Raw genomic sequence first — 56211 nt, forward strand, 5'->3', positions numbered from 1 at the left:
CCTGACTTACTTTAGTGTGAGACTCTTGATACTTTCGCTATCTGATCCGAGGATCAGCTCGCTTTCATCAAGCGCCCACACTTATCGGCTGTTAATTTTTAAAGAGCATTCTGCGAGGAACTTCGTGCTTCCCAGCAGCGCTGCGTTTTCAGCAGCAGAGAAGCGAGATTATGAACCGTGTTTCGCAGTTCGTCAACAACTTTTTACACTACATCGTTGCGACTGCGGGGTTCAACTTCCAGGCCAGCTGCGCGCTCCAGACTTCAGCACACCGCCCACCTTGCTTCCCTTCTCCCGCGCTGCGTTTCCGTTAGCGCGAAAGAGGCGTGATTGTAGGTAGCTCGCGACATTCGCGCAAGGGGTTTGAAGCAACTTTTTTACAAAAGCTGCAATTCGGCCAGCCGGCCATGTGTCGGCACGAGACCGCTTATGGTGCAAAGAACGGACTAGAATGTGAGGCTCTTCGCCTCTTTCTATATACGTCTTTAATATGCGCCAGCGAATCGCCAAACGCCTCCCCCCCGATGCCGACAAACTGGTCGGCCTGTCGCTTGCGCTCTTCGCCTCGGGCAGCCGCATCGAGGACCGCTTCTGGGAAGCGAAGCTCGATGCGCTGCTCTCCAAGATTGTCCGCAACGGCAACCAGACCACGCTCGACGCAGCGCTCGACCATCTGCAGCAGAATCATCCCGACGCCTATGGCGCGCTCGCCGACATGGCCGAGACGCACAGCGAGTCGATGGTGATCGAGCACGACGGCCAACCGTTCGATGCGCTGCTGGTCGCCGTCCCGGTTCTCGCATGGACGCGCTACATGATTCCGTCGGGCCCGCTCAAGGGCGACGTTGCCGACGCACTTCGAACGCACCTGCAGGCGCACGTCCTTGCGAACGGTACCCTCGTCGGGCTTGCCCCGTTCCTCTACAGCATCGACCAGTTGCCGCGACACCACGTCGAGACCTACCGGCTCGCCCAGCAGCTCGCGCATGGGGCGATCAGCCAGCACACGCCCAAGCTCAGCTTCGGCGACCTGCCCGAAACCTCGCCGATCCTCGCCGACCCGCGCTTCCTGCTCGCCGTCGTTGCGGCCCCCGCCGGCGCACCGCTGTTCCGCTGGCAGGAAGAAGAAAACGGCAGCCGGATCGAACGCGGCCAGTGCCTCGAGCAATGGACGGCCCAAGGTGGCCCGAACCTGTCGATCGCGCTGCCCGGCTGCGAATTCGAATGCCTGCTTCCGGACGCGTACTACTCGGCCTGCCGGGATGCGGACGAACGGATACGTCCACATACGGTCCGAACGGCCATTCGTTATCTATTCGACACACTTGGTGCAGCGCCGCAAGAGCTCCGCGCGGTGGTCGCCGGCTTCGGCGAACGCCGTATCGACGAGTACCGTGTCGGCTTCACGCGGCGTGCCAGCAACGACGTAATCTACGGCGTCGTATGGCCGCTTTACGGCCGTGAAAACGGCGACATGTCGATCGACAGTGCGACGCTCGAAGGCGAAGCGCCGATCGAAGGCCCGGTCGAGGAAATCGTGAGTCTGCTGAAGGAATGCGGCGTAACCGACGTCCGGCGGCACGCGGGCCGCTTCGAACCTGAATATTGCGATGACTGCGGCGTGCCGCTCTACGCAGATCCGCTCGGCGAAATCGTCCACGCTGAAATGCCGGAAGACGCGTCACCCGCCCAGCCGCACTTCCACTAATCCGCAGCACAGCAGGCCCGACGGCCTGCCCACCTGAAGCCGCTCACGGTTCCCGCCGGAGCGGCTTTTTACTTGTCTGTCCTCCCGTCGCCCGAAATTTCATACTTTTCCTAAGCCTTTCAGCCAAGCAGACATCGTGTAAGGTCTTTGTCATTATCAGACCCAAGGCATGCCAGACGGCAGATCAATGGCTCACATTACGGAGGTTGAATATGCGGTTCCTGATGCTCAATTCAGACGCCGAGCGGCGTGACGGACTGAAGGCCCTGTTGCGACAGATCGACCGTCACGCCGGCATCAACGATGTGCCCGACAGTTTTCAGGCGCGCAGGCTGCTGCGCAACCAGCGTTTCGACCTGGTCGCGATCGACTGGCTCGACGTCGGCCGGCTCAGCGAGCTTCAGGCGCTCTGCAGCGCGTGCTCGCCGACACCCGTCGCCGTCCTGGTCGACGAAACTTCGCCCGAAGCAATCCAGCGCTTCTTCAACTACGGTGTCGCCGGCGTGATCCCGCATTCCACGCGGCCACACCTGATCGTGCGTGCGCTCGAGATCGTGCTGCTGGGCGGACACTACATTCCGCCGATCGCGCTGCGCCTGCTGCCTTCCGCTGCTGCGGCGCGCTACGATGCCCATTTCCAGACGCTCGCCGGGTCGCTTCCCCGGCGGCCGCCGAGCGGCCTCCTGTCGCCGCGGCAAGCGCAGATCATGCGCTTCGTCCACATGGGCAGCACCAACAAGATGATCGCTCGCACACTCGGCATCAGCGAAGGCACTGTCAAGATCCACCTCGCCAGCATCTTCCAGCAGCTCGGTGCCGCCAACCGGGCCGCCGCGGTCGCAATCTACAACGGCTGGCTGTCGCCCCATCTCGAGGTGCTGTTGGCGAACCGCAGTCGTGCGCGCAAGCCGCCCATCGGCGAACAGGGCCCGGTTCCGCTGCGTACGCAACGGAGTAACCGCCCGTACCCGTTGCCGGCCTCGATCGATAGCGCGCAGGACCTGCCGATCGCCGCCGAGCCGCCAGCGCGGTTCCGGCGCGAACGCTAGTTAAACAGTCTCGATATTGCGACGGTCGGTGTGTGCGGATTCCCACCTTTGATGCTCAACGAGTAATATGGACGCATGGGTTTTCTTTTCACACCGCTTCCGCTCTGGGTTGGCATCGGTGGCTGGATCGCCGCCGTGGCCCTGCTCGCGCTCGCGATCTGGAATCGTCCCTTCGTGCGCCTGCAGGACGCCACGCTCCAGCACGTGTGGCTCGCGCTCGTCACCGCCATTGCGGTCCTCTGGGCCTCGAATGCGTGGCTCGACGATGGCATCGTCATGCATCTGCTTGGCGCGACGCTGCTCGTCACGCTGTTCGACTGGACACTCGCACTGATCGCGATGGGCGCCGTCACGGCGGTCGCCGCGATCATCTTCGATGCGCCCTGGCAGGGCATTGGCCTGACCTATCTGATCTACGGCGCGCTGCCGGTCGCCGTGTCGGCATTGCTGCAGCGCGCCGCACTCGCATGGTTGCCGCACAATCTCGCGTCGTTCATTACCGGCCAGGGATTCCTGTCGCCCGCCATCGCGATCATCGCGGTTGCCGCTGCCGCTGCCGGGGTCCAGCTCGCGCTCGCGGATGGCGTTCCCGTCGTGATTCCGGCCGGCTATCTGCTGAACACCGCGCTGCTCGCACTCGGCGAAGCGTGGTTCACCGGCATGGCGACCGCACTCATCGCTGTCTATCGTCCCGCGTGGGTCACGACCTTCGACGTCCGGCGCTATCGTCTCGGCGGCCCGCGCGCCTGAATTGCCCTCCGGCGGCGGCGCCGTCATCACGCGCCGGCCTCCCCTCCCTCAGTACGGCAGAATGCGACATCTACTGCCGCACAACTTTTTTACGCTAAGATTGAACTCCGGTTCTTCATCGGGCATCTATACGTGCCCGATGTCTCATTCGCTCCTCACCAATAACCAGATGGACAGCTCTCCTGCGTCGCTCCGGATTTTCCGGGCGCTCGGCAAGCTGGCAGCCTGTATTGCGGGCCTGTCGCTTGCGCTTCCGACACCGGCATTCGCCGATCTGCTCGACCAGCGCTCCGAACTGATCAACAAATTCGTCAACGAAATGCATGCCGATCCGCTCGCCGCCGATTGTGCAGCGCACGGCAGCTTCATCGCCAGCACGTCGTCGGCTTTCGACCGCGTCGACTTCGCGCCGAACGCATTCGACAGCGGCAACGCGACGATCACGCCATGGAACGACTCGTTCGACCAGGGCAAGCAGCGCGTGAAGGTCGACAATATCGTCACGGTCGACGGCCTCGGCATCCACAGCGACGGCAGCGACGCGACGCCGCTGAAATTCCGATGCGGCTATGTCGGTCAGCAGATGCTCGCGTTCAGCTGGAACGACCCGGTTCCGCCGCTTAAGCCGCGCGTCGAGCGCTCCTCGTCCTCGACGAAGAAATTCAAAGGCAAGTCGCACCGAGGCAAGGGCAAGGCAAAGGCATCGGGCCGTACCGGCAGCAAGAAGGCCGTCGCAACGAAAAAGTCGAGCGGCCAGAAGAAGGTCGTGAAGAAGACCGCGAAGAAGTCCTGATCCGCCGAAGCGGCATCCACAGAAGTAAAAAAGCCGGGGCATCCTGAGATGCCCCGGCTTTTTCATACGGCGACGCTACGCTTACGCGAACGTGTCGACGTGCACCAGGATCGCCGCCAGCATCGCTGCGCCGAGCGCCGCGCTTCGCTCGCCGTTCCAGCCGACGCGTTCGTCGGGCAGGTTCGCGTTGTCCTTAAACGGCATCTCGAGCGTCAGCGACAGACAGCCGAACTGATGGCCGATGTACTTCGACGCGAGCTTGAGCGCGTCCTCCTTGTACTTGCTCGCGGCATAGCCGTGCTCAGTCTGGAAGTCCGGGCTCGCGACCTTGAACGCTTCGATGAACGCGGTCTGCTCCTTGCCCTGCTGCTCGGTGAAGCTCGGCAGCATCTCGGACCCGGCAACGAACACATACGGCAGATCCTCGTCGCCGTGGATGTCGAAAAACATGTCGCAGCCGATCGCATGGATTGCATCGCGCACGGCCAGCACCTCGGGACTGCGCTTGGCATCGGGCGCCATCCACTCGCGGTTCAGGTTCGCGCCTGCGGCATTGGTGCGCAGGTTGCCATGCACGCTCCCGTCCGGGTTCATGTTCGGGACGATATAGAACGTCGCACGATCGTACAGCTTGCGCGCGACCGGATCGCCGGCCCAGTCGCCCCATCCGGCCAGCCGCTTGACGAGACCTTCGACGAACCATTCGGCCATCGACTCGCCGGGATGCTGGCGCGCGATGATCCACACCTTCTTCTTCGGCACGCCATCCGTTTCCGGCGTACCGAGCGTCAGCAGCGACATCGGGCGACCTTCAACCGTGCGGCCGAGTTCGACGACGCTCGCCTGCGGCAACTGCTGAACCGCGCCGAGAAACGCCGCGTGACGCTCTTCCGAGTACGGCTCGAAATACGCGTAGTAGATGCTGTCGAATTCCGGCGTATGGTCGATGGTCATCGTCTTGCCGTCGAACGTCGTCGGCACGCGGAACCAGTCGACCCGGTCATAGCTCGCCACCGCGCTGTAATTGCGCCAGCCCGACGGATACGCGCATTCGGCAGCATTCTCGAACGTCATCACGCAGCGCTCGCCGCGCACGCCTGTCAAGCGGTAGTAAAACCATTGCGCGAATTCCGAGTGGGTGTCGCCGCGCACGCGCAGCCGAATCGCATCGGGACTGTCGCACGACACGACGTCGATTGCGCCTGCGTCGAAATTGCTGGTGATCGAAAGGGCCATCTGTCTCTCCTGGGGCGACCGGAACAGGCGGTGTAGCGCTTGCCCGGCCTCATGCATGCGCCGGCCGTCTCGTGAACGGCCGGCAGGGTCACTCGCCGACTCGCCGGCGATATACGTAAGTCGAATCGTTCGACGCCGCCGCATCGAACGCATAGCCTTCCGTCGCGAAATCCTTCAGCGCCTTCGGGTCGGCAATACGGTTCTCGACGATAAAGCGCGCCATCAGACCGCGCGCACGCTTCGCATGGAAGCTGATGATCTTGTAGCGGCCGCCCTTCCAGTCCTCGAACACCGGTGTGATGACCGGTGCGGCCAGCAGTTTCGGCTTGACCGACTTGAAGTATTCGGTCGACGCGCAGTTGACCAGCACGCGCGCCGCACCGCTGCGCGTTTCGAGCTGTTCGTTCAGCGCCCGCGTGATGCGGTCGCCCCAGAACGCGTAAAGATCCTTGCCGCGCGCGTTCGCGAAGCGCGTACCCATCTCGAGCCGGTACGGCTGCAGCAGGTCGAGCGGACGCAGCAGTCCGTACAGGCCCGACAGCACGCGCACATGCTGCTGCGCATAGTCGAGATCGGCGGACGACAGCGATTTCGCGTCGAAACCTTCATAGACGTCGCCGTTGAACGCGAGCACGGCCTGCTTCGCATTGGCGGGCGTAAAGGTCGACGACCAGTCGGCGTAGCGCTGGAAATTCAGGCGCGCGAGTGGATCGGAGATATCCATCAGCGTTGCGATGTCCTGCGGCGACAGCTTGCGCAGGCCGTCGATCAGCTCGGACGCGTCGTCGACGAATGCAGGCTTCGTGTAAGACTGGACGTGCGCGGGCGTATCGTAGTCGAGGGATTTGGCTGGAGAGAGAACGATTATCATAGAGGCTCGCTGGCACGCCGTGCCTTGCGGTCAGACGAAAACCACCGATTGTAACGAATGACCCGCTCTCTCGCCCCGCACGCCGCGCACCGCGTCGTGCTCGACTCGAACGTCTGGATCGACATCCTCGTATTCGACGACCCCGCTACGCGCCCGATCCGGGCTGCGCTGGAAAGCGGCGCGCTTGCCGCCGTGATCGACGGCCGCTGCCTGACCGAGCTCGAATACGTGCTCGACTATCCGCAGTTCCAGTCGCGCGCCATCGACAAGGCGGCCGCACTCGCGACCGTCGCCCGGCTGGCGAGCCTCGTCGAGCCGCCGCCCGTCGACGCCGGCGCGCCGCCGCTGCCGAAGTGCAAGGACCGCGACGACCAGAAGTTTCTCGAACTCGCCCGCGCCGCGCAGGCCGAGTGGCTCGTGTCGAAAGACCGCGCGCTGCTGAAGCTCGCGAAGCGCACCGCACGCGACTTCGGCTTCCGGATCGCGCAGCCCGCGCCATTTACCGAGGCCTGCTCGCTCGACGCCACGCCGGACACGACGACCACGCCGGCCTGACCTACGCCGCACCACCCGATTTCGACCGTATCGATGAACGCTCCTTCAGACATGCCAACGACTCCCGTTTTCCCCTCGCGCCTGCCGAACGTCGGCACGACGATCTTCACGGTCATGAGCGCGCTTGCCGCAGAAAAAGGCGCGGTGAACCTCGGCCAGGGCTTTCCGGATTTCGACTGCGATCCGCGCATCGTCGATGCGGTTGCCGCCGCGATGCGCAACGGGCACAACCAGTATCCGCCGATGGCCGGTGTCGCGCCGCTGCGCGACGCGATCGCGGACAAGATCGCGCAGGTCTATGGCCGGCGTTACGATCCGGCGACCGAAATCACCGTCACGGCCGGCGCGACGCAGGCGTTGCTGACCGCGATCATGTGCACGGTGCACCCGGGTGATGAAGTGATCGTCGTCGAACCGACCTACGACAGCTACCTGCCGTCGATCGAACTCGCGGGCGGCAAGCCCGTGTTCGTCACGCTGGAAGCGCCCGACTACGCGATCCCGTTCGACCGCCTGGCGGCCGCGATCACGCCGAAAACGCGCATGATCCTGATCAACACGCCGCACAACCCAACGGGTACCGTGTGGCGCGAGTCGGACATGCGCAAGCTCGAGGAGATCGTGCGCGGCACCAACGTGCTGATCCTGTCCGACGAGGTCTACGAGCACATGGTCTATGACGGCGCGCGCCACGAGAGCGTCGCGCGCTATCCGGAACTCGCCGCGCGCAGCTTCATCGTGTCGAGCTTCGGCAAGACCTATCACGTGACGGGCTGGAAGGTCGGCTATGTCGCAGCGCCTGCCGCGCTGACCGCGGAATTCCGCAAGGTCCACCAGTTCAATGTGTTCACGGTGAACACGCCGATGCAGATCGGGCTCGCCGACTACCTGCGCGACCCGGCGCCGTACCTGACGCTTGCCGACTTCTACCAGAAGAAGCGCGACTTCTTCCGGGCCGGACTCGAGCGCACGCGCTTCAAGCTGCTGCCCTGCACGGGCACGTACTTCCAGTGCGTCGATTATTCGGCGATCAGCGACCTGCCGGAAGCGGAATTCTCGAAGTGGCTCACGTCGGAGATCGGCGTGGCCGCCATTCCGGTGTCGGCGTTCTATCACGAGCCGCACGAATCGGGCGTCGTCCGATTCTGCTTCGCGAAGCAGGAAAGCACGCTCGCGTCCGCGCTCGAACGGCTCGCCCGCCTGTAAGACCCACACGGGCGGTCGCACACCGCCCTGCGGGAACCATGCTTACGAACGCGCGACGCTCGTCGCGTCGATATACGCCTTGCGCTCGGCCGCCACGCGCTGCGCGGCGGGGCGCTCGCCCACCTTCTTCGCATGCGCCTTCCAGTCGATGCCTGCATCGAGCAGGAAATCGCGCCCGAATACGGCTTTCGTCGCCATGCCGATGACCGGCAGATGGACCCACGCGGCGATGTCCGCGAGACTGAACGACTCGCCGAGCACATACGGCGAAAACTGCGTCATCTGCTTGAATCCGTCGATCGCGCGCGGCAGGCGCTTCTCGACGTGCGCCTTCATCCCGTCGCTGACCTTGCCGCCGAAAAACGCTTCGGTGTAAACCTCGCGCGCCACCCATTCGAGATAAAGTTCGAGCGTCTCGATCAGTTCGCGCACCTTCGCGGCCGCGAACGGGCTCGCCGGGAAAATGCCTTTTTCGGGATAGCGCGCCGCCAGGTACTCGATGATCACCTGCGACTCGAACAGCGCCCCTTCTTCGGTCTTCAGAAAGGGAATCTTGCCGAGCGGCGAATCGGCGAGCTGCGCCGGATCGCTGACCGGCAATCCGCATACCGACTCCTCGAACGGAATGTCGTGCTCGAGCAGGACGAACTTCACCTTGTTGTAATAGTTGGACAACGGAATACCGCACAGCTGTAGCATCGGAGTCTCCTTCCTTGCTGAAGCGCGGCCGCATCGATGCCGGCCGCACCGGGATTCATCGCGCTGAAAAGCACGTTCGTGCTAGTCTAAAGCAAGTTTTGCGTCTGCCGCGACAACAATACCTCTGCTGCGACATCGTCCGCATCAGCACGCGCCATGTGTCCGCTGCCGCAGCCCTGCTATCCGATGGAGACACGCTCGCATGAGTGCTGAACTGCTGGCCTCGCGTCCGCCCGAGAGCGAATCGACGCTCGTCCTCACGCTATCCAACCCCGGCGCGCGCAATGCGCTGCATCCCGACATGTACGCGGCCGGCATCGAAGCGCTCGCCACCGCCGAACGGGATCCCGGGATTCGCGCGGTCGTACTCACCGGCGCCGATCGCTTCTTCTGCGCGGGCGGCAATTTGAACCGGCTGCTCGACAACCGCTCGAAGGATCCGTCCTACCAGGCCGACAGCATCGATCAGCTCGCCGCCTGGGTCACGGCGATCCACGCTTCGACGAAGCCGGTGATCGCAGCGGTGGAAGGCGCCGCGGCCGGCGCGGGCTTCTCGCTCGCGCTCGCGTGCGACCTGATCGTCGCCGCGCACGACGCGAAGTTCGTGATGTCATACGCGCGTGTCGGCCTGACGCCCGATGGAGGCGGTTCGTGGTTCATCGCCCGCGCGCTGCCGCGTGCGATCGCGGCCGAGATCCTGTTCGAAGGCAAGCCTGTTGCAGCCGAACGTCTGCACACGCTCGGCGTCGTCAACCGGCTCGCCGTGCCCGGCGCGGCACTGACCGATGCACTGGCATGGGCCGATGCGCTCGCCGGCATCTCGCCGAACGCACTCACGCGCATCAAGTCGCTGCTCGACGACGCGACGACGCAACCGCTCGACGCGCATCTCGCCACGGAGCGCGATCATTTCGTCGCATCGCTGCATCATGCGGACGGGCTCGAAGGCATCACCGCATTTCTCGAGAAACGCCAACCCCGCTACAAACGCTGAACCGTCGCGCCCGCTTTCGGATGGACGCGTCGCCACCGCATCGACCCGATGTTGCACGGCGACGCCCCCAATCTCGACGACTCGGAACGACAAGCGATCGCCCCCGACACCATGCAGCTCGACGCGCGCGCACGACTGCGCATACGCATCGGCGCGCACGGTTCCGTCGCCAGCAGCCCGCATCGATCCATGCTCTAATGACCGCCTGTCGCGGCGCTGCCGGCGCCGTTTTCGCGCATGCAACAAAGGAGTTCACGATGATCGACGTCTATAGCTGGGCGACCCCGAACGGCCACAAGGTGCACATCATGCTCGAGGAGACGGGCCTCGCTTATCGCGCCCATCCGGTCGATATCGGCGCGGGCGACCAGTTCAAGCCGGACTTCCTGAAGATCAGCCCGAACAACAAGATCCCCGCGATCGTCGATCCGGACGGCCCCGGCGGCCAGCCGATCTCGCTGTTCGAATCGGGCGCGATCCTGATCTACCTCGCCGAGAAGACCGGCAAGTTCCTGCCGACCGATCCGGCCGCACGCTATGCGACGCTCGAATGGCTGATGTTCCAGATGGGCGGTGTCGGCCCGATGCTCGGGCAGGCGCACCACTTCCGCCTGTATGCGCCGGAGAAGATCGAGTATGCGGTCAACCGCTACACGAACGAGGCGAAGCGGCTGTACAACGTGATGGACAAGCGGCTCGGCGAATCCGAATATCTCGCGGGCGACGCGTACACGATCGCGGACATTGCGACGTTCCCGTGGACGCGCTCGTGGCAGAACCAGGGCATCGTGCTCGACGAATTGCCGAACGTGAAGCGCTGGCACGAGGCGATCGCCGCACGACCGGCCGTGCAGCGCGGCGTCGAAGTGCTCGCATCGATGCGCAAGGCGCTGCAGGACGACAAGGCACGCGAGGTGCTGTTCGGTGCGACGCAATACGCGAAGCACTGACACGCATGTGACGGGCGGAGCGGCATCCGTACATGCCGCTCCCCGCTTCAGAAGTAATGCAGCGTGATGAATTCGGCCGCGCAGACGGGCAGCGGCACATCGGGACGCTCGACCTGCATTGTCACCGACCACGTCACCTGCACACCGTCCCGCGCAGCCTCGGCGGCTTCCTTTACCGCAAACAGCGCACGCACACGCGCACCGACCGGCACCGGCTTCAGGAACCGCACGCGGTTCAGTCCGTAGTTCACCCCCATCTTCTGCTCGAAACGCATCGCATCGGCCATCAACGCCGGAATCAGCGACAGCGTCAGGAACCCGTGCGCGATCGGGCCGCCGAATGGCGACTCGCGCCGCGCGCGGTCGGGATCGACGTGAATCCATTGATGATCTCCGGTCGCATCGGCAAAGCCATCGACACGACGCTGGTCGATCGCGATCCAGCCGCTCGCGAGCGGCTCCGCGCCGACTCGCGCCTGCAGCGCCTGCGCCGATGCGATCAGCGGCAAGGTCACGTCGGTCATGCCTGCGTGCCTCCCGGATGGCGCAGCCCGAAGATCACCTTGGTATGCACGGTGATCACCGTCTCGCCGGCGCCGTTCACGCCGACCCATTCCGTCGACACGATGCCGCGGTCGGGCTTGCTCTCCGACACGCGTTTGTCGTGGACCTTCTGATACATCGTGATCGTGTCGCCGGCGCGCACCGGCTTGAGCCAGCGGATCGAATCGATGCCCGGCGAGCCCATGCTCGTCGAGTCCGACCCGAGCTTCTTGATGAGCAGGCTCATGAACACCGAACACGTATGCCAGCCGCTCGCGACGAGCCCGCCGAAATGCGATGCTTTTCCGGCTTCTTCGTCAAGGTGGAACGGCTGCGGGTCATAGCGTTGCGCGAACGCCTTGATGTCGTCCGGTTCGAACGTGTAGCGGCCCACTTCGGTGGTACTGCCGACCACCAGGTCTTCGTAACTGATGCCCACTCGGTGTCTCCTTGTCTGGTGCGCTCGCGCGTCGCCGTCATGCTGCGTCGGTCTGCGCGAAATCGGGCAGCGCCGCGATGCGGGCAAGATGATGATCGGTGTCGCCGAGCGTCGTCTCGATGATCGTCAGCCGCTTGAACAAGTGTGCGGCGGCGACCTCGTTGGTCACGCCCATGCCGCCGTGCAGCTGGACGGCCTGCTGGCCGACGAAGCGCGCGGCGGCGCCGACACGCGCTTTCGCGGCCGACACGGCCTTGCGCCGCGCATCGGCATCGCCGCTCGCGTAGCGTACGGCTGCCAGATAGGTCAGCGAACGCGCCTGCTCGGCATGGATCAGCATGTCGACCATCCGGTGCTGCAGCGCCTGGAAACGCGCGATCGGCACGCCGAACTGTTCGCGCGTCTTCGTGTATTCGACCGTCGCGCGATTCAGTTCGTCGAGCACGCCGACCGCTTCCGCGCACAGAAGGAACGTCGCGTAGTCGGCAACCTGCTCGAGGGCCGCAGCGTCGCGCGCACCGCCCGTCAGCAGTCGCGCCGGCGTTTCATTGAACCCGATCGTCGCGGCACGCTGGCCGTCGATCGTCCGGTAGTCGACCACCTTCACGGTCGCGGCATCCCGCTCGACGACGAAGAGGCCGATGCCGCCACCGTCGACGCGTGCGGGCACGATCCACGCATCCGACTGTGCGCCATGCTGAACGACCGACTTCGTGCCGGTCAGCCGGTACGTGCCGCCCTGCTCGCGCGCATGCGTGTCGAGTTCGAACAGGTCGTAGCGCGCATGCGGTTCGTGGAATGCGACTGCCACACGCTTCTGCCCCTGCGCGACGGCTTCCAGCAGCGCCGCATCCTCACCCGCGCCGGAACCGGCAATGCGCAAGGCCTCGACGCCCACCGCCGTTGCCCAGTACGGCTCGATCACGAGCGCACGGCCGAGTTCCTGCATCACGACCAGCATGTCGACCGGGCCGCCGCCGAAGCCACCCTGCGCGTCCGGCACGGGCAGCGCGGTCAACCCCAGTTCGGCGAACGCGCTCCATTGCGTGTCCGACACACCCGCATCGCTGCGCACGATTGCCTGGCGCGCTTCGAAGCCGTATTGCTCGCCGAGATAACGGCGCAGCGCGTCGGCAAACTGCTGCTGCTCATCGGTAAAGCTGAAATCCATGGTTGTCTCCGTTCCCTGATCACAGCCCCAGAATCATCTGCGCGATGATGTTCTTCTGGATCTCGTTCGAGCCGCCGTAGATCGACGTCTTCCGATAATTGAAGTAGTACGCGGCAAGCGGTGCCGCATCGTCGTCGCCCGCGATGCTGTGCTCGCGCTGGCCGTCGAGGAACGGTACGTCGAACGGTGCGGCGAGCGGGCCGATCGCGTCGACCATCAGCTCGGTGAGCGCCTGCTGCACTTCCGTGCCCTTGATCTTCAGCATCGACGCCTCGGGGCCGGGCCCCTTGCCGCTCGTCTCGCGACTGACGACGCGCAGCACCGTCACCTCCAGCGCCATCAGCTCGACCTCGAGCGCCGCGACCTTCGCAGCGAACACGGGATCGGCGAGCAACGGCTTGCCGTTCTTGCGCTGGTTCGACGCCACACGCTTCAGGAACGCGAGCTCGCGCTTCGACCCGCCGACGCGCGCGATGCCGGTGCGCTCATGGCCAAGCAGGTATTTCGCGTAGGTCCAGCCGCGGTTCTCGTCGCCGACGAGATTCTCGACCGGCACCTTCACGTCCTCGAAGAACACCTCGTTGACCTCGTGGTCCTCGTCGAGCATGACGATCGGGCGCACCGTGATGCCGGGCGTCTTCATGTCGATCAGCAGGAACGAGATGCCCTCCTGCTTCTTCGCGGCCGGATCGGTGCGCACGAGGCAGAACATCATGTCTGCGTACTGGCCGAGCGTCGTCCAGGTCTTCTGGCCATTGACGACGTAGTGGTCGCCCTGGCGCTCCGCGCGCGTGCGCAACGATGCGAGGTCGGACCCCGACCCCGGCTCCGAATAGCCCTGGCACCACCAGTCCGAGCCGTCGAGAATGCGCGGCAGATAATGACGTTTCTGCGCTTCGCTGCCGTATTTCATCAGCACTGGCGCGACCATCGATACGCCGAACGGCAGCACGGTCGGCGCACCGATCCGCGCGCACTCCTCTTCCCAGATGTGTCGTTGCGTCGCGTTCCAGCCCGGGCCGCCATATTCGACGGGCCATGCGGGCGCAGACCAGCCGCGCTGACCGAGAATCCGGTGCCAGCTCGCGAAATCCTCGCGATCGAGTCGTTTGTGATCGAGTACTTTGGCGCGCAGTGCGTGAGGCAGGTTGGCCTCGAGCCAGGCGCGGACGTCGACGCGGAACGCGTCGTCCGAGGGGGAATAATCCAGATCCATGCGCAGTGTCTCCTGTCGACCGGAGTTAGCGCTTCAGCGGTTAGTCCGGTCCCATGCAAGGCTGTCCGCAGCCGTCCGGCCCGGCAAGGACTCACTGCATATGTCTATTGCAGCGGTTCTTTGAGCGCGACAGGAATCGGCAGCGGCATCACGTCGATGCCTTCTTCGGCCAAGGATTGCGCATCTTCGGGCGTCGTGACGCCACGAATGCTGCGTGCCGGCGCCTCGTTGTAATGGATGCGCCGCGCTTCCTCGGCGAAGCGCTCGCCCACATTCTCGGTTTTCTCCAGCACCTCGCGCAGCGCACGCATCACCTGCGCCTGCAGTGCACGCGAATCAACCGGCTGGGCCTGCGTCGCGCCCGACAAGTTCAGGCGCGGCGCCGACGGCAGACGGTTGACCTCGGTCGTTCCGCACACCGGACATTCGACCAGCTTGCGGGACAACTGCGCTTCGAATTCATCGGCGGAAGCGAACCAGCCTTCGAACCGATGACCGTGCGGGCACTGTAAATCGAGGACCTTCATGCTGAATCAGGGCGTGTGGCGAGTGTAGCGCAAAAAGCGGTTTTGTGAACGGTCGTGCTAAATATCGATCGCGCGACGGCGTGGCGCCGCGTCACCGGATTGTAACGCGGCGCCCCACCCGCCGCTGACCCCGCGCTCAGGGCGTCAGGACCGGCCCGAGCGGCCACGTGCCGGACAGCACCTTGTCGAGCCACATCGTGCCGATGATCGTCTTCACGTCGGAGATCTGGCCCGTGCGCACCCATTCCTGCAGGTCGGCCTGCGTCGCAATGAAGGTCTCGAGGAATTCGCCTTCATCGAGCTTGCGCTCGCCGGCCGTCAGCCCGCGCGCCAGGTACAGGTCGATGAATTCGGTCGAATAGGAAATGATCGGATGAATCCGGGCCAGGAACACGTACTCGCGTGCGGTGTAGCCGGTTTCCTCGCGCAGTTCGCGCACCGCGCATGCAAGCGCGCCTTCGTTCGGATCGAGCTTGCCGGCCGGGAATTCGGCCATCACCTTGCCGATCGGGTAGCGATACTGGCTTTCCATCAGCACGCGGCCGTCGTCGAACAGCGGGATCACCATCACCGCGCCCGGATGCTGGACGTATTCGCGCGTGGCTTTCTTGCCATCCGGCAGACGGACGGTATCGCGCTTGAGCTTGAGGAACGCGCCTTCGAAGATCGCCTCGCTTTCGAGGCAGGTTTCGGTCAGTGCGGCGTCGTGATTGGGTAGTTCGGCCATCGGCGACTCCAAAATTGAGCGCGACGGCCGAAGCCGTCAGCGTCGTTTGACGAGATACTGGAACGTGAAGCCGGGAAACGCGAACACGACGAAAAGACTGAACGTGATCGCGTAGAACTGCCAGCCCTGTTCGAAGCGGTTGCCGGCGCGCGACTCGAGCCAGAAGCCGAGCGCGCCAACGATGAAGTACAGCACGATCAGCTCGCCGATCCGCACCCACCCGCTCTTCTTCGCCGTGCCGAACGGCACGACGGCGAAGAGGCGTTGGTTCAGGAACGGCAGGTTGGCGCAGACGAGCGCCAACAGCACGATAAACCAGCCGGCTGCCGACATTACAGCGGCAGCGTGTGACGAATTGCCTGCAGGCAGGCCGTCAGCAGCGGGCTCGGGATCAGGCCGAGCGCGACGACCGCGAGGCCGTTCAGCACGAGGATCGTGCGCTTGCAGAAATCGCCCGAAATCGGCGTCGTATCCTGCGGTGCATCGAAGTACATCAGCTTCACGATGCGCAGGTAGTAGAACGCGCCGAACAGCGACGTGATCACGGCCAGCACGGCCAGCCACGTGAGGCCCGCGTTGACGGTTGCCTCGAGCACGGCGAGCTTCGCGTAGAAGCCGACGGTCGGCGGAATGCCGGCCAGCGAGAACATCATGACCATCATCACGAACGCGAACACCGGGCTGCGCTTGTTGAGGCCCTTGAAGTCGTCGATCGTTTCGGCTTCGAAATCGCGGCGTGCGAGCAGCATCACCACGCCGAACGAGCCGAGCGTCGTGATCAGGTAGACGATCGCGTAGAACATCGCCGAGCTGTATGCGTTCGCCGGTGCCGTCGCGTCGCCCTTCACGATGCCCGCGAGCAGGCCGAGCAGCACGAAGCCCATGTTCGAGATCGCCGAGTACGCAAGCATCCGCTTGATGTTGCGCTGGACGATACCCGTGATGTTGCCGACGATCAGCGACAGTGCGGCCAGGATCACGAGCGCGGTCTGCCAGTTCTGTGCGAGCGGCAGCAGGCCCATCACCAGGAAGCGCAGGCCCCACGCGAACGCGGCAACCTTCGGGCCGCCGCCGACGAACAGCGTCATCGCGGTCGGTGCGCCCTGGTAGACGTCCGGCACCCACATGTGGAACGGCACGGCGCCGAGCTTGAACGCGATACCGGCGACGATGAAGACCACGCCGAACATCAGCACGGCCGCGTCGGTGTTGCCGCCGACCGCCTTGTACACCTCGGCCAGCTCGAGCGAGCCGGTCGCACCGTACAGCATCGAGATGCCGTACAGCACGAAGCCCGATGCGAGCGCGCCCAGCACGTAGTACTTCATCGCGGCTTCGCTCGACTGTGCGGCATCGCGGCGCAGCGCGATGACGGCGTACAGCGACAGCGACATCAATTCGAGACCGAGGTACAGCGTCAGGAAGTTGTTGCCCGACACCATAACCAGCTGACCGAGTAGCGAGAACATGCCGAGCAGGAACACGTCACCGCGGAACATGTCGCGATCTTCGAGGTACTTGCGCGAATAGACGAGCGAGACCGCGAAACCGAACGACACGACAGCCTTCATCATGCTCGCGAACGAGTCGACGACGACCATCTTCGAGAAGAAGTAGTACTGCTGCGGGTCGAGTGCCTGCACCGCGAACCACACGCCGGCCACGACCGACGAGACGACCGCGATCAGATAAGTCAGGCGGCGGCCGGAAGCACCGGTAAAGGTGTCGTTCAGCCATGCGACGACGATGGCGGCCAGCACCAGCGCGTCAGGCAACAGGACATTCATAGGGGCGTTTTGCATGATCTTGAGTTCCTCCGCTCGCGATTACTGGGCCAGCGGCAGCTTCGACTGCGCGACGTGGGAGAGGAGGTTTTCCACGGAAACGTGCATCACGTCGGTGAAAGGCTTCGGATACAGGCCCATCAGCAGCGTGAACGCGGCGAGCACGGCCAGCATCAGGAATTCGCGACGGCCGATGTCCTTCAGCTTGGCAACGTGATCGTTCGCCACCGCGCCGAAGTACACGCGCTTGTACATCCACAGCGTGTAGGCAGCACCGAGGATCAGCGTGAATGCCGCGCCGAATGCGATCCAGAAGTTGTACTGGACGGCCGCGAGAATCACCATGAACTCGCCGACGAAACCCGACGTGCCCGGCAGGCCGCAGTTGGCCATCGAGAACAGCATCGCGAAGGCCGCGAACTTCGGCATCACGTTGACGACGCCGCCGTAGTCGGCGATCTGGCGCGAGTGCACGCGGTCGTACAGTACGCCGATGCAAAGGAACATCGCGCCCGACACGAAGCCGTGCGAGATCATCTGGATGATCGCGCCTTCGACGCCGAGCTGGTTGAAGATGAAGAAACCGAGCGTGACGAAGCCCATGTGCGCGATCGACGAATACGCGACCAGCTTCTTCATGTCGGCCTGCACCATCGCGACGAGGCCGATGTAGATCACCGCGATCAGCGACAGCGTGATCACGACGGGTGCCAGGAAGTGGCTCGCGTCAGGCGTGATCGGCAGCGAGAAACGCAGGAAACCGTATGCGCCGAGTTTCAGCATGATCGCAGCCAGCACGACCGAGCCGCCCGTCGGCGCTTCCACGTGCGCGTCCGGCAGCCAGGTGTGGACCGGCCACATCGGCACCTTCACCGCGAACGCGAGGAAGAACGCAATGAACAACAGTATCTGCGGCGTCATCGCGATCTTGGCGTTCTGCCACGTCGCGAGGTCGAACGAATGCGTTTCCGTGTACAGGTAGATCAGCGCGACCAGCATCAGCAGCGAGCCGGCCAGCGTGTACAGGAAGAACTTGAATGCCGCATACACGCGGTTCGGGCCACCCCACACGCCGATGATGATGTACATCGGGATCAGGGTCGCTTCGAAGAACACGTAGAACAGCAGGCCGTCGGCCGCCGAGAATACGCCGATCATGATCCCGGACAGGATCAGGAACGCCGCGAGGTACTGCGCGACGTTCTCGGTGATCACTTCCCATGCGGCGATCACGACGATCACCGTGATCAGCGCGGTCAGCACGACGAACCACATCGAGATGCCGTCGACGCCGAGGTGATACGCGATGTCGAAGCGTTCGATCCAGGTCGACTTCTCGACGAACTGCAGCGCAGCCGTGCTCGAGTCGAAGCCCGTGATCAGCGGGATCGTGACCGCCAGGCCGAGCAGCGAACCGATCAGCGCGATCCAGCGGGCCGTCCCCGGATTTTTGTCGTTACCCACCGCAAGCACGAGGAGGCCGAAAACGATCGGCAGCCAGATCGCGGTACTGAGAATCGGAAAAGCGTGCATTAAGTTGTCCCCCGCCTTATTTGCCGCCGAGCGTTACAAACAGGGTCAGGAGCCCCAGCATGCCGATGATCATGGCGAACGCGTAGTGATAGATGTAACCGGATTGGAGGAAGCGGATCACGCCGGCGAACCAGCCGATGAACCGCGCGCTGCCGTTGACGAGGCCGTCGATCACCACGACGTCACCTTCCTTCCACAGGCCGCGGCCGATCGCCACCGAACCACGGGCGAACACCACTTCGTTGATCTTGTCCATGTAGTACTTGTTGTCCAGCAGCGTGTAGATCGGGCCGAACGCGCGGCGGATCGACGCCGGCAGTTCCGGACGCTTCAGGTACAGGAACCACGCGACAACGACACCGGCGAGCGCGAGCCAGACCGGCAGGCCCGACACCGAGTGCAGGCCCATGCCCACCCAGCCGTGGAACTCCTCGGCCATCTCGGCCAGGGCCGGATGGTTTTCGCCGATGAAGATCACCTTGTCGAATGCAACGCCGTGCTGGAAGAAGTCGCCGAACAGCATCGGGCTGATCGCGATCGCGCCGATGATGACCGACGGGATCGCCAGCAGGACCAGCGGCACCCACACGACCCACGGGGTCTCGTGCGGTTCGTGCGCGTGGTCGTCATGACCGTGGCCATGACCGTGGTCGTCGTGGCCGTGCGCAGCCGCCATGCCCATCGGCGATTCCGGATGCTTCGGCTTGCGGAAGCGCTCTTCGCCGTGGAACACCAGGAAGTACATGCGGAACGAGTACAGCGCCGTGACGAACACGCTCGCGACGACCGCGAAGTACGCGAAACCCGAACCCGGCAGGTGCGACAGCTTCACCGCGTCGATGATCGAGTCCTTCGAGTAGAAGCCCGAGAAGAACGGCGTACCGATCAGCGCGAGCGAACCGACGAGCGACGTGATCCACGTGATCGGCATGTACTTGCGCAGGCCGCCCATGTTGCGCATATCCTGGTCGTGGTGCATGCCCATGATCACCGAGCCGGCGCCGAGGAACAGCAGCGCCTTGAAGAACGCGTGCGTCATCAGGTGGAACACGGCGACCGGGTAAGCGGACACGCCGAGCGCGACGGTCATGTAGCCGAGCTGCGACAGCGTCGAGTACGCGACCACGCGCTTGATGTCGTTCTGGACGATGCCGAGGAAGCCCATGAAGAGCGCCGTGATCGCGCCGATCACCGTGATGAACGACAGCGCGGTATCCGACAGCTCGAACAGCGGCGACATGCGCGACACCATGAAGATGCCGGCGGTCACCATCGTCGCCGCGTGAATCAGCGCGGAGATCGGCGTCGGGCCTTCCATCGAGTCCGGCAGCCACACGTGCAGCGGGAACTGTGCCGACTTGCCCATCGCGCCGATGAACAGGCAGATACAGGCGACGGTCAGCAGGCCCCAGTCGGTGCCCGGGAAGTGCAGGCTCGCGAGTTCAGCGCGCTTCGCGAACACTTCGCCGTAGTTCATCGAGCCGGCGAATGCGAGCAGCAGGCCGATGCCGAGCAGGAAGCCGAAGTCGCCCACGCGGTTCACGAGGAACGCCTTCATGTTCGCGTAGATCGCGCTCTCACGCGTGAAGTAGAAGCCGATCAGCAGGTACGACACCAGACCCACCGCTTCCCAGCCGAAGAACAGCTGCAGGAAGTTGTTGCTCATCACGAGCATCAGCATCGAGAACGTGAACAGCGAGATGTACGAGAAGAAGCGCTGGTAGCCGTCTTCTTCCGCCATGTAGCCGATCGTGTACACGTGCACCATCAGCGAGACGAAGGTCACGACGACCATCATCATCGCGGTCAGCGAATCGACGAGGAAGCCGACTTCGAGCTTCAGCGAGCCGACGTTCATCCATTCATAGACGGTCGCGTTGAAGCTTGCGCCGCCCATCACGTCGAAGAAGACTTTCGCCGACAGGAGGAACGCGATCATTACGCCGAGGATCGTGATCCGGTGTGCGCCCTTGCGCCCGACTGCGTTCCCGAACAGCCCCGCAATCAGCGAGCCGGCCAGCGGAGCGAGCGGAATCGCCAGCAGCAGGTTTTCATTGAGTGTCGTTGACATAACAGCGTTGCCTGAAATTAACCTTTGAGCTGATCGAGATCCTCGACATTGATCGTGTCGAGCTTACGGAACAGGGTCACCAGAATCGCAAGACCGATCGCGGCTTCCGCTGCGGCGACGGTCAGCACGAAGAACACGAAGATCTGGCCGTGCACGTCGCCGAGGTAATGCGAAAACGCGACGAAGTTGGTGTTCACCGCCAGCAGCATCAGTTCGATCGACATCAGGATGATGATGACGTTGCGGCGGTTCAGGAAAATCCCGACGATCGCGATCGCAAAGAGGATCGCGCCGAGCACGAGGTAATGAGCAAGAGTCAGCATGTTTTCTTTTCCTCCGCTTAGCCGTTGGTGCCCGAACCGGCTTCGCTCTGCGCCGTTTCCGGCTGCGGCTTTTCCGCGTCCATCTTCACGAGGCGCACGCGATCGTTGCGGCGCACCTTGACCTGATCCGACACGCGCTGGCGCTTGCTGTCCTTGCCCTTGCGCTCGGTCAGCCCGATCGCGGCAATGATCGCGACCAGCAGCACGAGGCCGGCGATTTCAAACGCGAAGATGTAGTCGGTGTAGATCACCTTGCCGATCAGGCGCGTGTTCGACCAGTTGGCCATCTCGCCCGTCGCCATCGCGTGCACCGTCTGCGTGTCGCCGTAGCCGCGCCACAGGATCAGCGCGGTTTCGATCACGATGATCGCGCCGACCACGGTCGCCATCGGGACGAAGCGCTTGAAGTCGCGGCGCAGGTAGTCGATGTTGATGTCGAGCATCATCACGACGAACAGGAACAGCACCATCACCGCGCCCACGTAGACCAGCACCAGCAGGATCGCGAGGAACTCCGCTTCCAGCAGCATCCAGATCGCGGCGGCGTTGAAGAACGCCAGCACAAGGAAAAGCGCAGACGCCACCGGGTTGCGCGAAGTGATCACCTTCAGCCCTGATACCACCAGGAGCAGCGCGAAGATGTAGAACAGTACGGTCGTGAATTCCATGATTACCGGTTCATCGTTAGGCCATAGTCAGGCGCGGCTTGCGGGACGCTCTCGCGTGCCGCACCCGTCGCGGCGGCTCGGCCCTGGCTTCGGGCCGGCACTGCAAACACAATCAACGATACGGCGCGTCGGCGGCCTTCGCCGCGGCGATGTCCTTCTCGTAGCGATCGCCCACCGCGAGCAGCATTTCCTTCGTGAAATACAGGTCGCCGCGCTTTTCGCCGTGGTACTCGAGAATCTGCGTCTCGACGATCGAATCGACCGGGCAGCTCTCTTCGCAGAAACCGCAGAAGATGCACTTCGTCAGGTCGATGTCGTAGCGCGTCGTGCGGCGCGTGTTGTCCGCGCGCGTTTCCGATTCGATCGTGATCGCCATCGCGGGGCACACGGCCTCGCACAGCTTGCACGCGATGCAGCGCTCTTCGCCGTTTTCGTAGCGGCGCAGTGCGTGCAGCCCGCGGAAACGCGGCGAAATCGGCGTCTTTTCTTCCGGGAACTGCACGGTGACCTTGCGCTTGAACGTGTAACGGCCGGTCAGCGCGAGCCCCTGCAGCAGCTCGGTCAGGAAGAAGGTCTTAAAGAAGTGTTGGATTGCGCTCATGATTTCGTCCGATTACTTCACCCAGATGTTGAGCGGCGACATCATCCAGAAGCCGACCACGACCACCCAGACCACCGTGACGGGCAGGAACACCTTCCAGCCCAAGCGCATGATCTGGTCGTAACGGAAACGCGGGAACGTCGCGCGAACCCAGATGAACACCGACAGCAGCGCGAATATCTTCAGCACCAGCCAGAAGATGCCCGGAATGAACGACAGGAATTCGAACGGTGCATCCCAGCCGCCGAGGAACAGCGTCGCGGTCAGCGCCGAGATCACGATCATGTTGATGTACTCGGCGAGGAAGAACAGCGCGAACGCCATACCCGAGTAATCGATCATGTGACCGGCAACGATTTCCGACTCCCCTTCCACCACGTCGAACGGGTGGCGGTTCGTTTCGGCGATGCCCGAGATGAAGTACACGACGAACGCCGGCAGCAGCGGCAGCCAGTTCCACGACAGGAAGTTCACGCCGTGGCCCGCGAAGAAGCCGTGCTGCTGCGAACCGACGATTTCCGACAGGTTCAGGCTGCCGGCCGTCATCAGCACCAGCACCAGCGCGAAGCCCATCGAGATTTCGTACGACACCATCTGTGCCGCGGCGCGCATCGCGCCGAGGAAAGCGTACTTCGAGTTCGATGCCCAGCCGGCGAGAATCACCGCGTACACGCCGATCGACGAGATCGCCATCGCGTACAGCAGGCCCGCGTTCACGTTCGCGAGGACCGCTTCGGCCTGGAACGGGATCACGGCCCACACGGCGAACGCCGGCACGACGGTCATCACCGGTGCGATCAGGTACAGCCAGCGGCTGGCGGCGCTCGGCTGAATGACTTCCTTCAGCAGCAGCTTCAGCACGTCGGCGATCGGCTGCAGCAAGCCGCCGGGGCCGACGCGGTTCGGGCCGAGACGCACGTGCATCCAGCCGATCAGCTTGCGTTCCCACAGAATCAGGTACGCGACGCACAGCAGGATGACGACGGAGACGACGAGGATGCGCACGATTGCCCACACCGTCGGCCATGCGAAGCCGAGAAGCTGGGACCCGCCCGCGTTGATCGTATCGAACAAGCTCATTTACGCCTTCTCCACCACCAGTTCACCGGACAGGCTGCCGAGCGCTGCGCCGGCAGGCGTCGCCGCCGACACGCGAACGACGGTCTCCGCAAGATTCGCGTCGCGCACGGCCGGCAACTGCACCGCACGCTCGCCCTGGCGCACGCGCACCGCGTCGCCTTCCTTCAAGCCCAGCTTGTCGAACAGCGCGGCCGGCAGCGCCGCGGCATTCGCCGCCTTCGCGGCGGCCGTCAGGTGCAGCGCACCTGCGCGGCGCACGAGTGCGTCGGCGTGATAGATCGGCACATCGGCCAGGCGCTCGAAGCCGCCGTTCGCGGCATTCGCCGCGACGCGCACCGGCGCGACCGACGTCTGGTTCGACAGGCGGCTCGCGACGCCGGCATCGCCGAGCGCGGCGAGACGCACTTCTTCCGCGGTCTCGTATTCGAAGTTCGGCAGGCCGAGCAGGCTGCCGAGCACGCGCAGCACCTTCCAGCCCGGACGCGTGTCGCCGAGCGGGCGCACGACGCCGTTGAAGCTCTGCACGGTGCCTTCCGCATTCACGTACGTACCGGCCGTTTCCGTGAACGGCGCAACCGGCAGCAGCACGTCGGCGTAGTCGAGGCCGTGCTTGAACGGCGACATCACGACGACCATCTCGGCCTGGTTCAGCGCGGCAAGCGCCTGCGCCGGATCGGCGGTGTCGAATTCCGGCTCGACGTTCAGCAGCACGTAACCCTTGCGCGGCTGCTCGAACGCTTCGCGCGCGTTCAGGCCGCCTTCGCCGGGCAGTGCGCCGACGACGTGCGCGCCGACCGTGTTCGCTGCTTCCGTCAGGAAGCCGAACGTGGCGCCGATGTTGTCGGCGATCCACTTGGCAACGGCGTGCAGCTTCGCGAATTCCGGATGGCGGACCGCGACGTTGCCGAGCAGCACCGCGCGGCGTTCGCCGTTCGCGAGCGACTGGGCGACAGCCTGCGCGGCCGGCGATGCCGTGACGCCCGCGAGCGTGTCGGGCAGTGCGACGCCGCGCAGTTGCGCGACGGCCGCTGCGATGCCGGCCAGCTGGTCGAGCCATGCCGACGGTGCGGCAACGATGCGCTGCGCGGTCGGGATCAGGGCGTCGTCACCGGTCGCGTGCAGGAAATGCAGCTTCGCGCCGTTCTTCGCGGCCTGACGCAGGCGGGCGGCGAACAGCGGGTGGTCGCGGCGCAGGAACGAACCGACGACGAACGCGGCGTCCACGTTCGACAGGTCGGCGATCGGCATGCCGAGCCACGGTGCGCCCTGGACCGGCGCCGAGAAATCCTGCTGACGCAGACGGAAGTCGACGTTCGGCGTCTTCAGTTCGTTGGCGAGCTGCTTCACGAGGAACAGCTCTTCGGCCGTGCTGTGCGCGCTCGCGAGCATCGCCAGCGCGTTCGCGCCGTGATCCGCGGCGATGCCCTTCAGGCCCTTCGCGACGTATTCGAGTGCGGTCTGCCAGTCGGTCTCGATCCACTGGCCGCCCTGCTTCAGCATCGGCTTCGTCAGGCGCTCTTCGCTGTTGAGGCCTTCATACGAGAAGCGATCCTTGTCCGAGATCCAGCATTCGTTGATGGCTTCGTTCTCGAACGGCAGCACGCGCATCACGCGATTGTTCTTCACCTGCACGACGAGGTTCGCGCCGACGGAATCGTGCGGGCTCACCGACTTGCGGCGCGACAGTTCCCACGTACGGGCGCTGTAGCGGAACGGCTTGCTGGTCAGCGCGCCGACCGGGCACAGGTCGATCATGTTGCCCGACATTTCGGAATCGACCGTCTTGCCGACGAACGTCGTGATTTCCGAGTGCTCGCCGCGGCCCAGCATGCCGAACTCCATCACGCCGGCGATTTCCTGGCCGAAGCGGACGCAGCGCGTGCAGTGGATGCAACGCGACATTTCTTCCATCGAGATCAGCGGGCCCACGTTCTTGTGGAACACCACGCGCTTCTCTTCCGCGTAACGCGACGACGACTTGCCGTAACCGACCGCCAGATCCTGCAGCTGGCATTCGCCGCCCTGATCGCAGATCGGGCAGTCGAGCGGGTGGTTGATGAGGAGGAATTCCATCACCGACTGCTGCGCCTTCACGGCCTTGTCGGATTGCGTATGGACGATCATGCCGGCCGACACGGGGGTCGCGCAGGCAGGCACGGCCTTCGGCATCTTCTCGACTTCGACGAGACACATCCGGCAGTTGGCCGCAACCGACAGTTTCTTGTGATAGCAGAAGTGAGGAATGTACTTGTCCGCCTTGTGCGCAGCCTGGATCACCATGCTGCCTTCGGGCACCTCGACCTTCTTGCCGTCTATTTCAAGTTCAACCATGATGGTGAATGGTCCTTAACCTATTTCCGCCCGTTCGCGCCTTCGCCCGACCGTGCGCTCAAATTCCGCAACCGGGTTCGCTTCAGGCTGCCGCCGCGTGCGCGTGGCCGCCGACCATGCAGTGCTTGTGCTCGACGTGGTACGCGAATTCGTCCCAGTAGTGCTTGAGCATCCCGCGTACCGGCATCGCCGCCGCATCGCCGAGCGCACAGATCGTGCGGCCCATGATGTTCTCGGCCACCGAGTTCAGCAGGTCCAGATCTTCCTGGCGGCCTTCGCCGTGCTCGATACGGTTCACGACGCGATACAGCCAGCCGGTGCCTTCACGGCACGGCGTGCACTGGCCGCACGATTCCTCGTAGTAGAAGTACGACAGGCGCAGCAGCGAGCGCACCATGCAGCGCGTCTCGTCCATCACGATCACCGCGCCGGAACCGAGCATCGAGCCCGCCTTCGCGATCGAATCGTAGTCGAGATCCGTCTGCATCATGATGTCGCCCGGGATCACCGGCGCCGACGAACCGCCCGGAATCACGGCCTTGATCTTCTTGCCGCCGCGCATCCCGCCGGCGAGCTCCATCAGCGTCGCGAACGGCGTGCCGAGCGGCACTTCGTAGTTGCCCGGACGCTCGACGTCGCCCGACACCGAGAAAATCTTCGTGCCGCCGTTGTTCGGCTTGCCGATCTCGAGGTAATTCTGCGGCCCGATGGACAGCAGGAACGGCACCGCGGCGAACGTCTCGGTGTTGTTGATCGTGGTGGGCTTGCCGTACACGCCGAAGCTCGCCGGGAACGGCGGCTTGAAGCGCGGCTGGCCCTTCTTGCCTTCGAGCGACTCGAGCAGTGCCGTTTCTTCGCCGCAGATGTACGCGCCGTAACCGTGGTGCGCGTGCAGCTGGAACGAGAATTCCGAGCCCATGATGTTGTCGCCGAGGAACCCCGCGGCGCGCGCTTCATCGAGCGCGGCTTCGAAGCGTCGATACACTTCGAAGATTTCGCCGTGGATGTAGTTGTAGCCGACGGTGATGCCCATCGCGTACGCGCCGATGGCCATGCCTTCGATCAGCGCGTGCGGGTTCCAGCGCAGGATGTCGCGATCCTTGAACGTGCCCGGCTCGCCTTCGTCCGAGTTGCAGACGAGGTACTTCTGCCCCGGGAACTGGCGCGGCATGAAGCTCCACTTCAGGCCGGTCGGGAAGCCCGCACCGCCACGGCCACGCAGGCCCGACGCCTTCACGTCGGCGATCACCTGCTCGGGCGGAATCTTTTCTTCGAGAATGCGGCGCAGCTGCTTGTAGCCGCCGCGCGCGACGTAATCTTCGAGATGCCAGTTCTCGCCGTTCAGACCAGCGAGGATCAGCGGTTTGATGTGACGGTCGTGGAGGGACGTCATTTCGAGAGCTCCTCAAGCAGCTGGTCGATCTTCTCGCGGCTCATGAAGCTGCACATTCTGTGATTGTTCACCAGCAGCACCGGCGCATCGCCGCACGAGCCCATGCATTCGCCTTCCTTCAGCGTGAACTTGCCGTCGGGCGTGGTCTCGCCGAAGCCGATGCCCAGCTTCTGTTTCAGGTAGTCGGCAGTCGCTTCCGCGCCACCGTCCGGGCCGAGCTGGCACGGCAGGTTCGTGCAGAGCGTGATCTTGTGCTTGCCGACCGGGTTGAGCTCGTACATCGTGTAGAACGTCGCGACTTCCTGCACGGCAACGGCCGGCATGCCGAGATAGTCCGCGACGAACTGCATCAGTTCGGGCGACAGCCAGCCGTGCTCTTCTTGAGCCACGGCCAACGCCGACATCACGGCGGACTGTTTCTGATCGGCGGGATACTTCGTCAACGCTCGATCGATTTCCTTCAGGCCTTCAGCTGAGATCATTTTCAGACACGACTCTTTCAATTCCTACCGAACGAACAACCTGCCGCACACTGGGGTGCATGGACGGCAGACCTGGCGCTCACTCTGTTGACAGCTTGCGAAGCCGCGCCGGTTCAGCGCGCATCGCGTGTGACTTGCTGCTCGCCGCCCGCTCGCGCGGGCGGCGCTAACCATTAGCGATCGATTTCGCCGAACACGATGTCCTGCGTACCGATGATCGTGACGGCGTCGGCGATCATGTGACCGCGTGCCATTTCGTCGAGCGACGCCAGGTGCGCGAAACCCGGTGCGCGAATCTTGAGGCGATACGGCTTGTTGGCACCATCCGACACGAGGTAGATGCCGAACTCACCCTTCGGATGCTCGACCGCCGCGTACGCTTCGCCTTCCGGCACATGGAAACCTTCGGTGAAGAGCTTGAAGTGGTGAATCAAGTCTTCCATGTTGGTCTTCATGCCGACGCGCGACGGCGGTGCAACCTTGTGATTGTCCGTCATCACGGGGCCCGGATTCTTGCGGAGCCACTCAATACACTGTTTCGCGATGCGGATCGACTGGCGCATTTCTTCGACGCGCACCAGATAGCGGTCGTAGCAATCGCCGTTCACGCCGACCGGCACGTCGAAATCCATGCGATCGTACACTTCGTACGGCTGCTTCTTGCGCAGATCCCAGGCGATGCCCGAGCCGCGCAGCATCGGGCCCGTCAGGCCCATCTGCAGCGCACGCTCCGGGCTGACCACGCCGATCCCGACCAGACGCTGTTTCCAGATCCGGTTGTCGGTGAGCAGCGTTTCGTATTCGTCGACGCACTTCGGGAAGCGCGTGAAGAAATCGTCGATGAAGTCGAGCACCGAGCCGCTGCGCGCTTCGTTCATCTTCGCGAGCGCCTTCTCGTTGCGAATCTTCGACGCCTTGTATTGCGGCATTGCGTCAGGCAGATCGCGATAGACGCCGCCCGGACGGTAGTACGCCGCGTGCATCCGGGCGCCGGACACCGCTTCGTACACGTCCATCAGGTCTTCCCGCTCGCGGAACGCGTACAGGAACACGGCCATCGCGCCGACGTCGAGCGCGTGCGCGCCGATCCACATCAGGTGGTTCAGCACGCGCGTGATTTCGTCGAACAGCACGCGGATGTACTGCGCGCGCTCCGGCACGTCGATGCCGAGCAGCTTTTCGATCGCGAGCACGTAGCCGTGCTCGTTGACCATCATCGACACGTAGTCGAGACGGTCCATGTACGGCACGGACTGGATGAACGTCTTGGATTCCGCGAGCTTTTCCGTCGCGCGGTGCAGCAGGCCGATGTGCGGATCGGCACGCTGGATGACTTCGCCGTCGAGCTCGAGCACGAGGCGCAGCACGCCGTGCGCTGCCGGGTGCTGCGGGCCGAAGTTGAGCGTGTAGTTCTTGATTTCTGCCATGACGCCCCCTTAATGTTTCAGACCGCCATAGCGATCCTCGCGGATCACGCGCGGCGTGATTTCGCGCGGCTCGATCGTCACCGGCTGGTACACGACCCGCTTTTCTTCCGGGTCGTAACGCATTTCGACATAGCCCGACACCGGGAAGTCCTTGCGGAACGGGTGGCCGATGAAGCCGTAGTCGGTGAGGATGCGGCGCAGGTCGGGGTGACCTTCGAACACGATGCCGTACAGGTCGAACGCTTCGCGCTCGTACCAGTTCGCGGAGGTCCAGATGTCGACCAGCGATGCCACGATCGGCAGGTCGTCGTCCGGTGCGAATGCACGCAGGCGCAGGCGCCAGTTGTTCGTGACCGACAGCAGGTGCGACACGGCCGCGAAACGCGGGCCGTCGTAGGCGCCGTCGCCGAAGGTCTGGTAGTCGACGCCGCACAGGTCGATCAGTTGCTCGAAACGGAGCTTCGGATCGTCGCGCAGCATCTTTGCGACTTCGAGGTAATCGCTCGCCTTCACGACGAGCGTCAGTTCACCGATCGCTTCGGTGAGGCTCACCACGCGCGCGCCGAGCGCGGCTTCGAGGTTTGCCTTGAGGGTCTCGATTTTGCTTGCCATATTGAGGGGACGCTCGGGGCTTTATTGACGGGCGATGGTATTGGTGCGGCGGATCTTCGCCTGAAGCTGGATCACGCCGTAGACCAGCGCCTCGGCCGTGGGCGGACAGCCCGGCACGTAGACGTCGACCGGCACGATCCGGTCGCAGCCGCGGACCACCGAGTACGAGTAGTGGTAGTAGCCACCGCCGTTCGCGCACGATCCCATCGAGATCACCCAGCGCGGCTCGGCCATCTGGTCGTACACGCGGCGCAGCGCGGGCGCCATCTTGTTGCAGAGCGTGCCGGCGACGATCATCACGTCCGACTGGCGCGGGCTCGGGCGGAACACGACGCCGAACCGGTCCAGGTCGTAACGGGCCGCGCCCGCATGCATCATTTCGACGGCGCAACACGCGAGCCCGAACGTCATCGGCCACAGCGAGCCGGTACGCGTCCAGTTGATCAGCTTGTCAGCCGTCGTGGTGACAAACCCTTCCTTCAAGACCCCTTCGATACTCATTTGCTTTCCACTCCAGACGAGCGACCGAGCGTGGCCGCCCATGCAAACCGGCGATTAACCCATCACTCCCAGTCGAGGCCGCCTTTCTTCCAGATATAGGCAAAGCCCAGCAGGAATTCGAGCAGAAAAATCATCATTGCGATGAAACCCGGCCAGCCGATATCCCGGAGCGCGACGCCCCACGGAAACAGGAATGCGGTTTCGAGATCGAAGATGATGAACAGGATGGCGACGAGGTAGTACCGGACGTCGAATTTCATCCGGGCGTCTTCAAAGGCTTCGAAGCCGCACTCGTACGGTGCGTTCTTCTCGACGTCCGGCTTGTTGGGACCAAGGAGCTTGCCGATGCTGACCAGCGCTATACCTAAACCAGTGCCCACGAGGAGGAACAACAAGACGGGGTAATAGGCTGCGAGGTTCAAGGCAATCCTCTATCGGTTGGTTCTGAGCGTCCGGAGAATACCACTTCCGGCGGAAGGAATCATTTCGGAGTGCAGGCGATCGCAAGACAACCGCAAGCACACCCCAGAAATGAAAAATGCCAGCCACTAGAAGCGGCTGGCATTGAGTAACTTTGGTGCCGACGGCGAGACTCGAACTCGCACAGCTTTCGCCACTACCCCCTCAAGATAGCGTGTCTACCAATTTCACCACGTCGGCACTGCATGCAACCGGGGTTGTAACTACTTGTTTCCCGCGAATCGCTTCAAGAATTAAATTCTAACCCGACTTCGAGATTTGTTCAACGCACAATCGCAAAAAATTTAACTTTTTATTTCGGGACGTCCTGGCCCGGCGCGCTTGCAGCCGAACCTGCTGCAGCGGACGCCGCGACGGCCGGCGCCGATGCTGCAGGCGCCGATGCCGGTGCGGTCGCGACCCCACCCAGCACGCCCGCCGACGGCGTCGACTTGTACGAACCGAGGTACGTCAGCGCGAGCGTCGCGACGAAGAAGATCGTCGCGAGAATGCCCGTCGTACGCGACAGGAAGTTCGCCGAGCCCGTTGCACCAAACAGGCTGCCCGATGCGCCGCTGCCGAACGCAGCGCCCATGTCGGCACCCTTGCCGTGCTGCAACAGCACGAGACCAATCACACCAAGTGCAGACAGCACCTGCACCACAATAATCAGCGTCTTGAATAACAGCATCACACCCACCCGAATGGATCAGGCGACCGGACCGACCGGCCGCCGTCATGGTTCAATTCGATCTCGGACCGCTCAGCGCGCGGCCCGGCAGATCGCCAGGAAATCTTCCGCCTTCAGCGACGCGCCGCCGATCAGGCCACCGTCGATGTCCGGCTGCGCAAACAGCTCTTCCGCGTTGTCCGGCTTCACGCTGCCGCCGTACAGCACGGACACGTCCGCCGCACCCTTTGCCGCGAGACGCGCACGCAGGAACGCGTGCACGTCCTGCGCCTGCGCCGACGTCGCGCTCTTGCCCGTGCCGATCGCCCAGACCGGCTCGTACGCGACGACGATGCGCGCGGCCTCGTCGGCCGTCAGCACGGCCAGCACTGCGTCGAGCTGCGCACCGACCACCTGCTCGGTCGCGCCCGACTCACGCTCGTCGAGCGTCTCGCCGACGCACACGACCGGCGTGAGCCCCGCCGCGAGCGCGCGCTGCGTCTTCGCCGCGACCGTCTCGTTGCGTTCGCCGTGATACGCGCGGCGCTCCGAGTGACCGACGATCGCATAGCGTGCGCCGAACTCCGCGACCATGGCTGCCGCCACTTCACCGGTGAACGCGCCCTGCTCGTGCGCCGACACGTCCTGCGCCCCCCAGGCGACACGGCCGCCGTCGAGCTGCGCCTGAACCTGCGCGAGATACGGGAACGGCACGCACACGCCGACCGACGTCTCGGCCGCCACCGCGCCCGCGCCCTGCACCACTTCGTTCAGCAATGCCTGGTTGCCGGCCAGCCGGCCGTGCATCTTCCAGTTGCCGATCACACGCTTAGTTCTCTGTTTCGACATCGTGTCTGTCTCGTCACCGCTTGGTCATTAACGCGCCGGAACCGGCCGTCAGGTTTGATCTGGCGAAGCAAACCGGCGATTTTACTGCGCGCGGCTTGAACCGGTCAAACCGCGCATGTCAAGCCCGGCCGCATGGGCCGTCAGGCGTTCGCACCCCAATCGAGCACGATCTTGCCGGTATGCTCGCTGCTTTCCATCAGCGCATGCGCCTGCGCGGCGTCCGCCGCCGGCAACACGCGATAGATCACCGGCTTGATGCGGCCGTCGGCAAGCAGCGGCCACACGCGCGCCTTCAATTGCGCGGCGATCTGCGCCTTGAATTCGACCGGACGCGGGCGCAGCGTCGAACCCGTGATGGTCAGCCGGCGACGCAGGATCTCGCCCAGGTTGACGTCGGCCTTCGCGCCGCCGAGCAGCGCGATCAGCACGAGGCGGCCGCCATCCGCGAGCGCGGACAGTTCGCGCGGCACGTACGAGCCCGCGACCATGTCGAGGATCACGTCGACGCCGCGATCGTGCGTCAGCGACTTCACGACCTCGACGAAGTCTTCCGTCTTGTAGTTGATCGCACGCTCCGCGCCGAGCGCCTCGCACGCACGGCACTTGTCGGCAGTACCGGCCGTCGCGAACACGCGAAAGCCGAGCGCATGCGCGATCTGGATCGCCGTCACGCCGATGCCGCTCGAGCCGCCCTGCACGAGCAGCGTTTCCTGCTCGCCGCCCTCGCCCGCGCCGAGCTGCGCGCGGTCGAACACGTTGCTCCACACCGTGAAAAACGTCTCGGGCAGCGATGCGGCCTCGATATCGGTGAGCCCGTCGGGCACCGGCAGGCATTGCAGCAGCGGCGCGACCGCATATTCCGCATAGCCGCCGCCCGCGAGCAGTGCACACACGCGATCGCCGAGCTTCAGGCCGAACGGGTTCTGAGCGGCGTCGGACAGGTCGCCGCCGACGATCTCGCCCGCGACCTCGAGGCCCGGCAGATCCGACGCACCCGGCGGCGGCGCATACGCCCCCTTGCGCTGGAACACGTCGGGCCGGTTCACGCCGGAAGCCGCCACCTTGATCAGCACTTCGCCGCGCTTCGGTTCGGGGCGCGGACGCTCCGCAAGCTTCAGCACGTCGGGGGCGCCGAACTCGGTGATTTCGATGGCTTTCATGGTGAGGGTCGCTCCAGGATCAGGATCGGAATCGGATGGCGCACCCGCACGCGGCACGGGGCGCCTTGCCGGCGCTGCTGCGCCGCACAACGATGCTACAGAAAAAACGGCCGGCACGCTTTCGCACTGCCGGCCGTTGATCCGCCTATCCGCTTACTGCTGCGGCGGCGTGTCCGACTGCGACGCTGCCGCTGCTTCGTTCAGCAGCGCCTTCGCCGACAAACGCACGCGACCCTTTTCGTCCGTCTGGATGACCTTGACCTTCACTTGCTGGCCTTCCTTCAGGTAGTCGTTGATGTCCTTCACACGCTCGTTGACGATTTCCGAGATGTGCAGCAGGCCATCCTTGCCCGGCAGCAGGTTCACGATCGCGCCGAAATCGAGCAGCTTCAGAACCGTGCCTTCGTACACCTGACCAACTTCGATCTCGGCCGTGATCTGCTCGATGCGCTTCTTCGCTTCGGCCATGCCGTCGCTGTTCGTGCTCGCGATCGTCACGACGCCGTCGTCGGAGATGTCGATGGTCGTGCCGGTTTCTTCCGTCAACGCGCGGATCACCGAACCGCCCTTGCCGATCACGTCGCGGATCTTTTCCGGGTTGATCTTGATCGTGATCATGCGCGGCGCGAATTCCGACAGTTGCGTGTTCGCACCCGAAACCGCCGACGTCATCTTGCCGAGGATGTGCATGCGGCCTTCCTTCGCCTGCGCGAGCGCGACCTGCATGATTTCCTTCGTGATGCCCTGGATCTTGATGTCCATCTGCAGCGCCGTCACGCCTTGTTCCGTGCCGGCCACCTTGAAGTCCATGTCGCCGAGGTGGTCTTCGTCGCCGAGGATGTCGGTCAGCACCGCGAACTTGTTGCCTTCGAGGATCAGGCCCATCGCGATACCCGCGACGTGTGCCTTCATCGGCACGCCGGCGTCCATCAGCGCGAGGCAGCCGCCGCACACCGACGCCATCGACGACGAACCGTTCGATTCGGTGATTTCCGACACGACGCGGATCGAGTAGCCGAATTCGTCGGCGCTCGGCAGGCACTTGACCAGTGCGCGCTTCGCGAGGCGGCCGTGGCCGATTTCGCGGCGCTTCGGCGAGCCGACGCGGCCCGTTTCGCCGGTCGCGAACGGGGGCATGTTGTAGTGGAGCATGAAGCGCTCGCGGTACTCGCCTTCGAGCGCGTCGATGATCTGCTCGTCACCCTTCGTGCCGAGCGTCGCGACGACCAGCGCCTGCGTCTCGCCGCGCGTGAACAGCGCCGAGCCGTGGGTACGCGGCAGCACACCGGTGCGGATTTCGATCGGGCGCACGGTGCGCGTGTCGCGGCCGTCGATGCGCGGCTCGCCGTTCAGGATCTGCGAACGGACGATCTTCGCCTCGATGTCGAACAGCACGTTGCCGACCGTTGCCTTGTCGGCTGCGACCGTACCGGCTGCCAGCGCATCTTCCTCGAGCTTCGCCGAGGTTGCTGCGTAGACTTCCTTCAGCTTGGTCGAGCGTGCCTGCTTGTCGCGGAGCTGGTAAGCAGCGAGCAGGTCGTTCTGTGCCAGCTCGGTCACGCGAGCGATCAGCGCTTCGTTCTTCGGCGCCGGCTGCCAGTCCCACTCGGGCTTGCCGCCTTCGCGAACCAGTTCGTGGATCGCGTCGATCGCGACCTGCATTTGCTCGTGGCCGAACACCACGGCGCCCAGCATCACTTCTTCCGACAGCTGATCGGCTTCCGATTCGACCATCAGCACGGCACGCTCCGTACCTGCGACGACGAGGTCGAGGCTCGACGCCTTGATCTGGTCACGCGTCGGGTTCAGCACGTATGCGTTGTCGATGTACGCCACGCGCGCGGCACCGACCGGGCCGTTGAACGGCAGGCCCGACACGGCGAGCGCAGCCGATGCGCCGATCAGCGCGGGGATGTCCGCCGGGATTTCCGGGTTCACGGACAGCACGTGGATCACGACCTGGACTTCGTTGTAGAAGCCTTCCGGGAACAGCGGGCGCAGCGGACGGTCGATCAGGCGCGACGTCAGCGTCTCGTGCTCCGACGGACGGCCTTCGCGACGGAAGAAGCCGCCCGGGATCTTGCCGGCCGAGTAGGTCTTCTCGAGGTAGTCGACGGTCAGCGGGAAGAAATCCTGACCCGGCTTCGCCGACTTCGCGCCGACGACGGTTGCCAGCACGACGGTGTCTTCGACGTCGACGATCACGGCGCCGCTTGCCTGGCGAGCGACTTCACCGGTTTCGAGGCGCACCTTGTGCTGGCCCCACTGGAATTCCTTCACGACCTTGTTGAACATGGACATGGTTGCTCCTTTGAATTCATGCATTTCATTCGCCGCGCCGGCCATCCCGCGCGGCGGCGTCCCGACCGAATCACCCGGAGCAAGGTGTGTTTTTTATGCCATTCCAGCGCGGCGCTCATGCAGCGACGCGCTGGAATGACACAAATCCTGCCCCGGTATCAGTCGTTGCGGCAGCCCGGCACAACCGTGCCGGACAGCCTGCGGTGCGTGTGACGCTACGCACCGCGCAAAAACAAAATGCCTGTATCAGCGGACTGACACAGGCATCTTGCTGGCGGCAATCGCCTCGATTACTTACGCAGACCCAGCTTCTCGATCAGTGCGCGGTAACGGTCGGCATCCTTGCCCTTGAGGTAGTCGAGCAGCTTGCGGCGGCGGCTCACCATGCGCAGCAGGCCGCGGCGGCTGTGGTGATCCTTCGCGTGGGTCTTGAAGTGACCCGTCAGTTCGACGATACGTGCGGTCAGCAGTGCGACCTGGACTTCGGGGCTCCCCGTGTCGTTGGTACCGCGGGCGAACTGAGCAACAACTTCCGACTTCTTGATATCTGCAACAGACATGTGATTTCCTTTCTAACTGAACAGGCGGACACGGAAGAATGGCCGTGCCGTGACTTACAACCGGCGCGCATTGTAGCACAACTCCGCGCCGTTCTTACCGCCTCCTGTCACGGGCGCGTCATCGAACAGGCGGACGGCATCTCCGTGCGCGGCGCCGGCACCGCGAGCACCGTGCGGAAGCCGTAGCCCGAACCCTCGTTGTCGAAGCGCACACCCGGCGTGCCGACCTTGTCCATCTCCATCACGTAAAGGGGCTGGATCAGCTGGTGATCCTGCGCGCGCATCTTCGACGCGTGGAAGCCGTCGTCGAACGACAGGCCCTCGAGCGCGCGTGCGACCGCGACGGGGTCGGCGGAACCCGCGCGGTTCATCGCGGCGGCCAGCATCTCGATCATCAGGCTCATCCGTCGCACCGGATAGTCGTCCTGGGCGGCCGGAAAACGGCTCCGGAACGCGCGGTAGAACGCATCCGATTTCGCGCCGCCCGCGTTCGGATGCCAGTCCGCCACGGCCACGACCCGTCCGACACCGGCATCGCCGAGTGCCGCCGGCGCACCGAGGCTGTTGCCGTAGAAGGTATAGAACTTCGCATTCAGCCCCTGCTCGCGCGCCGCCTTCACGAGCAGCGTGAGGTCGTTGCCCCAGTTGCCGGTCACGACGGCGTCGGCGCCGCTCGCGCGGATCTTCGCGATGTACGGCGAGAAATCCTTGATCCGGCCGATCGGGTGGAATTCGTCGCCGGCGATCGTCACGTCCGGGCGCCGCGCGACCAGCACCTGCCGGGCGAGCACGCTGACGTCGCGGCCGAAGCTGTAGTCCTGGTTCAGCAGGTAGACCTTGTGGAGCGCGCGGTCGCGCGCCATCACGTCCGCGAGCGCGGCCATCCGCATGCCCGCGTGAGCATCGAAACGGAAATGCCAGAAACTGCAGCGTGCGCCGGTCAGCGCCGGATCGTCGGCCGAATAGTTGAGGAACAGCATCCGGTTGTCCGGATCGCGCGCGTTCAGCTTGTCGAGCGCCGCGACGAGCGCGGCGGCGACGGCCGAACTGTTGCCCTGCGTGACGAACCCGATATGGCGGTCCGCGGCCGCGCGCAACTGCACGAGCGCCTCCTCGGGGCTCCCTTTGCTGTCGAGCACCACGAGTTCGAGCGGATGCGCGCCATCGCGCAGCTTCACGCCGCCCGCCGCGTTGACCTGCTCGACGCCGAAGCGCAGGTTGCGCTCGACCGCCGCGCCCGCATTCGCGAACGGGCCCGACATCCCTTCGATCAGCGCGATCCGCACCGGCTCGCCGCCGGCAAACGCCGACGACACCAGCATCCATCCCGCGCTCAACGCGAGCGCACACCGCTTCCACCCCTGCATCGGCCACCTGCCCTTCAATCTGCCCGAGAAGCGCGGATCATAGGCCGGCGCCCCCGCCGCCCGCAAGCGCGACGCGCCCGGCGATCCGCACCGATTTTTTCCACGCGATGCGCCGTCGCACGCCGTCCGTGATAAAACGGGACTTGTTTCCGTGTTCTGGAGAATCCCCATGCGCATTCGCATTTCCGCGCGCCTGCCGGTGCTGGTCGCCAGCGCCGCCGCGCTGCTGGCCGGTTGCGCGCAACCGTGGCAGCAATACCAGGCCGGCCAGGACGAGTCGGCGATCGTCGCACGCATGGGCCCGCCGCGCGAAATCTACGACCTGCCCGGCGGCGGCAAGCGCCTGATGTGGCCGACCCAGCCGATGGGCGAAATCACCATCGCGGCCGACGTTGACGCGGCCCACAAGATCGTCAACGTGCGCCAGGTCCTGCAGCCGAACGAGTTCTATCGCGCGGAGATCGGCAAGTGGACGAAGACCGACGTCCTCGTGAACTTCGGACGCCCCGTCGAGACGTCCTACTTCCCGCTGATGAAGCGCGAGGTGTGGACTTACCGGTATCTCGAGGACAACGTCTGGTACATGATGTACAGCTTCTACTTCGATCCGCAGGGCATCCTGCGCATCACGCAGAAAACGCCCGACCCGCTGCACGACCCCGACCGCCGCAACCTGTTCTGACCGATTACGCATTTACGCGCAATATTCAGCATGGCCATTCACGAATCATTGCGTGAATGGCCATTTCCTTTTTTCCGCTTCCCGATTAATTCGGAAAATGCGACGGAAATCTTTTCCGATCGATGACATTCCGATGGCACCTCGCTGACATCCCCGTCATACGGGCCTTTGCGCGGAAACAGGCATGCGCGGTGCATGTCATGCGGCGAATTGGTGCATGCAATGCACTACGCCAAATCAATTTGAAACAAATTGTTTCATCACCCCCGAAGTGCTAGGGCATACCCCTAATATCAGTCGAAAAACAACCTTTCAATTTAGAAAGAATGCCATTGCGACATTTTTGCCGATATTCGTTTGCCTTTATCACAAAGGAGTCCTCATGAATCGCCCCAAGAGCATGCTGGTTGCCAACATCGCCTGGGCCCGCGAGACGCGTGAATACACGCCCGGCTTCTTCGACGCGCTCGCGCGCGGCCAGAATCCGCGCGTGCTGTGGATCGGCTGCGCCGACAGCCGCGTGCCGGCCGAGACCATCACGCACTGCGCGCCCGGCGAGTTGTTCGTCCATCGCAACATCGCGAACCTGTTTCATCCCGACGACGACAATTCCGCCAGCGTCCTCGAGTACGCGGTGCGCGTGCTGCAGGTCGACCACGTGATCGTGTGCGGGCACTACGGATGCGGCGGCGTACGCGCGTCGCTGCTGCCGCCGCCGTCCGACCTGCCGCACGTCGCGCGCCGCATCGCGCCGCTCTGCGCGCTCGCGCGGCGCCATCGCGACACGCTGGACGGGCTTGACGACGCGGCCGCCGCCGACCGCCTCGCCGAACTCAACGTGCTCGAACAGGTGAGGCTGCTGCGCGCGTCCCCGATCGTGCAGGGCCGCGAACGGCCGCCGCTCGTGCACGGCTGGATCTTTTCGCTCGCCGACGGCCGCCTGCAGGAACTCGATTCCGGCTACACCACGCCGTCCGCCGACGTCGAACCCGTGCAGGCCGCGACGGCCGGCGCGCTCGGCTGACCTACCCCGCCCCCAAGCCAATGAAATCGCCCCAACCATGAAACTGAACGAGCGCCTGTCCACCCTGCCGCGCGACGTTGTCGCCGGCGTCGTCGTTTTCCTCGTCGCGCTGCCGCTGTGTCTCGGCATCGCCAATGCATCCGGCGTCGAACCGTTCGCCGGGCTCGTGTCCGGGATCGTCGGCGGCATCGTCGTCGCGCTGCTGAGCGGCTCGTCGCTGTCCGTCAGCGGGCCGGCCGCCGGCCTCGTCGTGATCGTCGTCGAAGGCATCGCGCAACTCGGCAGCTTCTCCGCGTTCCTGCTCGCGGTGCTGCTGTCCGGCGTGCTGCAGTTCGGGTTCGGCATGCTGCGCGCCGGCCGCTTCGCCGCCTACGTGCCGTCGCCCGTCATCAAGGGCATGCTCGCCGCGATCGGCCTGCTGCTGATCGTTAAGCAGATTCCGTTTGCCTTCGGTATCGGCGGGTCAGCCGCGCAATCGTTTGCGAATTGGCCGGGCCTGCCGGTCGCGTGGGCCGCGACGGCCATCGCGCTCGCCTCGCTCGCGCTGCTGGTCGCGTGGGACACGCCCGCGCTGCGCCGCTTTGCGCTGGTGCGCGCGGTGCCGGCCCCGCTTGCAGTGGTCGTGCTGGGGATCGGCGCCACGCTCGTGCTGAGCGTCGTCGCGCCGTCAGTTGCGCCGGGCGCCGCCCATCGCGTGACGCTGCCCGAACTCGGATCGTTCGCGGCCTTCGCGGCGTCGCTCAAGCATGCGGAGCTCGGCCCGAACTTCGCGCAGCTCGTCAATCCTGACGTGTGGCGGGTCGCGATCACGCTTGCGGTCGTCGCGAGCCTCGAGACGCTGCTGAGCCTCGAAGCGGTCGAGCAGATCGACCCGAAGCGCCGGCCGACCCAGCCTGACCGCGAGCTCAAGGCCCAGGGCGTCGGCAATCTCGTCGCGGGCGCGGTCGGCGGGCTGCCGATCACGTCGGTGATCGTGCGCAGCTCGGTGAACGTCAATGCGGGCGCGCAAAGCCGGATGTCGGCGATCGTGCACGGGATGCTGCTGCTCGCGAGCGTGTTCGCGCTCACCGGCCTGATCAACCTGATCCCGCTCGCGAGCCTGGCCGCGATCCTGATCCACACCGGCTTCAAGCTCGCGAAACCGGCGCTGTTCCGCTCGGTGCTGAAACAGGGGCCGGCCGCATTCGTGCCGTTCGCCGCGACGATCGCCGGCGTGCTCGCGGTCGACCTGCTGTTCGGCATCGCGCTCGGCCTCGCCTGCAGCGTGCTGGCGGTCGCCGTCGCGAACCTGAAGAGTCCCGTCACGCTCGCGCAGCACGACGACCACTTCCTGCTGTCGTTCCGCAAGGACGTGTCGTTTCTCGGCAAGGTGCAGGTCAAGCATCACCTGCGGCACATTCCCGACCGCGCCGCGGTGATCATCGACGCGACGCGCGCCGACTACATCGATCACGACGTGCTCGAACTGCTCGACGCGTTCGTCGCCGATGCGCCGCGACGCGGGATCGCGGTCGAGTTCCGGCGGCGCAGCCCGGCGCCGCGCACGGCCGCGCGCCGCTGGCTGTTCCGTGCGCCGGCTGCCGAATGAGCCGTGGATGAGTGGGTACATGAAAAAACACCCCAAAGGTCGGATCAAAAATCCAACTTTTGGGGTGCAGTTCAGCGGCACAGGGCCGCACCGGGCGTTTCGGGGACGCGCTGCGCTTACGAGCGCTGCGGATTGACCTTGTCGTCCTTCGAATGCAGCTTGTTCAGTGCGGAGATGTAAGCCTTCGCGGATGCGGCGACGATGTCCGGATCGGTGCCGACGCCGTTGACGATCCGCCCGCTCTTCGACAGCCGGACGGTCACTTCGCCCTGCGCCTGCGTGCCGGTCGTGATCGCGTTCACCGAGTACAGCAGCAGTTCGGAACCGCTGCCGACTTCGCTCTCGATCGCATTGAACGTCGCGTCGACCGGGCCGTTGCCGCGCGCCTCACCGGTCACTTCCTTGCCTTCGACCGCGAACACGATTTTCGCCTGCGGTTGCTCGCCCGTCTCCGAACGCTGCGACAGCGACACGAACTTGAAGTGCTCCTGCTCGTGCGCGAGCGCCGATTCCTCGGACACGATCGCGATGATGTCTTCGTCGAAGATCTCGGCCTTGCGATCGGCCAGATCCTTGAAGCGCATGAACGCGGCATTGAGTTCGCTCTCGCTGTCGAGCGATACGCCGAGTTCCTGCAGGCGCTGCTTGAACGCGTTACGGCCCGACAGCTTGCCGAGGACGATCTTGTTCGCGGTCCAGCCCACGTCTTCCGCGCGCATGATCTCGTAGGTGTCGCGGGCCTTCAGCACGCCGTCCTGGTGAATGCCCGACGCATGCGCGAACGCGTTCGCGCCGACCACCGCCTTGTTCGGCTGCACGACGAAGCCGGTGATCTGCGACACGAGCTTCGACGTCGGCACGATCTGCGTCGTGTCGATGCCGACGTCGAGGCCGAAGTAGTCCTTGCGGGTCTTCACGGCCATCACGATTTCTTCGAGCGACGTGTTGCCCGCGCGCTCGCCGAGGCCGTTGATCGTGCACTCGATCTGGCGCGCACCGCCGATCTTCACGCCGGCGAGCGAGTTCGCCACCGCCATCCCGAGATCGTTGTGGCAATGCACCGAGAAGATCGCCTTGTCCGAGTTCGGAATGCGCTCCCGCAGCGTCTTCACGAGGTTGCCGTACAGCTCCGGCACGCCGTAGCCGACCGTATCGGCGATGTTGATCGTCGTCGCGCCTTCCGCGATCACGGCTTCCAGCACGCGGCACAGGAAGTCGAGATCCGAGCGGCTGCCGTCTTCCGGCGAGAATTCGACGTTGTCGGTGAACTTGCGCGCGAAGCGCACCGCGAGACGCGCCTGCTCGAACACCTGGTCCGGCGTCATCCGCAGCTTCTTCTCCATGTGCAGCGGCGACGTCGCGATGAACGTGTGGATCCGCGCGCTGTTGGCCGGCTTCAGCGCGTCGGCCGCACGCTGGATGTCCTTGTCGTTGGCGCGCGCCAGCGAGCAGATCGTGCTGTCCTTCACGAGACCGGCGATCGTGTGGATCGCGTCGAAATCGCCGTTCGAGCTGGCCGCGAAGCCGGCCTCGATCACGTCGACCTTCATCCGCTCGAGGTGCTTCGCGATGCGGATTTTCTCTTCCTTCGTCATCGACGCACCGGGCGATTGTTCGCCGTCACGCAACGTCGTATCGAAAATGATCAGCTTGTCTGTCATGGGGGGCTCCAGGGCTCTTTATACGGAAGTCAAACGTAACGAGATCGCGCCACCGCTGGCGACGCTCGACAACAGACGAAGCTTGACGGGGGGCGAGAACGGTCAGCGCGGCAGGCGCGCCGAAGCTAGCGCGCGTAGCGGCGCACCGGCTAGAAGGAGGGAGAGGCGGGAAAATGCAGTCATGCCAAAGACTATAGCGGCATTCCGTTGGGTGCGCAATCGGACGGCACCCGGGGTTTCCGGCCGCACGGGCCGATCCAGGGACAAATGAAAACGGCGACCCAGGGGCCGCCGTTTCCGGGCAAAGCATGCGCGTGCGTCAGTGATCGCGCTGCGACGAGCGCGCCGGATTCGCGCGCCCGCGGATGGCCATGTAGCCCCAGAACACGTAGCCGGACAGCCCGTACAGCACGAACAGGCAGAACAGCATCAGCGGCGGATCGGACGACACGAGCACGAACGCGACGACGACCAGCAGGATCGCCGCGAACGGCACGCGGTGCCGTACGTCGAGCGCCTTGCCGCTGTAGAACGGCGCGTTCGACACCATCGTCACGCCCGCGTAGATCGTCAGCACGAACGCAACCCACGGCAGCCAGCCGAGCTTCATCGGCACGCGGTTGTCGGTGGCGAGCCACACGAAGCCCGCGATCAGCGCGGCGGCGGCCGGGCTCGGCAGCCCCTGGAAGAAGCGCTTGTCGACAACGCCGATGTTCGTATTGAAGCGCGCGAGGCGCAGCGCGGCGCCCGAGCAGTACACGAACGCGGCGAGCCAGCCCCAGCGGCCGAGATCCTTCAGCACCCACTCGTACATCACGAGCGCGGGCGCGACGCCGAACGACACCATGTCCGACAGGCTGTCGAACTGCTCGCCGAACGCGCTCTGCGTATGCGTCATGCGTGCCACGCGCCCATCCATTCCGTCGAGCACCATCGCGACGAAAATCGCGATCGCGGCGATCTCGAAACGCACGTTCATCGCCTGCACGACCGCGAAGAAGCCGCAGAACAGCGCGGCGGTCGTGAACGCGTTCGGCAGCAGGTAGATGCCGCGCGTCTTCAGGAACCGCTGGCGCGCGGCGCGGCGGCTCTCGATGGGCACCGGATCCTGCGCCATCACCTTGTTGCGCCGGAACGGGCGTGGCGTCTGGCCGGCGCCGTTGCGCGGCCGACGCGGTTTGAATGCGGCCATCGTGCGCTCCGCCGCTTACTGTTCGAGTTCGGCGAGGATCGTCGACGACGCGTAGACCTTCTCGCCGATCGACACCTTCGCGCGGCTGCCGAGCGGCAGGTACACGTCGACGCGCGAACCGAAGCGGATGAAACCGTAGCGCTGGCCGCGCGACAGCGGTTCGCCCGCGCGCACGTAGCAGAGGATCCGGCGTGCGACGAGGCCGGCGATCTGCACCGCGGTCACGGTCTTGCCGCTCGCCGTCTGGATCACGACCGCATTACGCTCGTTCTCGGTCGACGCCTTGTCGATCGCCGCGTTCAGGAACGCGCCCGGGAAGTATTCGACCTTGGAGATCGCGCCATCGACCGGCGAACGCTGCGAATGGACGTTGAAGACATTCATGAACACGCTGATCTTCAGCGCTTCGCGGTTCGCGTACGGGTCCTGCGTGGTCTCGACCGCGACGATGCGGCCGTCCGCCGGGCACAGCACCGCGTTCGGCTGCGCCGGGATCGGGCGCTGCGGGTCGCGGAAGAACTGGACGACGAAGACGAGCAGCAGCCAGAACGGCCACGCGAAGCCGAAGCCCCCGACAGCATGGATCAACAGCGCGATGACGGCTGCAATCGCGATGAACGGCCAGCCTTCGCGCGCGATGATCGGATGAGGATAGTTCATGGATTCGTTCTGTGTTCGGTGAATTGCAAAGCCCGTAGGATAGCAAAAGCCGCCCGGGGCACTGCTGCCTTCGGGCGGCTTTTTGGTACCGGCCCTCTATTCGAGGGGCCGGAACAGCACGCGGTGCTTAGTTCTTCGACTGGTCGACGAGCTTGTTCTTCGCGATCCACGGCATCATCGCGCGCAGCTTCGAGCCGACTTGCTCGATCTGGTGCTCGGCCGTCAGGCGGCGGCGCGACTGCAGCGTCGGCGCGCCTGCCTTGTTCTCGAGAATGAAGCTCTTCGCGTACTCGCCCGTCTGGATGTCGGTCAGGCACTGCTTCATCGCCTTCTTCGTCTCTTCCGTGACGATGCGCGGGCCCGTCACGTACTCGCCGTACTCGGCGTTGTTCGAGATCGAGTAGTTCATGTTCGCGATGCCGCCTTCGTAGATCAGGTCGACGATCAGCTTCAGCTCGTGCAGGCACTCGAAGTACGCCATTTCCGGCGCGTAGCCTGCTTCGACCAGCGTCTCGAAGCCGGCCTTGATCAGCTCGACCGTACCGCCGCACAGCACGGCCTGCTCGCCGAACAGGTCGGTTTCGGTCTCTTCACGGAAGTTGGTTTCGATGATGCCCGCACGGCCGCCGCCGTTCGCTGCCGCGTACGACAGCGCGATGTCGCGTGCCGCGCCCGACTTGTTCTGCGCAACCGCGATCAGGTGCGGCACGCCGCCACCTTGCGAGTACGTGCCGCGAACCGTGTGGCCCGGTGCCTTCGGCGCGATCATGATCACGTCGAGGTCGGCGCGCGGGATCACCGCGCCGTAGTGGACGTTGAAGCCGTGCGCGAATGCCAGCGCCGCGCCCTGCTTGATGTTCGCGTGGACTTCCTTCGCGTACACGTCGGCGATCTGCTCGTCCGGCAGCAGCATCATCACGACGTCGGCGCTCTTCACCGCTTCCGCGACTTCCTTGACCGACAGGCCTGCGTTTTCGGCCTTGCTCCACGACGCGCCGCCCTTGCGCAGGCCGACCGTCACGTTCACGCCGCTGTCCTTCAGGTTCAGCGCGTGTGCATGGCCTTGCGAGCCGTAGCCGATGATCGTGACTTGCTTGCCCTTGATGAGGGAGAGGTCAGCGTCTTTGTCGTAGAAAACGTTCATGATGGTTCCTTCGCTAATTCAAAAATTCAACAATTCGTTCGGATGGAGTACTGCGGGCCGGGACATGACGGCGCACCCGGCGTGCCTGTCTGGCATCACACCTTCAGGATGCGCTCGCCGCGTCCGATGCCGGAGCTGCCGGTGCGCACGGTCTCTAGGATCGCGCCCGCGTCCAGCCCCTGGATGAATGCGTCGAGCTTGTCGCTCGCGCCCGTCAATTCGATCGTGTAGGTCTTTTCGGTCACGTCGATGATGCGGCCGCGGAAAATGTCCGCCATCCGCTTCATTTCTTCGCGCTCCTTGCCCACTGCACGTACCTTGATCAGCATCAGCTCGCGTTCGATGTGTGCACCGTCGGTCAGGTCCACCACTTTCACCACCTCGATCAGGCGGTTCAGATGCTTCGTGATCTGTTCGATCACGTCGTCGGAGCCAATGGAAACGATGGTGAGCCGCGACAGCGATTGGTCTTCGGTCGGCGCCACCGTCAAGGTTTCGATGTTGTAGCCGCGTGCGGAAAACAGACCGACCACGCGCGACAGCGCGCCCGGTTCGTTCTCCAGCAGGACGGAAATGATGTGTCTCATGTTCGCTTCTTCCAGAATGTGTCCGTGTCGATTCACTCGCGCCGCGCGCTGCCGCGTGCCGCGCCGCCCTTCGTGAAGGCGGCCGCATCGGGCTCAGGCGCGCGTCGCGCCGTTACAGGTCTTCCGATCCGAGCAGCATCTCGGTGATGCCCTTGCCGGCCTGTACCATCGGCCAGACGTTTTCGGTCGGATCGGTCTGGAAGTCGAGAAACACGGTGCGGTCCTTCAGGCGCAGCGCTTCCTTCAGCGCCGGCTCCACATCCGAGGTCTTTTCGATCCGCATGCCGACATGGCCGTACGCTTCGGCGAGCTTCACGAAATCAGGCAGCGCATCCATGTACGAATGCGAATAGCGCTTGCTGTATTCGATCTGCTGCCACTGGCGAACCATGCCGAGATAGCGGTTGTTCAGCGAAATGATCTTCACGGGCGTTTCGTACTGCAGGCAGGTCGACAGTTCCTGGATGCACATCTGGATCGAGCCTTCGCCCGTGATGCACAGCACGTCGTCGTCCGGGTGCGCCATCTTGACGCCCATCGCTGCCGGCAGGCCGAAGCCCATCGTGCCGAGGCCGCCGGAGTTGATCCAGCGACGCGGCTTGTTGAAACGGTAGAACTGCGCCGCCCACATCTGGTGCTGGCCGACGTCCGAGCACACGAACGCATTGCCGTCCGTCAGCTCCCACGCCTTCTCGACCACGTACTGCGGCTTGATGATCTCGCTTTCGCGGTCGTACTTCAGGCAGTCCTTCGAGCGCCAGCCCTCGATGTCCTTCCACCATTGCGCGAGCGCCTCGGTGTCGGGGCCATGCTCGGCCGTCTGCAACTGCTCGATCAGTTCCTTCAGCACTTCCTTCACGTCGCCGACGATCGGGATGTCGACCTTCACACGCTTCGAGATCGACGACGGGTCGATGTCGATGTGGATGATCTTGCGCGGACGCGACGCGAAGTGCGCCGGGTCGCCGATCACGCGGTCGTCGAAGCGGGCACCGATCGCGATCAGCACGTCGCAGTGCTGCATCGCCATGTTCGCTTCGTAGGTGCCGTGCATGCCGAGCATGCCGAGGAATTTCTTGTCTGACGCGCGATAGCCGCCGAGGCCCATCAGCGTGTTCGTGACCGGGTAGCCGAGCAGGTCCGCGAACTGGTTCAGTTCACGCGACGCGTCGGCGAGGATGATGCCGCCACCCGTGTAGATGTACGGGCGCTTGGCCGTCAGCAGCAGTGACACGGCCTTACGGATCTGGCCCGAATGGCCCTTCGTGACCGGATTGTACGAACGCAGCGACACGCTCTTGACGGGCTCGTATTCGCACGGCGTCTTCGAGATGTCCTTCGGGATGTCGATCAGCACCGGGCCCGGACGGCCGGTGCGGGCGATATAGAACGCCTTCTTGACGGTTTCCGCGAGGTCGCGCACGTCCTTCACGAGGAAGTTGTGCTTCACGCACGGACGCGTGATGCCGACGGTGTCGCACTCCTGGAAGGCATCCTGGCCGATCGCGGCCGTGGGCACCTGGCCGCTGATCACGACCATCGGGATCGAATCCATGTACGCCGTGGCGATGCCGGTCACCGCGTTGGTGACACCGGGGCCCGACGTCACGAGACAGACGCCGACATTGCCGGTGGAACGCGCATACGCATCCGCTGCGTGCACGGCCGCCTGTTCGTGGCGCACCAGCACGTGCTGAATCTTGTCCTGCTTGTAAAGCTCGTCGTAGATGTAGAGTACCGAGCCGCCGGGGTAGCCCCAGATGAATTCGACGTTTTCATCGGCCAGTGCCTTCATGAGCACCGTACCGCCGATGGAGTCGCTATCGGGAGGGGAAAGGGGTTCCGACGTGGAGAATTCCGCGCTGGGCATGTTCATTTTGACCTTTCGAATTTTCGGCAAAAAATTGATCGGGTGCTCTCTGCCGGGCTTGTGGCTCGGGTTCAAGCGGCGCGTCCAGTTTGAAGGGCAGGCTTCTTGGGCCAGCCTCAAATGAGACCATCACTTCATGTTGCGAATCATTGACGATAGCGGGTCGCGATGGGGTCGTCAAGCAAAATATCCCGCAGCGCATCATGAGTGCCGCCCGGCACCCCGCCGCCGCGGCTCGCGCGCAACGTGCGGCGCCCAACCCGGTGCCAAGCGGCGCGAAAATTTGATAGCATCCGCGGGTTTTACGAAATTTTTCGACCTTTTACACCACGCAGCGGCCCGCAGCGCATACCTTCACGGAATGGCATCAGACAAGGAACTCGCCGACTTTCTGGCGGGCGTCGAAAGGCGCGCGTTCAAGCAGGCTGCGTACGCCGTGCGTGACGACGATGCGTCGCTCGACATCGTGCAGGACGCGATGATCAAGCTTGCGGAGAAGTACGGCGACCGGCCGGCGGCCGAGTTGCCGCTGCTTTTTCAGCGGATCCTGCAGAACGCGATCCACGACTGGTTCCGCCGGCAGAAAGTCCGCAACACGTGGGTCACGCTCTTTTCGTCGCTGAACAGCAGCGACGACGACGACTTCGACCCGCTCGAAACACTCGAATCCGCGGACGACAACGCGGGCGTCGAAAGCAGCGAGCACCGCCTCGAACGAGAGCAGGTTCTGGCCCTGATCGACGAAGAAATCCAGAAGCTTCCGGCGCGTCAACGGGAAGCGTTCCTGATGCGTTATTGGGAAGATATGGATGTCGCCGAGACTGCCGCCGCAATGGGGTGCTCCGAGGGCAGCGTGAAGACGCACTGCTCACGGGCCACCCACACGCTGGCGCACGCGCTCAAGGCCAAAGGAATCACGCTATGAGCTCCGCTCCCGCAAATCGAGAACACGAATTCGCGTTGAAGGTGCGCCGCGCGCTGGACGAGTGCGCGGCCGACCTGCCTGCCGCGACCACCGACCGTCTGGCCGTCGCCCGCCGGGCTGCGCTCGCGCGCAAGAAGCCCGAAGCCGCGACCGTGCCGGTGTTCGTGCCGGCCTTCGCCGGCGCGGCCGGTGCGTACGGCACGGCGCCCGCGAGCCGCCCGCCGGCGTCGTTCGCGCGCCGCCTGCTGCGCGCGTGGCCGCTGGCCCTGCTGCTCGCGGGGCTCGTCGGCATCGCCTACTGGGAAGACATGCAGCGCACCGCCGAACTCGCCGATATCGACGCGGCGATGCTCAGCGACGACCTGCCGCTCAACGCGTATCTCGACCACGGGTTCAACGCGTATCTGTCGCGCGCTCACTAACAGACAATAACGAGGGGATCGCACGGGTGAGTCAGAAGCGCGGCCTGGCCGTATTTTTCGGATGCGTAATCGCGATCGCCGTTTCCTACGTCGCCACTTACCCACGATTCCACCCGGCCCCCGCGACGACCACCGCCGCGGTCAGCAGCCCTGCCGCGCCCGCATCGGCCGCGACCGGGCTGAGCACCGAACTCCCCCCGCTGCCCCTGCCCCTGCCGCTGCCGGCCGCTACCGGCCCGTTGTCGTGGGCGCGCCTCACGCCGGCGCAGCACGCGGCGCTCGCGCCGTTCGCCGACCAGTGGGACGGCTTCAGCGATGCCCGCAAGCGCAAATGGCTGAAGATCGCGTCGCGTTTCGCGAAGTTGACGCCCGATGACCAAAAGCGCCTGCAGGACCGGATGACCGAATGGGCCAGGATGACGCCCGAGCAGCGCCGCGTCGCGCGCGAGAACTACCAGAGTGCGAAGGAGCTTTCCGCACAGGCGCGCGAGCGGGCGTGGAAGGCATACCAGCAACTCCCGGAGGAGCAGAAGGAACGGCTCGCGGCCGCCGAGCGCCGCCGCCGGCCGAGCGTCGTCAGTGCGCCGCCGACCGTCGCCGACCGGGACGTGCGCCGCCTCGTCAATTCGCACGAACACCCGGCCAGCGGCCCGGCCACCGCACCGGCGCCCGTCTCGGCCGCCGTCGCGCCGCCGGTGCCCGCATCGTCGACGGCCGGCACCGCATCCGCGCCGGCTGCCGTGGCGCCGGTGTCGCCCGCCGACGCGCCCTCGCTGTTCAAGGGCTCCTGAGTGCCCGTGGCGAACGCCCACGCACCTGAAACTCCGGCCCCCGCGCCGTCCGTGCGGCGGCGCCTCGCCGCGCTGCTCTACGAAGGCGTGCTGCTGTTCGGCGTCGTGTTCTTCGCCGGGCTCGCGTTCAGCCTCGCGACGCAGCAACGCAACGGCCTCGTCCATCACAACCTGCTCGCCGCCTGGATCGCGCTCGTGGTCGGCGCGTACTTCGTCTGGTTCTGGACCCACGGCGGGCAGACGCTGCCGATGAAGACCTGGCGGCTGCGGCTCGAATCGTCGAGCGGCCGGCCGCTGAGCGCAGGCCACGCGCTCGTCCGCTATGCGCTCGGCTGGCTGTGGTTCCTGCCGCCGCTCGCGCTGCATCCGCTCCTCGGCCTGTCGGTACCCGTCACGCTCGCGCTCACCGCCGCATGGATCGCCGCCTGGGCCGGCGCCGCGCGGCTGCATGCCGAGCGGCAGTTTCCGCACGACCGGATCGCCCGCACGCGCGTCGTCGCGATACCGCGCTGACACGCGGCATTCGCCTGACGAAAACACCTCGCCGAGGCGACTTCCGCCCGTCCCGGCAGCGCTGCCCGACAATGACCGTCCGTTCTGTACGGCACATTACGCAACGCCCCGTCATTCACTGCTAAACACCCTGCAGCGGTCGTAATAAGAACGTCTCGTGACTGTCATGGCACAGTCACGCCCGCATGGCGGAATGCCGGTAATGTCAACCGGCGCGAGTCATGCATGGGCCAGAAAACGTCCGCGACCTCCCTGTTCCGTCACCCCATCGGCGCCCGCGCCGCCACAGCGTTCCTGTCCGGTTCTGCCGCAACCGACGGGCTGGTCTCGCAAGACCCGCCTGCGGGGCACGCCACGCAGCATGACGACCCCGACTCGTCGGCCCACCGCTACCGCACCATCTGGCTGTCCGACATCCACCTCGGCTCGAGCGGCTGCCAGGCGCCGTACCTGCTCGACTTCCTGCGTCACAACGATTCGGAGTACCTGTACCTCGTCGGCGACATCATCGACGGCTGGCAGCTGAAGAAGGGCTGGTACTGGCCGCAGGCGCACAACGACGTCGTGCAGAAGATCCTGCGCAAGGCACGCAAGGGGACGCAGGTCGTCTACATCCCCGGCAACCACGACGAAGGCGCGCGGCAGTTCTGCGATCTCGCGTTCGGCGACATCCAGGTGCGCGGCGAGGCGTTCCACACGACGCTCGCAGGCAAACGTTTGTGGATCGTGCACGGCGACCTGTTCGACGGCGTGATCCAGCACGCGAAATGGCTCGCGTACCTCGGCGACACGCTCTACACGCTGATCCTCGTGCTGAACCGCTGGTTCAACCGGATCCGCAGCCGGCTCGGCTTCCAGTACTGGTCGCTGTCGCAGTACCTGAAGCACCAGGTCAAGAACGCCGTCAACTTCATCTCCCAGTTCGAGACCGTGATGACCGACGAGGCGCGCCGCCGCGGCTGCGACGGCGTCGTGTGCGGCCACATCCACAAGGCGGAGATCCGCGACATCGACGGCGTGCTGTACTGCAACGACGGCGACTGGGTCGAAAGCCTGTCCGCACTCGTCGAGACGATGGAAGGCGAACTGAAGATCGTCTACTGGACGGTGATGCGCACCGCACCGACGGAGACCACGTCGCGCAAGGCCAAGGCCACTGCCTGACACCCCCCTACTTACAGGACAAAGCCGCGATGAAGATCATGATCGTCACCGACGCGTGGGAACCGCAGGTCAACGGCGTCGTGCGCACGCTGAAGAGCACGTCGCGCGAACTCACCGCGCTCGGCCACCGCGTCGAACTGCTGACGCCGCTGGAATTCCGTACGGTGCCCTGCCCGACCTACCCGGAGATCCGCCTGTCGATCCTGCCGTACCGCAAGCTGCGCGCGCGGATCGATGCGTTCGCACCCGACGCGCTGCACATCGCGACCGAAGGCCCGCTCGGCCTCGCCGCGCGACGCTACGCGCGTTCGCGCAAGCTGCCGTACACGACCGCGTACCACACGCGCTTTCCGGAATACGTGCAGGCGCGCTTCGGCATCCCGCTCGCCGCGACCTACCGCTTCCTGCACTGGTTCCACGGCCCGTCGCTCGCGGTGATGGCGCCGACGCCGGTCGTCAAGCAGGACCTCGAGAAATTCGGCTTCACGAACGTCGTGCTGTGGACGCGCGGCGTCGATCTCGACGTGTTCCGGCCGATGGAATCGAAGGTGCTCAATACCGCGCGGCCGATCTTCCTGTACGTGGGCCGCGTCGCGATCGAGAAGAACGTCGAGGCATTCCTGCGCCTCGACCTGCCCGGCTCGAAGTGGGTCGCGGGCGAAGGCCCCGCGCTCGCGGAGCTGAAGTCGCGCTATCCGGAAGCAAACTATCTCGGCGTGCTGTCACAGGCCGAGCTCGCCAAGGTGTATGCTGCGGCCGACGTGTTCGTGTTCCCGAGTCGCACCGACACGTTCGGCCTCGTGCTGCTCGAGGCGCTCGCCTGCGGCACGCCGGTAGCCGCGTATCCCGTGACGGGCCCGATCGACGTGCTCGGCGAAGGCGACGCCGGCGCAATGCACGAAGACCTGCAGGAAGCCTGCCTCGAGGCGCTGAAGATCGAACGCACCACTGCGCGCGCGTGGGCCGAACGCTTCTCGTGGCGCGCGGCATCCGAGCAGTTCGCGTCGCATCTGAAGCCGCTGCCGAAGACCGCGTACTCGCCAGCAGAAGGTGCCGCCGTTTGAAACGAGACCTGAACGACAAAATCCCGCCCCCCGACGCAACGCCGCAACGGCACCGCCCGTTCGACGAGGAAGAGCCGCACGCCGACGCGGACGTGCACGCGCACGAGCCGCTCGGCCCCGACGATCGGCTCGCGCCGCTGCCGCCGAACCCGTACAAGCGCCATCGCGGCATCACGCGCGCCTGGTACGCCCTCAAGCATTCGCTGAACGGCTTTCGCGTGGCGATCCGCGAGGAGAGCGCGTTTCGCCAGGAACTCACGCTCGCCGCGCTGATGCTCCCGATCGGCGCGTTCGCACCGGTGCCGGCGGCATCGCGTGCGCTGCTGATCGCGTCGGTGCTGCTCGTGCTGATCGTCGAGCTGCTGAACTCGAGCGTCGAGGCCGCGATCGACCGCATCTCGCTCGAGCGTCATGAACTCTCGAAGCGCGCGAAGGACCTCGGCAGCGCAGCCGTGACCGTCGCGCTGTTCGCGTGCGTGACGACGTGGGGCTTCGTGCTCGGCCCCGTCGTCGCACGCTGGCTCGGCTTCTAGACGGCTGCCCCGCGGGTATCTGGCGCACCGCCCGCGTGCGGCGCTGCACCATGCGCCGCGCGGGGCGGCGATCACGAAATGCCCCGATGTGGCGAAACCCCGGTTTATAATCGTCCGCTAGACATAGAACAGCAACCCGCGCCGGACGAATCACGCAGCATCGATTGCAGCGCCCGCCAGTCCGGCACACACAGGGCCGGACGACATGGAAGCGAAACCTCCCCGCCGCACCCGCGAACGGATTCTCGAGTTGTCGTTGAAACTCTTCAACGAGATCGGCGAGCCGAACGTCACGACCACGACGATCGCCGAGGAAATGGAAATCAGTCCAGGCAACCTGTACTACCATTTCCGCAACAAGGACGACATCATCAACAGCATCTTCGCGCAGTTCGAGCAGCAGATCGAACGGCGGCTGCGCTTTCCCGAAGATCATCGTCCGACGATCGACGAAACCTGGTCGTACCTGCAGTACATGGCCGATTTCATGTGGACCTACCGGTTCCTGTATCGCGACCTCAACGACCTGCTCGCCCGCAACCGCACGCTCGAGACGCACTTCAAGCAGATCATCAGCCACAAGGTGCGCTTCGCGCGCGACATGTGCGAGCTGCTCGTGTCCGACGCCGAGATGGTCGCGACGCCCGCGGAGATCGAAGTCATCGCCACCAACATGGCCGTCATTTCGACGTACTGGCTGTCGTATCAGTACGTGATGCATCCGCGCAAATACAACGACCAGGACGCGATCCGCGAGGAACTGCACCAGGTCAGCATGCACGTGATCTCCGTGATGGCACCGTACCTGCGCGGCCGTTCGCGCCAGCTGTTCGACGACCTGGTCTCGGGCAAGCTGCCGAAGCGCCAGTTCACCGACTACCTGCCGCCGCGCGACGGCTCGCCGCGCCCCGCCGACAGCCCCGTCGTCACCGGGCAGGCACCCGCCAAGGACTCCAAGCAATGAAGGCTGTTTGTGTTTACTGCGGCTCGTCGTCCGGCGTGCGGCCGGTCTATGCCGATGCCGCGCGCGCATTCGGTCGCGCGCTCGTCGATGCGGGCCTCACGCTCGTCTACGGTGGCGGCCGGGTCGGCCTGATGGGCGTGATCGCCGACGAAGTGATGGCGGCCGGCGGCCGTGCGGTCGGCGTGATCCCCGAACTGCTCGTCGACAAGGAAGTCGGCCATACGGGGCTGTCGGAACTGCACGTCGTGCCCGACATGCACCACCGCAAGAAGATGATGGCCGATCTCTCCGACGCGTTCGTCGCGATGCCCGGCGGCGCCGGCACGCTCGAAGAGCTCTTCGAAGTCTACACGTGGGCGCAGCTCGGCTATCACCGCAAGCCCGTCGCGGTCTACAACATCGATTCGTTCTACGATCCGCTGATCGCGCTGTTGCGTCATACGGTCGACGAGGGCTTCATGCGTCCGGCCTATTTCGACGCACTGTGCGTCGAGTCGGAACCCGTCGAGCTGATCGAGCGACTGCGTCGCTACCAGCCGCCCGCCCGCGACAAGTGGGCGCCCGACGCGGCCAAGTAACCGTCACCGGAACCCGCACGCGATGACCGCACCGTCCGACCGCAAGGCCGTCCTCATCACCGGCGCGAGCCGTGGCATCGGCCGCGCGACCGCCGTGCTCGCGGCCGAGCGCGGCTGGGACGTCGGCATCAACTACGCGCGCGACGCGGCGGCGGCCGAACTCACCGCGCAGGCCATCCGCGATGCGGGCGGCCGCGCGTGCGTCGTCGCGGGCGACGTCGCGAACGAAGCCGATGTCGTCGCGATGTTCGACACCGTCACGGCCGCATTCGGCCGCCTCGACGCGCTCGTCAACAACGCGGGCATCGTCGCGCCGTCGATGCCGCTCGCCGACATGCCGGCCGACCGGCTGCGGCGGATGTTCGACACCAACGTGCTCGGCGCGTATCTGTGCGCGCGCGAGGCCGCGCGCCGGCTCTCCACCGACCGCGGCGGCCGCGGCGGCGCGATCGTCAACGTATCGTCGATCGCCTCCCGGCTCGGCTCGCCGAACGAATACGTCGACTATGCGGGGTCGAAAGGCGCGGTCGACTCGCTGACGATCGGTCTCGCGAAGGAACTCGGCCCGCACGGCGTGCGCGTCAACGCGGTCCGACCCGGCCTGATCGAGACCGACATTCACGCGAGTGGCGGCCAGCCGGGCCGTGCGGCCCGCCTCGGCGCCACGACGCCGCTCGGCCGCGCGGGCGAAGCGCAGGAGATCGCCGAAGCAATCGTCTGGCTGCTCGGCGACGCGGCGTCCTACACGACGGGCGCCCTGCTCGACGTCGGCGGCGGCCGGTAATTCCGCACTGCCGCACATCAAAAACCGCCGTCCAAAGCAATCCGTCGTCACGACACCACAAATCTCCACAATTTCGTGACACGAACGGTAATCCACCGTAACAATTCCGTGGTCTACTAGCGGACATTCAGACAGGTGTCATAAACATCCGTCCGTTGGCCTTTGATATGGCCCCAATCGGTCCTGCCCACGTCGCCGGACCGGCTCGACTCGACCCGAGATTCCTTCCATGCCTGGAACCGCAGCGCCCAGCCGGCGACGCACGTCTGTGCCCGCTCCGGCCCCGCACACCCACTCGACCGCCGACGCCGATCTCACCGCAACGCTCGACGCCGCCGGCACGCCCGTCGCCGCGTCGACCGCCGCCACCAGCACGACGCGCGAACGCTCGCGCCTGCTCGGCTGGCGCGCGTGGCTGCTCGTCGCCGCGCTGATCTGCGCGTATACGCTGCCGGGCGT

General features: G+C 64.8%; 58 protein-coding genes and 1 tRNA gene (1 of these 59 only partly in view). 22 read left to right on the plus strand and 37 right to left on the minus strand.

The features are described 5' to 3' along the window. Positions 1-490: 490 nt before the first annotated feature. The 4 genes from QZM35_RS33745 (at position 491) to QZM35_RS33760 (ending at position 4300) form a co-directional block, all read left to right on the plus strand. Positions 491-1708, plus strand: a complete 1218-nt coding sequence (locus QZM35_RS33745; protein ID WP_089431468.1) for a DUF2863 family protein — start codon at positions 491-493, stop codon at positions 1706-1708. Between the two features lie 212 nt (positions 1709-1920). Beyond that, a complete protein-coding gene (locus tag QZM35_RS33750; RefSeq protein ID WP_089425963.1) occupies positions 1921-2757 on the plus strand; it encodes a response regulator transcription factor in 837 nt (278 codons plus the stop codon). Between the two features lie 75 nt (positions 2758-2832). After that, entirely contained in the window at positions 2833-3507 is a 675-nt protein-coding gene (locus QZM35_RS33755) for an energy-coupling factor ABC transporter permease (protein ID WP_072440675.1), read from the plus strand. A gap of 139 nt (positions 3508-3646) precedes the next feature. Further along, a complete protein-coding gene (locus QZM35_RS33760) occupies positions 3647-4300 on the plus strand; it encodes a hypothetical protein (RefSeq protein WP_089425964.1) in 654 nt (217 codons plus the stop codon). A gap of 81 nt (positions 4301-4381) precedes the next feature. Here QZM35_RS33760 and QZM35_RS33765 read toward each other — a convergent pair whose 3' ends face one another. Both QZM35_RS33765 and yaaA read right to left on the minus strand, forming a co-directional pair. After that, positions 4382-5536 (minus strand): M14-type cytosolic carboxypeptidase, encoded by a 1155-nt coding sequence (locus QZM35_RS33765; protein ID WP_301777570.1) that lies wholly within the window; start codon positions 5534-5536, stop codon positions 4382-4384. Positions 5537-5624: 88 nt separating this feature from the next. Further along, positions 5625-6407, minus strand: a complete 783-nt coding sequence (gene yaaA / locus QZM35_RS33770; RefSeq protein ID WP_089425966.1) for a peroxide stress protein YaaA — start codon at positions 6405-6407, stop codon at positions 5625-5627. 57 nt (positions 6408-6464) lie between these two features. Between yaaA and QZM35_RS33775 the strand changes: the two genes are divergently transcribed. Together QZM35_RS33775 and QZM35_RS33780 are read left to right on the plus strand one after the other, a co-directional pair. Continuing rightward, positions 6465-6962, plus strand: coding sequence for a putative toxin-antitoxin system toxin component, PIN family (locus QZM35_RS33775; RefSeq protein ID WP_089425967.1), 498 nt, complete (start codon positions 6465-6467; stop codon positions 6960-6962). Positions 6963-6995: 33 nt separating this feature from the next. Beyond that, complete coding sequence (locus QZM35_RS33780) at positions 6996-8168, plus strand: pyridoxal phosphate-dependent aminotransferase (RefSeq protein WP_089425968.1); 1173 nt, start codon at positions 6996-6998, stop codon at positions 8166-8168. A gap of 42 nt (positions 8169-8210) precedes the next feature. Here QZM35_RS33780 and QZM35_RS33785 read toward each other — a convergent pair whose 3' ends face one another. Further along, positions 8211-8867, minus strand: a complete 657-nt coding sequence (locus tag QZM35_RS33785) for a glutathione S-transferase (protein WP_089425969.1) — start codon at positions 8865-8867, stop codon at positions 8211-8213. Positions 8868-9069: 202 nt separating this feature from the next. Here QZM35_RS33785 and QZM35_RS33790 point away from each other — a divergent pair, with 202 nt between their 5' ends. Together QZM35_RS33790 and QZM35_RS33795 are read left to right on the plus strand one after the other, a co-directional pair. Next, positions 9070-9861, plus strand: a complete 792-nt coding sequence (locus QZM35_RS33790; protein WP_089425970.1) for an oxepin-CoA hydrolase, alternative type — start codon at positions 9070-9072, stop codon at positions 9859-9861. A gap of 257 nt (positions 9862-10118) precedes the next feature. Continuing rightward, the gene (locus QZM35_RS33795) at positions 10119-10811 is read left to right on the plus strand and encodes a glutathione binding-like protein (RefSeq protein ID WP_089426624.1); all 693 of its coding nucleotides are present in this window, start codon (positions 10119-10121) and stop codon (positions 10809-10811) included. A gap of 47 nt (positions 10812-10858) precedes the next feature. On the opposite strand, the gene QZM35_RS33800 is transcribed toward QZM35_RS33795, so the two are convergent. The 28 genes from QZM35_RS33800 to QZM35_RS33935 all read right to left on the minus strand — a co-directional run bounded on the left by QZM35_RS33800 (position 10859) and on the right by QZM35_RS33935 (position 37606). Continuing rightward, entirely contained in the window at positions 10859-11335 is a 477-nt protein-coding gene (locus QZM35_RS33800) for a MaoC family dehydratase (protein WP_089425971.1), read from the minus strand. Then, a complete protein-coding gene (locus QZM35_RS33805) occupies positions 11332-11793 on the minus strand; it encodes a MaoC family dehydratase (RefSeq protein WP_089425972.1) in 462 nt (153 codons plus the stop codon). The genes QZM35_RS33800 and QZM35_RS33805 overlap by 4 nt, the downstream gene beginning before the upstream one ends. Positions 11794-11830: 37 nt before the next feature. Continuing rightward, entirely contained in the window at positions 11831-12964 is a 1134-nt protein-coding gene (locus tag QZM35_RS33810) for an acyl-CoA dehydrogenase family protein (RefSeq protein ID WP_089425973.1), read from the minus strand. A 19-nt stretch (positions 12965-12983) separates the two neighbouring features. Then, a complete protein-coding gene (locus QZM35_RS33815; RefSeq protein ID WP_175237899.1) occupies positions 12984-14180 on the minus strand; it encodes an acyl-CoA dehydrogenase family protein in 1197 nt (398 codons plus the stop codon). A gap of 104 nt (positions 14181-14284) precedes the next feature. Next, entirely contained in the window at positions 14285-14707 is a 423-nt protein-coding gene (locus tag QZM35_RS33820; RefSeq protein ID WP_089431481.1) for a DUF1178 family protein, read from the minus strand. Positions 14708-14843: 136 nt separating this feature from the next. After that, complete coding sequence (locus QZM35_RS33825; protein WP_089425976.1) at positions 14844-15434, minus strand: NUDIX domain-containing protein; 591 nt, start codon at positions 15432-15434, stop codon at positions 14844-14846. 36 nt (positions 15435-15470) lie between these two features. Then, positions 15471-15767 (minus strand): DUF2818 family protein, encoded by a 297-nt coding sequence (locus QZM35_RS33830; protein ID WP_046544751.1) that lies wholly within the window; start codon positions 15765-15767, stop codon positions 15471-15473. After that, positions 15767-17221 (minus strand): NADH-quinone oxidoreductase subunit NuoN, encoded by a 1455-nt coding sequence (nuoN, locus tag QZM35_RS33835; RefSeq protein WP_174976206.1) that lies wholly within the window; start codon positions 17219-17221, stop codon positions 15767-15769. Before nuoN ends, QZM35_RS33830 begins: the two co-directional genes overlap by 1 nt. A gap of 39 nt (positions 17222-17260) precedes the next feature. Continuing rightward, positions 17261-18751: an NADH-quinone oxidoreductase subunit M gene (locus tag QZM35_RS33840; RefSeq protein ID WP_021162817.1), complete on the minus strand. Its 1491-nt coding sequence runs from the start codon at positions 18749-18751 to the stop codon at positions 17261-17263. A 16-nt stretch (positions 18752-18767) separates the two neighbouring features. Further along, positions 18768-20822, minus strand: a complete 2055-nt coding sequence (gene nuoL, locus QZM35_RS33845) for an NADH-quinone oxidoreductase subunit L (RefSeq protein WP_039370608.1) — start codon at positions 20820-20822, stop codon at positions 18768-18770. Positions 20823-20839: 17 nt separating this feature from the next. After that, positions 20840-21145 (minus strand): NADH-quinone oxidoreductase subunit NuoK, encoded by a 306-nt coding sequence (gene nuoK / locus QZM35_RS33850; RefSeq protein ID WP_006478272.1) that lies wholly within the window; start codon positions 21143-21145, stop codon positions 20840-20842. A gap of 17 nt (positions 21146-21162) precedes the next feature. Next, positions 21163-21813, minus strand: a complete 651-nt coding sequence (locus QZM35_RS33855; RefSeq protein ID WP_089425978.1) for an NADH-quinone oxidoreductase subunit J — start codon at positions 21811-21813, stop codon at positions 21163-21165. 112 nt (positions 21814-21925) lie between these two features. Beyond that, on the minus strand, positions 21926-22414 hold the full coding sequence (gene nuoI / locus QZM35_RS33860; protein ID WP_011352695.1) for an NADH-quinone oxidoreductase subunit NuoI: 489 nt from the start codon (positions 22412-22414) through the stop codon (positions 21926-21928). Positions 22415-22426: 12 nt separating this feature from the next. Beyond that, on the minus strand, positions 22427-23494 hold the full coding sequence (nuoH, locus tag QZM35_RS33865; RefSeq protein WP_011352696.1) for an NADH-quinone oxidoreductase subunit NuoH: 1068 nt from the start codon (positions 23492-23494) through the stop codon (positions 22427-22429). Then, complete coding sequence (gene nuoG, locus QZM35_RS33870) at positions 23495-25825, minus strand: NADH-quinone oxidoreductase subunit NuoG (protein ID WP_301777571.1); 2331 nt, start codon at positions 25823-25825, stop codon at positions 23495-23497. Between the two features lie 82 nt (positions 25826-25907). After that, positions 25908-27218: an NADH-quinone oxidoreductase subunit NuoF gene (gene nuoF / locus QZM35_RS33875; RefSeq protein WP_006478267.1), complete on the minus strand. Its 1311-nt coding sequence runs from the start codon at positions 27216-27218 to the stop codon at positions 25908-25910. Continuing rightward, on the minus strand, positions 27215-27700 hold the full coding sequence (gene nuoE, locus QZM35_RS33880) for an NADH-quinone oxidoreductase subunit NuoE (protein WP_006750460.1): 486 nt from the start codon (positions 27698-27700) through the stop codon (positions 27215-27217). Before nuoE ends, nuoF begins: the two co-directional genes overlap by 4 nt. Before the next feature lie 173 nt (positions 27701-27873). Next, entirely contained in the window at positions 27874-29127 is a 1254-nt protein-coding gene (locus QZM35_RS33885; RefSeq protein WP_034184888.1) for an NADH-quinone oxidoreductase subunit D, read from the minus strand. A 9-nt stretch (positions 29128-29136) separates the two neighbouring features. Further along, positions 29137-29739, minus strand: a complete 603-nt coding sequence (locus QZM35_RS33890; protein ID WP_043188849.1) for an NADH-quinone oxidoreductase subunit C — start codon at positions 29737-29739, stop codon at positions 29137-29139. A 21-nt stretch (positions 29740-29760) separates the two neighbouring features. Then, positions 29761-30240, minus strand: coding sequence for an NADH-quinone oxidoreductase subunit B family protein (locus QZM35_RS33895; RefSeq protein ID WP_006398799.1), 480 nt, complete (start codon positions 30238-30240; stop codon positions 29761-29763). A 62-nt stretch (positions 30241-30302) separates the two neighbouring features. Next, positions 30303-30662: an NADH-quinone oxidoreductase subunit A gene (locus tag QZM35_RS33900; RefSeq protein WP_006398798.1), complete on the minus strand. Its 360-nt coding sequence runs from the start codon at positions 30660-30662 to the stop codon at positions 30303-30305. A 153-nt stretch (positions 30663-30815) separates the two neighbouring features. Then, positions 30816-30900: transfer RNA gene (locus tag QZM35_RS33905), tRNA-Leu, on the minus strand. Positions 30901-31012: 112 nt separating this feature from the next. Then, positions 31013-31390 carry a preprotein translocase subunit SecG gene (gene secG, locus QZM35_RS33910; protein WP_011352700.1) on the minus strand — a complete coding sequence of 126 codons (378 nt, stop codon included), beginning with the start codon at positions 31388-31390 and terminating at the stop codon, positions 31013-31015. Between the two features lie 72 nt (positions 31391-31462). Next, entirely contained in the window at positions 31463-32218 is a 756-nt protein-coding gene (gene tpiA / locus QZM35_RS33915) for a triose-phosphate isomerase (RefSeq protein ID WP_034184885.1), read from the minus strand. 140 nt (positions 32219-32358) lie between these two features. After that, a complete protein-coding gene (locus QZM35_RS33920; RefSeq protein ID WP_301777572.1) occupies positions 32359-33378 on the minus strand; it encodes an NAD(P)H-quinone oxidoreductase in 1020 nt (339 codons plus the stop codon). Positions 33379-33531: 153 nt separating this feature from the next. Beyond that, positions 33532-35679, minus strand: a complete 2148-nt coding sequence (gene pnp, locus QZM35_RS33925; RefSeq protein ID WP_069249336.1) for a polyribonucleotide nucleotidyltransferase — start codon at positions 35677-35679, stop codon at positions 33532-33534. Between the two features lie 290 nt (positions 35680-35969). After that, positions 35970-36239, minus strand: a complete 270-nt coding sequence (gene rpsO / locus QZM35_RS33930; protein ID WP_006398792.1) for a 30S ribosomal protein S15 — start codon at positions 36237-36239, stop codon at positions 35970-35972. A gap of 107 nt (positions 36240-36346) precedes the next feature. Then, a complete protein-coding gene (locus QZM35_RS33935) occupies positions 36347-37606 on the minus strand; it encodes a branched-chain amino acid ABC transporter substrate-binding protein (RefSeq protein ID WP_301777573.1) in 1260 nt (419 codons plus the stop codon). Between the two features lie 169 nt (positions 37607-37775). Here QZM35_RS33935 and QZM35_RS33940 point away from each other — a divergent pair, with 169 nt between their 5' ends. From QZM35_RS33940 to QZM35_RS33950, 3 genes are all read left to right on the plus strand, one after another. Further along, complete coding sequence (locus tag QZM35_RS33940; protein WP_069248473.1) at positions 37776-38288, plus strand: hypothetical protein; 513 nt, start codon at positions 37776-37778, stop codon at positions 38286-38288. A 382-nt stretch (positions 38289-38670) separates the two neighbouring features. Beyond that, positions 38671-39312 carry a carbonic anhydrase gene (locus tag QZM35_RS33945; protein WP_089431491.1) on the plus strand — a complete coding sequence of 214 codons (642 nt, stop codon included), beginning with the start codon at positions 38671-38673 and terminating at the stop codon, positions 39310-39312. A 37-nt stretch (positions 39313-39349) separates the two neighbouring features. Further along, positions 39350-40900 carry a SulP family inorganic anion transporter gene (locus QZM35_RS33950; protein ID WP_089425983.1) on the plus strand — a complete coding sequence of 517 codons (1551 nt, stop codon included), beginning with the start codon at positions 39350-39352 and terminating at the stop codon, positions 40898-40900. Positions 40901-41016: 116 nt separating this feature from the next. On the opposite strand, the gene QZM35_RS33955 is transcribed toward QZM35_RS33950, so the two are convergent. From QZM35_RS33955 to QZM35_RS33980, 6 genes are all read right to left on the minus strand, one after another. Beyond that, positions 41017-42561 carry a 2-isopropylmalate synthase gene (locus QZM35_RS33955; RefSeq protein WP_089425984.1) on the minus strand — a complete coding sequence of 515 codons (1545 nt, stop codon included), beginning with the start codon at positions 42559-42561 and terminating at the stop codon, positions 41017-41019. Between the two features lie 319 nt (positions 42562-42880). Further along, complete coding sequence (gene pssA, locus QZM35_RS33960; protein WP_069248477.1) at positions 42881-43753, minus strand: CDP-diacylglycerol--serine O-phosphatidyltransferase; 873 nt, start codon at positions 43751-43753, stop codon at positions 42881-42883. Between the two features lie 15 nt (positions 43754-43768). Continuing rightward, positions 43769-44413, minus strand: a complete 645-nt coding sequence (locus tag QZM35_RS33965; protein WP_039370565.1) for a phosphatidylserine decarboxylase — start codon at positions 44411-44413, stop codon at positions 43769-43771. Between the two features lie 127 nt (positions 44414-44540). After that, a complete protein-coding gene (gene ilvC, locus QZM35_RS33970) occupies positions 44541-45557 on the minus strand; it encodes a ketol-acid reductoisomerase (protein ID WP_039370562.1) in 1017 nt (338 codons plus the stop codon). A gap of 95 nt (positions 45558-45652) precedes the next feature. Further along, positions 45653-46144 carry an acetolactate synthase small subunit gene (gene ilvN / locus QZM35_RS33975; RefSeq protein WP_011352712.1) on the minus strand — a complete coding sequence of 164 codons (492 nt, stop codon included), beginning with the start codon at positions 46142-46144 and terminating at the stop codon, positions 45653-45655. Positions 46145-46256: 112 nt separating this feature from the next. Continuing rightward, complete coding sequence (locus QZM35_RS33980; protein WP_301777574.1) at positions 46257-48020, minus strand: acetolactate synthase 3 catalytic subunit; 1764 nt, start codon at positions 48018-48020, stop codon at positions 46257-46259. Positions 48021-48375: 355 nt separating this feature from the next. On the opposite strand from QZM35_RS33980, the gene QZM35_RS33985 reads away from it, so the two are divergent. From QZM35_RS33985 to QZM35_RS34035, 11 genes are all read left to right on the plus strand, one after another. After that, positions 48376-48939: an RNA polymerase sigma factor gene (locus QZM35_RS33985; protein WP_089425985.1), complete on the plus strand. Its 564-nt coding sequence runs from the start codon at positions 48376-48378 to the stop codon at positions 48937-48939. Further along, on the plus strand, positions 48936-49361 hold the full coding sequence (locus QZM35_RS33990; protein WP_089425986.1) for a DUF3619 family protein: 426 nt from the start codon (positions 48936-48938) through the stop codon (positions 49359-49361). The genes QZM35_RS33985 and QZM35_RS33990 overlap by 4 nt, the downstream gene beginning before the upstream one ends. A 26-nt stretch (positions 49362-49387) precedes the next feature. After that, complete coding sequence (locus QZM35_RS33995) at positions 49388-50152, plus strand: DUF3106 domain-containing protein (RefSeq protein ID WP_174976188.1); 765 nt, start codon at positions 49388-49390, stop codon at positions 50150-50152. A 6-nt stretch (positions 50153-50158) separates the two neighbouring features. Further along, positions 50159-50665: an RDD family protein gene (locus tag QZM35_RS34000; protein ID WP_301777575.1), complete on the plus strand. Its 507-nt coding sequence runs from the start codon at positions 50159-50161 to the stop codon at positions 50663-50665. 225 nt (positions 50666-50890) lie between these two features. Further along, a complete protein-coding gene (locus QZM35_RS34005) occupies positions 50891-51829 on the plus strand; it encodes a UDP-2,3-diacylglucosamine diphosphatase (RefSeq protein ID WP_069248481.1) in 939 nt (312 codons plus the stop codon). A gap of 29 nt (positions 51830-51858) precedes the next feature. Next, a complete protein-coding gene (locus QZM35_RS34010) occupies positions 51859-52893 on the plus strand; it encodes a glycosyltransferase family 1 protein (protein WP_059531147.1) in 1035 nt (344 codons plus the stop codon). After that, positions 52890-53426: a diacylglycerol kinase gene (locus QZM35_RS34015; RefSeq protein WP_039370536.1), complete on the plus strand. Its 537-nt coding sequence runs from the start codon at positions 52890-52892 to the stop codon at positions 53424-53426. Before QZM35_RS34010 ends, QZM35_RS34015 begins: the two co-directional genes overlap by 4 nt. Before the next feature lie 205 nt (positions 53427-53631). Continuing rightward, positions 53632-54390: a TetR/AcrR family transcriptional regulator gene (locus QZM35_RS34020; protein WP_021161119.1), complete on the plus strand. Its 759-nt coding sequence runs from the start codon at positions 53632-53634 to the stop codon at positions 54388-54390. After that, positions 54387-54968, plus strand: a complete 582-nt coding sequence (locus tag QZM35_RS34025; RefSeq protein ID WP_048020480.1) for a TIGR00730 family Rossman fold protein — start codon at positions 54387-54389, stop codon at positions 54966-54968. The genes QZM35_RS34020 and QZM35_RS34025 overlap by 4 nt, the downstream gene beginning before the upstream one ends. Positions 54969-54990: 22 nt before the next feature. Beyond that, complete coding sequence (locus QZM35_RS34030) at positions 54991-55752, plus strand: SDR family oxidoreductase (RefSeq protein ID WP_301777576.1); 762 nt, start codon at positions 54991-54993, stop codon at positions 55750-55752. A 229-nt stretch (positions 55753-55981) separates the two neighbouring features. Then, positions 55982-56211, plus strand: the 5' portion of a protein-coding gene (locus QZM35_RS34035; RefSeq protein WP_301777577.1) for a glycosyltransferase family 39 protein. The gene runs 1663 nt beyond the window's last position; the window shows 230 of its 1893 coding nt (coding positions 1-230); the start codon lies at positions 55982-55984; its stop codon lies off the right edge, out of view.

This window comes from Burkholderia sp. AU45274 (assembly GCF_030482505.1).
Lineage (GTDB): Bacteria > Pseudomonadota > Gammaproteobacteria > Burkholderiales > Burkholderiaceae > Burkholderia.

Excerpts from the sequence above, each read along its gene's own strand:
- QZM35_RS33745 (WP_089431468.1), top strand. The coding sequence starts at position 491 with ATGCGCCAGCGAATCGCCAAACGCCTCCCCCCCGATGCCGACAAACTG.
- QZM35_RS33750 (WP_089425963.1), top strand. The coding sequence starts at position 1,921 with ATGCGGTTCCTGATGCTCAATTCAGACGCCGAGCGGCGTGACGGACTG.
- QZM35_RS33755 (WP_072440675.1), top strand. The coding sequence starts at position 2,833 with ATGGGTTTTCTTTTCACACCGCTTCCGCTCTGGGTTGGCATCGGTGGC.
- QZM35_RS33760 (WP_089425964.1), top strand. The coding sequence starts at position 3,647 with ATGTCTCATTCGCTCCTCACCAATAACCAGATGGACAGCTCTCCTGCG.
- QZM35_RS33765 (WP_301777570.1), bottom strand. The coding sequence starts at position 5,536 with ATGGCCCTTTCGATCACCAGCAATTTCGACGCAGGCGCAATCGACGTC.
- yaaA (WP_089425966.1), bottom strand. The coding sequence starts at position 6,407 with ATGATAATCGTTCTCTCTCCAGCCAAATCCCTCGACTACGATACGCCC.
- QZM35_RS33775 (WP_089425967.1), top strand. The coding sequence starts at position 6,465 with ATGACCCGCTCTCTCGCCCCGCACGCCGCGCACCGCGTCGTGCTCGAC.
- QZM35_RS33780 (WP_089425968.1), top strand. The coding sequence starts at position 6,996 with ATGAACGCTCCTTCAGACATGCCAACGACTCCCGTTTTCCCCTCGCGC.
- QZM35_RS33785 (WP_089425969.1), bottom strand. The coding sequence starts at position 8,867 with ATGCTACAGCTGTGCGGTATTCCGTTGTCCAACTATTACAACAAGGTG.
- QZM35_RS33790 (WP_089425970.1), top strand. The coding sequence starts at position 9,070 with ATGAGTGCTGAACTGCTGGCCTCGCGTCCGCCCGAGAGCGAATCGACG.
- QZM35_RS33795 (WP_089426624.1), top strand. The coding sequence starts at position 10,119 with ATGATCGACGTCTATAGCTGGGCGACCCCGAACGGCCACAAGGTGCAC.
- QZM35_RS33800 (WP_089425971.1), bottom strand. The coding sequence starts at position 11,335 with ATGACCGACGTGACCTTGCCGCTGATCGCATCGGCGCAGGCGCTGCAG.
- QZM35_RS33810 (WP_089425973.1), bottom strand. The coding sequence starts at position 12,964 with ATGGATTTCAGCTTTACCGATGAGCAGCAGCAGTTTGCCGACGCGCTG.
- QZM35_RS33815 (WP_175237899.1), bottom strand. The coding sequence starts at position 14,180 with ATGGATCTGGATTATTCCCCCTCGGACGACGCGTTCCGCGTCGACGTC.
- QZM35_RS33820 (WP_089431481.1), bottom strand. The coding sequence starts at position 14,707 with ATGAAGGTCCTCGATTTACAGTGCCCGCACGGTCATCGGTTCGAAGGC.
- QZM35_RS33825 (WP_089425976.1), bottom strand. The coding sequence starts at position 15,434 with ATGGCCGAACTACCCAATCACGACGCCGCACTGACCGAAACCTGCCTC.
- QZM35_RS33830 (WP_046544751.1), bottom strand. The coding sequence starts at position 15,767 with ATGTCGGCAGCCGGCTGGTTTATCGTGCTGTTGGCGCTCGTCTGCGCC.
- nuoN (WP_174976206.1), bottom strand. The coding sequence starts at position 17,221 with ATGAATGTCCTGTTGCCTGACGCGCTGGTGCTGGCCGCCATCGTCGTC.
- QZM35_RS33840 (WP_021162817.1), bottom strand. The coding sequence starts at position 18,751 with ATGCACGCTTTTCCGATTCTCAGTACCGCGATCTGGCTGCCGATCGTT.
- nuoL (WP_039370608.1), bottom strand. The coding sequence starts at position 20,822 with ATGTCAACGACACTCAATGAAAACCTGCTGCTGGCGATTCCGCTCGCT.
- nuoK (WP_006478272.1), bottom strand. The coding sequence starts at position 21,145 with ATGCTGACTCTTGCTCATTACCTCGTGCTCGGCGCGATCCTCTTTGCG.
- QZM35_RS33855 (WP_089425978.1), bottom strand. The coding sequence starts at position 21,813 with ATGGAATTCACGACCGTACTGTTCTACATCTTCGCGCTGCTCCTGGTG.
- nuoI (WP_011352695.1), bottom strand. The coding sequence starts at position 22,414 with ATGAGCGCAATCCAACACTTCTTTAAGACCTTCTTCCTGACCGAGCTG.
- nuoH (WP_011352696.1), bottom strand. The coding sequence starts at position 23,494 with ATGAGCTTGTTCGATACGATCAACGCGGGCGGGTCCCAGCTTCTCGGC.
- nuoG (WP_301777571.1), bottom strand. The coding sequence starts at position 25,825 with ATGGTTGAACTTGAAATAGACGGCAAGAAGGTCGAGGTGCCCGAAGGC.
- nuoF (WP_006478267.1), bottom strand. The coding sequence starts at position 27,218 with ATGACGTCCCTCCACGACCGTCACATCAAACCGCTGATCCTCGCTGGT.
- nuoE (WP_006750460.1), bottom strand. The coding sequence starts at position 27,700 with ATGATCTCAGCTGAAGGCCTGAAGGAAATCGATCGAGCGTTGACGAAG.
- QZM35_RS33885 (WP_034184888.1), bottom strand. The coding sequence starts at position 29,127 with ATGGCAGAAATCAAGAACTACACGCTCAACTTCGGCCCGCAGCACCCG.
- QZM35_RS33890 (WP_043188849.1), bottom strand. The coding sequence starts at position 29,739 with ATGGCAAGCAAAATCGAGACCCTCAAGGCAAACCTCGAAGCCGCGCTC.
- QZM35_RS33895 (WP_006398799.1), bottom strand. The coding sequence starts at position 30,240 with ATGAGTATCGAAGGGGTCTTGAAGGAAGGGTTTGTCACCACGACGGCT.
- secG (WP_011352700.1), bottom strand. The coding sequence starts at position 31,390 with ATGCTGTTATTCAAGACGCTGATTATTGTGGTGCAGGTGCTGTCTGCA.
- tpiA (WP_034184885.1), bottom strand. The coding sequence starts at position 32,218 with ATGTCGAAACAGAGAACTAAGCGTGTGATCGGCAACTGGAAGATGCAC.
- QZM35_RS33920 (WP_301777572.1), bottom strand. The coding sequence starts at position 33,378 with ATGAAAGCCATCGAAATCACCGAGTTCGGCGCCCCCGACGTGCTGAAG.
- pnp (WP_069249336.1), bottom strand. The coding sequence starts at position 35,679 with ATGTCCATGTTCAACAAGGTCGTGAAGGAATTCCAGTGGGGCCAGCAC.
- rpsO (WP_006398792.1), bottom strand. The coding sequence starts at position 36,239 with ATGTCTGTTGCAGATATCAAGAAGTCGGAAGTTGTTGCTCAGTTCGCC.
- QZM35_RS33935 (WP_301777573.1), bottom strand. The coding sequence starts at position 37,606 with ATGCAGGGGTGGAAGCGGTGTGCGCTCGCGTTGAGCGCGGGATGGATG.
- QZM35_RS33940 (WP_069248473.1), top strand. The coding sequence starts at position 37,776 with ATGCGCATTCGCATTTCCGCGCGCCTGCCGGTGCTGGTCGCCAGCGCC.
- QZM35_RS33945 (WP_089431491.1), top strand. The coding sequence starts at position 38,671 with ATGAATCGCCCCAAGAGCATGCTGGTTGCCAACATCGCCTGGGCCCGC.
- QZM35_RS33950 (WP_089425983.1), top strand. The coding sequence starts at position 39,350 with ATGAAACTGAACGAGCGCCTGTCCACCCTGCCGCGCGACGTTGTCGCC.
- QZM35_RS33955 (WP_089425984.1), bottom strand. The coding sequence starts at position 42,561 with ATGACAGACAAGCTGATCATTTTCGATACGACGTTGCGTGACGGCGAA.
- pssA (WP_069248477.1), bottom strand. The coding sequence starts at position 43,753 with ATGGCCGCATTCAAACCGCGTCGGCCGCGCAACGGCGCCGGCCAGACG.
- QZM35_RS33965 (WP_039370565.1), bottom strand. The coding sequence starts at position 44,413 with ATGAACTATCCTCATCCGATCATCGCGCGCGAAGGCTGGCCGTTCATC.
- ilvC (WP_039370562.1), bottom strand. The coding sequence starts at position 45,557 with ATGAACGTTTTCTACGACAAAGACGCTGACCTCTCCCTCATCAAGGGC.
- ilvN (WP_011352712.1), bottom strand. The coding sequence starts at position 46,144 with ATGAGACACATCATTTCCGTCCTGCTGGAGAACGAACCGGGCGCGCTG.
- QZM35_RS33980 (WP_301777574.1), bottom strand. The coding sequence starts at position 48,020 with ATGAACATGCCCAGCGCGGAATTCTCCACGTCGGAACCCCTTTCCCCT.
- QZM35_RS33985 (WP_089425985.1), top strand. The coding sequence starts at position 48,376 with ATGGCATCAGACAAGGAACTCGCCGACTTTCTGGCGGGCGTCGAAAGG.
- QZM35_RS33990 (WP_089425986.1), top strand. The coding sequence starts at position 48,936 with ATGAGCTCCGCTCCCGCAAATCGAGAACACGAATTCGCGTTGAAGGTG.
- QZM35_RS34005 (WP_069248481.1), top strand. The coding sequence starts at position 50,891 with ATGGGCCAGAAAACGTCCGCGACCTCCCTGTTCCGTCACCCCATCGGC.
- QZM35_RS34010 (WP_059531147.1), top strand. The coding sequence starts at position 51,859 with ATGAAGATCATGATCGTCACCGACGCGTGGGAACCGCAGGTCAACGGC.
- QZM35_RS34020 (WP_021161119.1), top strand. The coding sequence starts at position 53,632 with ATGGAAGCGAAACCTCCCCGCCGCACCCGCGAACGGATTCTCGAGTTG.
- QZM35_RS34025 (WP_048020480.1), top strand. The coding sequence starts at position 54,387 with ATGAAGGCTGTTTGTGTTTACTGCGGCTCGTCGTCCGGCGTGCGGCCG.
- QZM35_RS34030 (WP_301777576.1), top strand. The coding sequence starts at position 54,991 with ATGACCGCACCGTCCGACCGCAAGGCCGTCCTCATCACCGGCGCGAGC.